Below are 57671 nucleotides of genomic sequence, written 5' to 3' on the forward strand. Positions count from 1 at the left end.
TCCTGAATAGCTGTCATGCTATGCTGCTTTGCCCTATTTAAAGCAGGCTTCCTTTGCTCGGGTCATTAACCTATCTTCAGCATCAGCGATTTATGGCCAAGCGGATCTGGCTTCCTATGCAACCAGCAAATTTGCGGTTCGTGGTTTGACTGAAGGCTTGGATATTGAATGGCAAAAATATAGCATTCGGGTATTCGATGTGATGCCGCTTTTTGTTAGCACTGCAATGGTGAAAGATATGCAGGCTGAAAGTATCAAAAAAATGGGCGTGCATCTAAAAGCTGAGGATGTAGTGCAGGATATTTTCAAACTGGCACAGCTAAAAGATTCAATTTGGCAAGTGACGCATCATCCGGTCGGATTCAAGAGTAAGTTTTTATTTCACTTATCTCGAATAAGTCCACAGTTCGTTAACCGGCTGAGTAATTTAATGATTGCCAAACAATAAGAAATATTTTGGGCTTACTCTACTTTTAAACAGCTTGATGAATCTGAATCGCTGGAAATCTTAGGCCTTTACAGGAATGCTCGCTTTGCCAGGCCACAGTGAGCATGCAACCCGCTAAGATATAGTTTTGATAGGCATAAATTCCAATTTCTGGATGTTCACAACGTCCTCCATCCTGATGTGGATGAATCTGGGTATTCAGCTCATTCAGGTTTATCCGGATTCCAAGTCCTGACGCTTTTAGGACTGCCTCCTTGGTGGTCCAGACTTTAAACCAGTATTCAGGATCATAATGTAATGCTTGCCACTGTTTCAGCTCTTCAGGATGAAAAGCATGTTGGGCTAAGGCTTCAAAACGTACATTTCGATTAAGTTCTTCGATATCGATCCCCAAATTCTGAATACTTTTGCTTGTTGCTAATGCATAGAAGTTTTGGCTATGAGTATGATTAAAGCCAAAGTCTGGATAGGCCGGAAGATAGGGTTTGCCGTATTCGGTGGCAGCAAAATCTGAAGACTGGACCGGTCGATTGAGTTGTTTTGAAAGTAACTGATTACGATAGTTATAAATTAATTGTTTACGCTGCTGAATATAGGTTTTCCGATCTAAGTCTTGTAAATGTCTAAATCGTGGTGCCAGCGCAATCCAATCAATATGAATAATAAACTTCAAAAATAGTCGCCCTTATAAAAAATGTTACTTTTAGGGCTTTCAGTATAAATCAACCTGATTGCCTCTCTGACAAACTATAGCTAATATCTTAAAATATATTTTAATAAAACTTAAATAAAACAATAAAATATACTGTAAATCAAAATAAATAATTGAGCTTTCAAGCTATTTTTAATTGAATAAAAAATAGTTACAATCCAACTACAATTTTATACATAGAAAAAACAGAGGGTCATATCTTTAAGCAAATCATACTCAGTACTGCAATTGCTGCACTATCATTTTCAACACAAGCTGGCTCTTGGCTAGAAGCTGCTACTGCAGTTATGGGAGCTAGAAACGGCGCAATCATGGATCAGGCTGAAGCAAATATGGAGCGTAGCCGCGCACAGGCGAATGCTGCTGTTGCACGTGCAGACCGTGCTTATGCTTCCAATTATAATAATGCTTCAAATCAAAATAACGGTGTCTACTCAACAACATACTTAAAAGGATTAGATTGTACAGATTTGGCAGTAGAAGCGCGCAGCTTTGAACGCACCTTAGAAGCAAGTCAAAATGCACTCAACCAGGCGAATGCTCAAGCCAATAATCCTGTTTCTAAATTGGCAGGTATTGCAAGTGGTGCATTATCTGCTTTTGCAGGTCAATCACAAACAGTTGCGCGCGCAACTGAAATTACCAATGCTTTTACTGGCAATAACAATCAAAATAATATTGCTGCTTCTCAAGCCGATGCTGACGTAGCTTTAGCTAATCTTGAAAATATCCGTATTTATCAAAAAGCAAAAAAATGCTCAATCTAAAATATGAATAAATAAAAAAGCCTGCTTTTGCAGGCTTTTTTATTTAAATATGGCAATTAACCACGTTTAAATTTTTTCTCGGCTTTCTTGAATTTTTGTACATAACGACGGCGACGCGCAGCAGTACGTTCATCCAATTGTGACTTACGGCCTTCAAACGGGTTCTCTGAGGTTTTAAATTCAATTTTTACCGGTGTACCTTCAAGTTTGTACACTTTACGGAATACGTTTTCTAGGTAGCGGCGATAGTCCGCAGGTGTCTTATCTACCTTATTACCGTGAACCACGATGGTCGGTGGATTCTGTCCGCCCATATGCGCATAACGCATCTTGATACGACGACCTTGTACAGTAGGTGGTTGGTGCGCTTCAGTGGCATCATTCAGGATCTGGGTCAACTTCGCTGGTGATACTTTCAGATGTGAAGAATCATAAGCACGGTGAATCGATGGATACATCTCCCCGACCCCTGTACCATGTAACGCAGAAATCAGGTGGATTTTAGCCCAAGGAATAAAGTCAAAACGACGCTCTACATCGAGCTTACATTGTTTACGATCATATTCAGACATGTTGTCCCATTTATTGATCGCAATCACCATGGCACGGCCAGCTTCCAGCGCATAACCGATCAGGTGCAAGTCCTGCTCTACAATGCCTTCACGAGCATCCACCACGATCACCACTACGTGCGCGTCTTTCATCGCCTGTAAGGTTTTCACAATTGAGAATTTCTCAATCATTTCATCAACCTTACCTTTACGGCGTACCCCAGCGGTATCAATCAGGGTGTATTGACGACCATCACGCTCAAAAGGAATATAGATCGAGTCACGCGTCGTTCCTGGCTGGTCAAACGCTACAACACGCTCTTCACCCAATAGACGGTTTACCAGTGTCGATTTACCTACGTTTGGACGACCAATAATTGCAAGACGTAGACCAGTATTCTTGTCATGTTCTTCCGGACTTTCATCTTCAGGCACACCTTCAAGTACTTCTTCCAGCATTTGCTGTACGCCACGGCCGTGGCTGGCAGCAACCTGCATAGGCTCACCCATACCGAGTTTATAAAACTCAACCAGAGCAGCTTCAGCATGTACACCATCAACTTTGTTAGCTACAAGGAAAACTTTCTTGCCCAAAGTACGCAGTTCACGAGCGATCTGTTCATCAGATGCCAGTAATCCGGCACGTGCATCGACCACAAAAATGATCATGTCAGCTTCATGGATCGCGGTTTTAGACTGCTCAGCCATGTAGGAGTCAATACCACCTTCATTTTCACCGATACCACCGGTATCTACGACAATGAAAGATTTGTTTTGATAGATCGCATCACCATATTTACGGTCGCGTGTCAGACCTGCAAAGTCTGCCACCAATGCGTCACGGCTCTTGGTTATCTGGTTAAACAGAGTTGATTTTCCGACGTTCGGACGACCAATGAGCGCAATTACGGGTTTCATAGATTAACCTTTATTCAATATCAGGCTGTCTAAAAATGGCCTGAACATCAGAAAGTTTTGGAAGAAAAAGGGAATAGGATTAAAGCCTAAAATAAATAAAAACACGGGGCATTGAATATTCAATCACCCCGCGTAAAAAATACGGTTGGCTTATTTTAGCATAAGCCAAACAAAAATTAACGATTCTGCCAGATGCTTAATGCACCCTTGCGAGTCGAAACATAGAGCTGGTTGTCAATTACGCGTAAATGACGCACTTCACCAGAAGTTTTAGCACGGCCAATAATCTGTCCTGTTGATGGATCTAACAGGTGCAGTACTCCGTCCAGATCACCTACGACAAGTTCAGTTCCAAGCATTACCGGATTGCTCAGCTGACGATTCAACAACTGGTCATTTTCCCATAAAGGCTGGCCAGTGGTAATTTCATAAGCGCTGATTTTACCATCGGTTTGGGCAACAAACACGCCATTACCAACCACTTCCGGTCGCTGGATACTGCTAGCATCTTCACTCCAGATTACCTGTTGTGAAGCCAGATCAAATACAGTCACCTGACCTTGATAGCTAGTGGTCACAATAAACTGACCTGCTACGACAGGATCACCGTCAATATCGATCAAACGCTGAATGTCCGAACGACCATCAGAAATCGCAACACGGCGCTGCAATTTAGGCACACCACTTAGGGCATCGATTGCATAAATATAAGCATTTGAAGTCGCAATCAATACATTACGTGCATCTAAAGGCACTGGAGCCGCCATGCCACGCAGGCTAAACTGGACATTCGGTAAATCGTAGGTCCATACCTGAGCGCCTGAAGCCACTTCGTGGGCATATACAGTACCATCATTAGTAACAGTAATTACGCGACCTGCATGAACCAGTGAAGGCGCCAAAATGGCACCAGTCAATTGTGCAGTCCAGCGTTGTTCACCAGTCTGCTGATCTAGTGCGATCAGTTGGCCTTTATTACTGCCAACCACCACGATCCCATCAGCGGCTTCAACGCCAGAGCTTAAAGTATCTTTGCTGACTTTTTTCTGCCACAGGCGCTGCTTGCCATTAAAAGCAGTGACTTCACCCTTAGGGTCGATCGCAAATACGACTCCGTTATCCGCATCCAGACGTAAACGTAGCGGATCAGCCTTCTCTGTTGAAGAAACACTGGTCGAAAATACAGGAACAAGTGTTTTAGTCTGACTGATTTTTGGAAGTGGATTCGGTTTTACTTCTGGTACTTTATTGGTCTTACCCGCACAGCCAGCGAGTGCAAGAGTTAAAACAGTTAAAGCACAGGTGATTTTATATGTTCTGTTCATTCAGCTTCTTCCACTTGTGTTTCTATAATTGGGCGTTCGATTTCCGGGTCATCGACCAACACGCCTACGCTTTCGAGCTTAATTTGTAAAATTTGACGTTCTTCTTTACGTTCAATCAAAGCATCCCATGCACTTTGATATACTTTTTTGGCATTTTCAATATCATTTTTGGCAACATAGATATCGCCACGAGCTTCATCAGCGGTTGCTTTAAATGCAGGTTCAGTGACTGCATCTAAAGTTTTCAGGGCTGCATCATATTTTTTCTGTGCTAATTGTGCATAAGCCAGACGCAATTTAACAACCTGAACTAGGCCTTTATCGTCAACTTTAGAGTTTTCAACTTTTTGCAATGCTTTCTCAGCGGCAGCATAATCTTGCTTGTCATAAGCCAGTTTCGCCATGACCAGCTGGGTTTGAATCGCTTGGGCCGAATCCGGTGCTTCTTTAACAATCTTGTCTGCAGTTTCAGACAGCTTGGCAAAAGCATCACCATCTGCAGCCTGTGCTTCATCCATCAATTGCTGAACCTTGGCAGTCTGCATTTGCGATTCTGCCAAGTTTTTCTTCTGCCAATATTCCCATCCGAAAAAGGCAATCAGCGCAACCAGAATCCCGATAATGATCGAAGAACCATACTTCTTCGTGAAGGATTTCAAACTTTCAAGTTGTTCATCATCAGTCATTGCGCTCATGCGATTACCTTTTTCCTAATGTTTTATCGATTATTTTGAAGAAATTTTAGTACTGAAAAATGCGACAAAGTCAGCAAATGGCACAGTAGATTGCTCTGCAGTCGCCAGCTCTTTCACCGTAAAGCTTTGTGTTTCAAGTTCACGCTCACCGATAATGGCTGCATATAAAGCACCGGCCTGATCGGCTTTTTTCATTTGCGATTTCATTGAACCCTGAGAGCCGACTTTCAGACGAATATTACTGCCTGCAGCTTCCAATTGATCACGAATCTGTTCAGCCAATACCAGTGCTTTACCTTGATAAGCAGGATCGGCAACCAGGAATACTTCGCAATCACGTACTGGCGTATTGTCTTCCACCTGTTCCAGGAGAAGCAATAATCGCTCCATCCCCATCGCGAAACCAACTGCAGGCACAGATTGATCCGCTTTGCCTTTCAATTGACCGACCAAGCCATCATAACGACCACCAGCACACACAGTACCTTGCGAACCTAAGTGAGTAGTGGTCCATTCAAATACGGTTTTGTTATAGTAGTCCAGACCACGTACCAGTTTCTGATTGATGACGAAGCTAATACCGGCATCTGACAAATACTGTTGTAACTGGTTAAAGTGTGCCAGTGTTTCTTCACCCATAAAGTCGTGAAGTTTTGGCGCATTTTCTAGGATGCTTTGAGTTTTGGCATCTTTGGAATCCAGAATACGCAGCGGATTAGTCGTCAGACGACGTTGAGAATCTTCATCCAGATCCGCTTTATGCGCTTGCAGGAACTCTACCAGTGCCGCACGATACGCTGCACGTTCATCAGACTCGCCCAGTGTATTCAGTTCAAGTTGAACTTTGTCAGCAACGCTCATACGTTTCCAAAGGCGCGCAGTCATCAGAATCAGCTCTGCATCTTGATCAGGTGTTGCCACACCAAAGGTTTCCACACCAAACTGGTGGAACTGACGATAACGGCCTTTTTGCGGTTTTTCATAACGGAACATCGGTCCGATATACCACACTTTCGGTGTTGCACCACGAAGCAGGTTATGTTCCAGCATCGCACGTACACAGCCCGCTGTTCCTTCAGGACGTAAAGTCAGAGACTCAGGCGGATTACCTTTGTCCAGGAAGGTGTACATTTCTTTTTCAACGATATCTGTGGCATCACCGATCGAACGTTTAAACAGATTGGTCTGTTCAACCATCGGCAAACGGATCTGTTGATAGCCATAGGCATCCATCAGACCTGACAGATGCTGTTCAAGACGTCTCCAAGCTGGGGTTTGCGTTGGGAGAATGTCATTAAAACCTTTGATTGCGACGATTGAACTCATGATCTACTCAGAAAAACTTGTGCGAATAATTTCTTTTGATTTGGCTTCTTCAAGCTCGGAAACACGTTGACGAACCATTGATTCGATTTCATCAACCAGTTGATTGGTATCGATTAAATGACTCTTTTCACCATTACGATACACCAGTGAGCGCGGACTTGCACCTACTACACCAATATCGGCTTCTTTGGCTTCACCCGGACCATTCACTTTACAGCCAATCACAGACACATCCATCGGCACGCGAACATCTTCCAGACGCTCTTCCAGAGTCTGCATCACTTTAATCACGTTAAATTCCTGACGTGAACAGCTTGGGCAGGCAATGAAATTAATTCCGTTAGAACGAAGACCCAGCGATTTCAGGATATCAAAACCGATCTTGATTTCTTCTTCAGGCTCAGCTGCCAGAGAAATACGCATGGTATCGCCAATGCCTTCCATCAGTAGACCGCCAAGAGCAATCGCTGATTTTACTGAACCGGTACGATACACACCCGCTTCAGTCACACCCAAGTGCAGTGGATTATCAATCTGTTTAGACAGCAGACGATAGGCATCCATGGTCAAAAACACGTTTGATGCTTTGACCGATACTTTGAATTCATGGAAATTCAGACGATCCAGAATGTCGATATGACGCATCGCAGATTCCAGCAGTGCTTCACCTGTTGGCTCGCCATATTTTTTCTGGATATCTTTTTCCAGTGAACCGGCATTCACGCCAATCCGCATAGAAATGTCATTATGACGTGCTGCTGCCACGACTTCACGAATCTTGGCTTCCGAACCGATATTCCCCGGGTTAATACGCAGACAGTCTGCACCCAGATCAGCAACAGCCAGCGCAATTTTATAGTCGAAGTGAATATCTGCGACCAGTGGTACGTCAACTTGCTTACGAATTTCACCAAATGCGGCCGCTGCTTCCATACTTGGAACAGAGACACGCATGATGTCTGCGCCTGCATCCACACAACGCTGAATTTGAGCAACAGTTGCTGCGACATTGCAAGTTTCAGTATTGGTCATCGACTGAACAGTGATCGGTGCATCACCACCGACATAGACAGAACCGACACGGATTTTACGTGTTGGACGGCGCTGAATTGGATTTACGATCATGATTTCGCCCTATCTGCTCACCATTAACGTGATAAACGGAAATCTGCTTTTCCGTTAACCGTATAAGGTGACAATGAAATACTTTCATTATTTAAACTGAGTGATACTGCTGTCGCATCATCCAGTCGGATCTGGAATGGCGCTTCACCGTTCAGCTCTAAAGTAGATGCCTGACGGCCAGTAGCCAGCACGTTACCGCCTGCATCTACAATATGCACAGAAGTCGGACGGCTAAAATCAAGCTTAAGCTGATCACCGGACATGGCAGCACCGGCATCCAGATTTAAAATCTCAACATCAGAAGAGGTGTCCGCAACTTCGGCACTATTCTCGCTGCTCTCTGACCAGTTCTGGATCATGGCGACCAGTGCACCCAAGATCAGTACCACAACCAGTGCAATCAGGCCACGCTTTAACCATTTACGGTTACGATCACGCTTTGAACCTGGCAATTTACCCATGATCTTGATTGGAGAATCTTTCAGGGCGTGCGTTGCAACCATACCGGTATCATTGGCATAAATTTCATCAAAACGCTGAATCAGGCTAGAAGCATCGACACCGAGATATTTGGCATAGGTGCGGTAATAGCCCTTGATAAAGGTCGCTTCAGGCAAAGATTTATAATCATCCTTTTCCAAGGCACTCAGGGTCTTTACCGGAATATTGAGTTCTTTGGCAACGTCTTCAAGCTCACGTTGCTGATTAATACGAATCTTGCGTAAGTACTCACCTGGACGCTGAACATTTCCTAACGCGTTTGGAGCTACGCTCGAATTATTCGAATCTGAATTAGGATTTACTTCCATACGGCCTCAGTACTGTACTGTAATTGCAAATAACGTTGGTATTCCAGGCTTTCAGGGAACAATGCACGTAATTGATTTACCAATACCTGCATGCCTAACTGATCGCCACTGGCACGCGCAGTGCGAATGCCAATCCAGAGCGCACGGGCACTCTGGTTTTTCTGCCCCACGCCACGTACAAACTGTTCATACATTTGAGTCGCGGCCGGGAACTGCTGGTTCAGATAAAAAATTTCTGCCAACTCTAACATTGATATATACGAAGCGCGATTAGCCTGTAGTGCCTGTTTGAATGATTTTTCAGCATTCACCAAATCACCCTGTTTCAGGTAAATCCGTCCCATATTTTCAAGGGCACGAAATCGCTGGTCATAACCTAAAGTTGCGCCGGCAATTTCGAACTGCTCGATCGCATCTTTATAGCGCTCAAGCTGATATAAATAGGTGCCGTAGTTATTTCGTGCCTGGGCATTTTTTGGATCTGCCGAAATTGCACGCTTGAAATAACCTTCGGCCTTTTCAAGATTAGGTTTGCTGCCTTCCTGCTGAAGCAGCACGCCCATCATCATATTGGCTTGCGAATCACGCGGATTAGTTTCCAGTGCCTGATCCAGCGCACGTTTAGCTGAATCCAGATCACCGTTTTTAAGATATTCAACCGCCAACTGAGTACGAACCTTGGTGGCTTTTTCCGGGTCCTTCTGACCCAGATCTGGCGTTTGACACGCAGTTAAAACCAAAGACCCACATACTACTGAAACCAAAGCAAGTTTAGATGTCAGATTACTCAATTGGCGACCTCTTGTTATCCTTGTGAGCGCATAATCTCGTTGGACTGTGCAATTTTCTTTTTCCACTGTTCCGCACGACGGGTACGGTCAGCGACTTGTCCTACCAGTTGTCCACACGCAGCGTCGATATCATCACCACGTGTCTGACGAATCGTACACACAAAACCGGCATCAGACAAAGTTTTTTGGAAAGAAATAATCCGGTTACGGCTTGAACGGCCATATGGCGCATGCGGGAACGGGTTAAATGGAATCAGGTTAATCTTGCTTGGCAGATCTTTGAGCAGCTTGATCATCTGCTGGGCATGTTCAGGCTTGTCATTTACGCCATCCAGCATTACGTATTCGATGGTTACGTGCTTACGCGCACTTTCATTACCATCTTTAGTGATATAACGCTGACAAGCGGCAATAAGCTGCTCTAGCGGATATTTTTTGTTGATTGGCACCAGTTCATTACGCAGTTCATCATTGGTTGCATGTAATGAGATCGCCAAAGCCACATCAATATCTTGTGCCAACTGGTCAATTTTCGGCACGACACCAGACGTTGAAAGCGTTACGCGGCGTTTAGACATACCATAGGCAAAATCATCCAGCATAATGCGCATAGAATTTAATACAGCGTCATAGTTCAGCAATGGCTCGCCCATGCCCATCATCACCACATTGGTCACTGAACGCTCACGCTCAGCCACAGGCACTTCTTCCATATAGGAGTAGTTTGCCATCCACAACTGACCGATGATTTCAGCTTGAGTCAGGTCACGCTGGAAACCTTGCTTACCGGTTGAACAGAATGAACAGTCCAGAGCACAGCCCACTTGTGAAGAAATACACAGGGTCTTACGTGAGCCAGTTTTGTCTTCTGCGGGAATGAGGACAGTTTCAACCAGAGAGCCGTCACCATCACCGACACGGAACACCCATTTACGGGTACCGTCTTTGGAATAGTTTTTATGCACCACTTCTGGCGCTTTAATTTCACAAATCTTTTCCAGTTTTTCACGCAGCTTGCCCGAGATATTGGTCATCTCGGCAAAATCAGTCACGAAATACTGATGAATCCATTTCATCACCTGACCGGCACGGAACTTCTTCTCGCCCATATCTTCGAAGAATTTTTCCATTTGCGGACGTGACATGCCTAGTAAGTTCACTTTTTCCACAGAATTTTGCTGTGCAGGAGTGGACGGAGATTGTTGCTGTGCATCAGAAACTGCTGATGTAGCGACCACTTCAGTACTCATGTGTATACCTAAACCATGTCTAAAGATGAAAGGAGAAGCTCAATATCTGAGCAAAGAATTATTCAGAGAATAAAAAAACCAGATAAGTATAATAACACTTATCTGGTTTGAATACTGCGTATTAACGAGTACGTGGAGCAATCTCAGTTTGCGCGAAGAAGTAGTTAATTTCGCGGTCAGCAGATGCTACAGAGTCAGAACCGTGAGCAGCGTTTTCGTCGATGCTTACAGCGAAGTCTGCACGGATTGTACCAGGAGCAGCTTCTTTAGGGTTAGTCGCGCCAAGGATGTCACGGTGAGCAAGAACAGCGTTTTCGCCTTCAAGAACTGAAACAACAACTGGACCAGAAGTCATGAATGCAACTAGGTCACCGAAGAAACCACGTTCTTTGTGCTCAGCGTAGAAGCCTTCAGCTTCAGCTTGAGTCAGGTGTTTCATTTTAGTCGCAACGATTTTAAGACCTGCTTTTTCGAAACGAGCAAAGATGTCACCAATGTGGTTTTTAGCAACTGCGTCTGGTTTTACGATAGATAATGTACGTTCAATAGCCATGATTGGCTCCTTAAGTCAATTGTTGACATGAAAATTTGCCGCATTATACCGAATAATGGACTTTTTTCTGCCTTTAAACTGTAAAAAAATTGCTTTTTTCAATTGGCAATTAACGTGCTTCGTCAATCCATGCCATTTGAATGGCTTCCAGAAGCCCTTCGGTTGATTTGGTTGGATCATCTTCAAAATCAGGAAGTGCACATACCCAGGCATGCAGGTCAGTAAAGCGAACCCATTGCGGATCCACGTCTGGATGCGCTTCATACAATTCAATCGCGATATCGAGGGTATCTGTCCAACGTAAACCCATGTCTATTCCTAAGCCTATTTACTGTGATGTAGTACTTTAGCAAATCTGCAAATTTCTGCGAGCTTTTGCTAGATCATCTCGTAGTTTTTTACAACATGATATTAAAAAAAGGTGCCGTAAAGACAATCATGGTGGCTACCAGCGCGCCCAATATGGCTCCTACCGCCACATCACTCGGATAATGCAGACCCAAGACCATTCTTGAGATTGCGACCAGAATGGCAAATGGCAACATTAAAAACAGCAAAAAAGGCACGATATAACCCAGTACGATTGTGACCATCACTGCATGCAAGGTATGTCCCGAAGGAAAACTAAAATGATCCAGCGGATGCTCACAGAGCCGAACAACCTGATGCACCTGATAAGGACGTGGCCGTACGGTCTTGGTTTTTAATAGTTTATAAATCAGGGTCCCAACCATACTGCCAAACACCAGATAAACAATCTGTAAGGTATACATCAGACCCTGAATCAGCCAGACGGCAATGAGCATCAAATACCAGAATACGCCATTGCCCAACCGGCTAATGATTTTAAAAAAAGCCGCAATGCGTTCTGAATGTGAAAAATGATTAAGATAAATACAGCCTTTTAAATCAATTTCTAAAAACTTTAATTTTGCATTCTGAAATTTCATTGTAGAGCTCTTATTGTTTTATGCCCTGCATTTCAGGTTTTGTACGACTGAAAAATAGAGCTTGTTCAAATTGACGCATGAGATAATCGCTATTCACCTTTTTTAGTTTCTTAATACCTGCATCCTTCTGTAATCGTTATAAATCGCCTAATTCAAACATCTAACAGATGAATTCTTACTACTATCCCAACCTACTCAGCCAACTTTTCCGATCATGTTGCAGCTGTAAACAAGTACATCCATGATCATTAGCGATCATTGCTCCACCGCTGGCCATCGCCTCCTGCACTATATTTTCTAAGCTTTCAATCCGACCTATCCCTGAACTGTTAATAGATAATTTATTTATACTGGTATTCAGTGAAATAAGTCTGAATTACCACATTCAATTCATTCTTTGAGAATAATTATCTAGCCTTTAACAAAACCTGAGAAGGATCGAATGTGCTTCGAGTATAGTGCAGTTATAGCGCCCAAGACTTTGGTGAAAATGTATCTGGAAGCCGCTTCTTGCCTTGCTCTTACTCAAAATTTGGTTATTTCAAAGCATTTAAAAGTTAAAGAGATATAACTATCCATACTTTTGATCAAGTATGAAATTAAGGTGTGACTGTTTTATGAATTGATTTATGGGAGCTGAATATTTCTTACATTATTAAACTTGCTGATGCTTTACGCCTGCTCTATCTGCCTTTTCAATTTCTTTACTATACTTCTGCTCAACTAATAACCGATTAAATACCTGATTCATGCCGATGGATTCAACTTATAAAATAATTGCCATTTTGGGATATGATTTATTTTTTGAGATCACCTTTTATCCTCAAATTCCCAGTCAGGCAACAAAGCTACTCCAAACAATAAACATAAAATTGGAATTAAGACAGCTAACAATAAACTTAATGAAAACCAGCTAAATCCCCAATACATCACGATAAATAATCGTTTGGATTTGTTGCCATAAAGTTTCGGTATTTTTAAATTCGACTCCACATTGCTCAAGCTCTTAATCACCTACTCCCACTTCAGTCCAAGCATAGATATGATTTTCCATATTAAAAATTCAGTTCGATCTTTCATCTTATCTTTTTATATTTATTTAAATTATTATTTGACTATATAAAAAACCCACTCTAGTGAGTGGGTTTTCGCATTCAAATCAAATGATTCAAGAAATTAGTTTTTCTCTTTATCTATGATTTTGTTTGCTTGAATCCAAGGTATGAACGAGTACAAAACACTGTTTTGTACGAAGTGCAAGGAAGCAAAGCATTGCTTTGAATGAAGCGCAAGGAATGAAAACCACTGCTTTCCTTTCTTTGAGGCACACAATTTTAACCAATGATGTTAGTCATTTTTACAAGATATAAAAAAGCCCCTGTTATAAAACAAGGGCTTTGTGACTCAGAAATTAGAACTTAGTTCTTTTCTTTATCAACAATTTTGTTTGCTTGGATCCAAGGCATCATCGCACGCAGTTTAGCACCAGTTTGTTCGATACCGTGAGCAGCGTTTTGACGACGGCGAGCAGTCATAGATGGGTAGTTCAACGCACCTTCTTGGATGAACATCTTCGCATATTCACCAGATTGAATACGTTTAAGCGCATTACGCATTGCTTCACGAGACTGTTCGTTGATTACTTCAACGCCAGTTACGTATTCGCCGTATTCAGCATTGTTAGATACTGAGTAGTTCATGTCCGCGATACCGCCTTCGAACATCAAGTCAACGATCAATTTAAGTTCGTGTAGACATTCGAAGTACGCCATTTCAGGCGCATAACCAGCTTCAACCAGAGTTTCGAAGCCCATTTTAACCAGTTCAACAGCACCACCACAAAGAACCGCTTGCTCACCGAACAGGTCAGTTTCAGTTTCTTCACGGAAAGAAGTTTCGATGATACCAGTACGGCCGCCACCTACACCTGAAGCGTAAGAAAGCGCAACATTACGAGCATTACCAGAAGCATCTTGGTGGATCGCGATTAAGTCAGGAACACCTGAACCACGTTGGTATTCAGAACGTACAGTATGGCCAGGAGCTTTAGGCGCAACCATGATTACGTCTAGGTCTTTACGTGGAACAACTTGGTTATAAAGAACAGAGAAACCGTGAGCGAATGCAAGAGTCGCGCCTTCTTTGATGTTTGGCTCGATCACGTCGCGGTAAAGTTGAGCTTGGAACTCATCTGGAGTCAAGATCATTACTACGTCAGCTTGAGCTACAGCAGCAGGAACTTCAGCAACTTTAAGACCAGCGTTTTCAGCTTTTTTCCAAGAAGTAGAATTCGCGCGTAGACCAACAGTTACGTCAACGCCAGAATCTTTAAGGTTAAGCGCGTGTGCGTGACCTTGTGAACCGTAACCAATGATTGCTACTTTCTTAGATTGGATAATAGATAAGTCGCAGTCTTTATCGTAAAAAATTTGCATTGCTGTCTCCGCTTAAATGCTTGTGTGTCCGTTTCATCAGGCAATGATCCTTGATCACATTGCCTGAAGCCCCCTTCTTATTAGAATGAGGAAATAATTTAGAAAATTTAGATGGTTAGTACTTTTTCGCCGCGTGCGATACCTGATACGCCTGAACGCACCACTTCCAGAATCGTGTTTTCTGCTAATGCATCAATAAAACCGTCGATTTTCTCAGTCGTACCCGCGATTTGAATCGTGTAAGTTGTTGGCGTTACGTCAACCACCTGACCACGGAAAATATCGGTCGTACGTTTGATTTCATCACGGGTTGCGCCTAAAGCTTTCACTTTGATCAACATCAATTCACGTTCAATATGCGCACCTTCAGACAGATCCACCACTTTAACCACTTCTACCAGCTTGTTCAGCTGCTTAGTGATCTGTTCGATCTTGTGATCATCACCATAAGTCGTCAAAGTCAGACGTGAAAGTGTTGGGTCTTCAGTTGGCGCAACGTTCAATGTTTCAATGTTGTAGCCGCGTTGTGAGAATAAACCTACCAAGCGAGAAAGCGCGCCTGCTTCGTTTTCTACGAGTACAGAGATAATATGTCTCATTTCGTGCGCTCCCCTTTTGCTAACCACATATCCTGCATCGATTGACCCGCAACCAGCATTGGATATACGTGTTCTGTACGGTCAACCATTACGTTAATAAATACGCACTTGTCATTGATCGCCATCGCTTCTTCAAGCTTAGACTCAAGCTCGTCTGCATGGTCAATCTGAATACCTACATGACCATAAGCTTCCATCAATTTTGCAAAGTCAGGTAAAGACTCTACATAAGAGCTAGAGTGACGGCCTTCGTAGTTCATGTCTTGCCACTGTTTCACCATACCCAGGGCACGGTTGTTCAGGCATAGAATTTTAACGTTCAAGCCATATTGCTTACAGGTAGAAAGTTCCTGGATACACATCTGAATAGACGCTTCACCAGTAATACAAACCACTTGCTGATCTGGGAATGCAAGCTTAGCCGCCATTGCATATGGCAGACCCACACCCATGGTACCTAGACCACCAGAGTTGATCCATTGACGAGGACGCTTGTAGCGATAATGCAATGCACCGAACATCTGATGCTGACCAACGTCAGAGGTAATGATCGCTTCGCCATTGGTGACTTTGTCTAGAGCACGAACCACTTGCTGAGGCTTCATCGAACCATCAGTCGGTACATCGAACTTCAAGCCATGAACCTGACGCCATTCATCAATCTGTTTCCACCATGCCGCAATCGCTTCAGGATTTGGCTTGGACACATTCATTTGCTTCAACTGGTTCAGCATTTCGTTCAGCACAGGTTCTACTGCACCCACGATTGGAATGTGCGCCATGATGGTTTTAGAAATGGTCGCCGGATCGATGTCAATGTGAATGACTTTCGCATTCGGGCAGAATTTCGCCGGGTTATTGGTTACACGGTCATCGAAACGCGCGCCTACACACAGAATCACGTCTGCATTGTGCATGGTCATGTTGGCTTCGTAAGTTCCGTGCATACCCAACATGCCGATGAATTGTGGATCATCGCCCGGGAATGCACCAAGGCCCATCAGGGTATTGGTAACCGGGTAACCCAATAGATGTGCAAGCTCAGTTAATTGTGCTGAAGCATTGCCCTGAACCACGCCGCCGCCTGAGTAAATCACTGGGCGTTTCGCATGAATCAGTTCATCAATCGCTTTACGGATTTGACCTGAGTGACCACGATATGGTGGTTGATACGAACGCATCTTCACTTTTTCAGGATATTCGTAAGCAAATTTCTCTGCCGGGTTAGTTGCATCTTTAGGAATATCAACAACCACCGGACCTGGACGGCCAGATGACGCGATATAGAATGCTTTTTTGATAATTGCCGGAATTTCGCTGGCATGGCGAACCTGGAAGCTGTGCTTAACGATTGGGCGAGAAATACCGACCATATCAGTTTCTTGGAACGCATCCTCACCGATCAAATGGCTTGCAACCTGACCAGACAGGATCACCATTGGAATGGAATCCATATAAGCTGTTGCAATTGGAGTTACGGTATTGGTTGCGCCCGGACCTGATGTCACAAGCACGACACCAGTTTTACCTGTTACGCGCGAGTATGCATCTGCCATATGGCCGGCAGCCTGTTCGTGACGTACGAGGTAATGATTAATTTTGTCTTGTTGAAATAGCGCGTCGTAGATATGTAGAACTGCGCCGCCTGGATATCCAAAAACATGTTCAACGCCTTCATCCGCTAATGCGCGAACGAGCATTTCACCACCAGATAAAAGTTCCAACGTGATTCACCCTAATATTATTCACTGCACAAATGGGAGGCATTTGCAGTGTTCATTCAATAACTGTCTGCACTGTTATAGCACATAAATTTCATAGTTTTCATAGCAATAGGAAAAAAAATCTGGTCTCTTTACTGTTCGAGCAATACAAGACCTAAAACATGTTGGGATAAACATATTTTGCTTAGCTTTGTTCAATTTCTCGGCTAGAGAAATCGCCCACTGCATGAAATGACACTTGTTCGAAGGGTGATCGATCTAAGGCATATAAAACTACTGCAGCATTCTTGTGTTTTCAGTCTGTAAAGTCAAGTTTAAAAAACAGGCTATTATTGTTTATACGTCTAAAATTTGCTGCTTTTACAGACAATTTCGACTTTAACTGTGGTTTTTAGCTTTAAAATTTTAATTTAAATCAATAAATTTCATATACTTAAAACTTTAATTTTATAAATTTTTAATATGTCTTATATAAAAAAATTGAATGAATTTTTAAGAAATTCAATGCAACTGTTTATAAATAAATTTCTTTTTATATAAAATTACTCTTTTTTAGCATTAGCTTGAAACATAAAACCACTACTGATCACAAAATTAATTGAATTAAAAATCATCTTATGGCAAAAAACTCGCTACAATAAAAACTCTATTTAACCGCTTGAAATTTTCAGGACTTTTACTGATGAAAAGATCTTTCCTGACCGCATTAAATTTTGCTACTACGCTTGTTTTAGGTGTAGCGAGCAGCTCTGCTTTAGCGATTGAATATTATAAATGGGTAGATGCCAAAGGCGTGACTCACTACACTAAAACCCCGCCTCCTAAAAATGCCAAGCACAAAAGCAAAGTAGAAACCTATGGCTGGACCAATTCCGCGCCTACACCATCAAGAACAACCGAAAATGAGAACCAGACCGAAACGGGTAACTCAAATTCATCTGCACCTGTGCCTGTCGTTTCTGAAAATGAGCAGCAACAGCGTGAAGCCAATGAAGCTTTACAACGTGGTCAGTCTGAGCGTGTAGCTTTCTAATCATACTCGTCTGTCAATTTAGATTTTTCCTGCAGAATCCCATCCGCAAAATTCACTATAAGTGCATTTTGCGCTATGCTGTGCCTCATAATTTTTTAACCGTTCTCTTGTATTACGTATATGACTACTCACATTGACTCAGAATACCAAGCCAGTGCGATTGAGCCTCAAGTCCAACAGGACTGGGAATCTCGCAAAGCCTTTAAAGTTGCCGACACTATAGAAGGTCCACGTCGTTATATCCTCTCGATGTTCCCTTACCCAAGTGGCAAACTGCATATGGGTCATGTGCGTAACTATACTATTGGTGATGTAATCAGTCGTTTCCACCGTTTAAAAGGTGAAACTGTATTACAACCAATGGGCTGGGATGCTTTCGGTCTTCCTGCAGAAAACGCTGCTATTGCACACCAGGTCGCTCCTGCAAAATGGACGTTCGAAAATATTGATTACATGCGTAATCAGTTGAAGAAACTTGGCCTGTCTGTAGATTGGGATCGTGAATTCGCAACCTGCACACCAGAATACTATCGCTGGGAACAATGGCTATTCGTTCAGCTTTATAAAAAAGGTCTGATCTACCGTAAACTTTCTACAGTCAACTGGGACCCAGTAGACCAGACCGTTCTTGCCAATGAACAGGTTGAAAATGGTCGCGGCTGGCGTTCAGGTGCATTGGTTGAAAAACGTGATATCCCAATGTACTACTTCCGCATTACTGACTATGCGCAAGAATTATTGGATGACTTAGACACACTCAAAGACGGTTGGCCACAACAAGTCTTGACCATGCAACGTAACTGGATTGGTCGCTCACAAGGGATGGACATTACCTTCCCTTCAGCGAATCCAGACATCTATGCAGATGGTTTAACAGTATTCACCACACGTGCTGACACTTTAATGGGTGTAACTTATGTTGCAGTTGCAGCAGAACATCCAATGGCATTGAAAGCAGCAGAAAATAATCCTGAGCTTCAAGCATTCATTGAAGAATGCCGTATGGGTTCTGTGGCAGAAGCGGATCTAGCGACTGCCGAGAAGAAAGGCATGGCAACAGGTCTTTCTGTAAAGCACCCTGTAACAGGTGAAGAAGTTCCTGTTTGGATTGCAAACTATGTATTGATGTCTTATGGTTCAGGTGCGGTGATGGCGGTGCCTTCACACGATGAACGTGACTTCGAATTTGCCAATAAATATGGCTTAACCATCAAGCAAGTGATTGATGCCAAAGGTGCTGATGATAGCGAGTTTGATGCAAAACAATGGCAAGAATGGTACGGTTCTAAAGAAGGTAAACTGGTTAATTCAGGTGAATTTGATGGTTTAGATTTCCAAGGCGCATTTGATGCTTTCTTGGCAAAACTAGAACCACAAGGTCTTGCCAACGTGAAAGTTCAATTCCGTTTACGTGACTGGGGTGTTTCTCGTCAACGTTATTGGGGTTGTCCAATTCCAATGATCAACTGTGACACGTGTGGTCAAGTTCCAGTGCCTGAAGACCAGCTTCCTGTTGTACTGCCAACTGACGTGGTTCCAGATGGTTCAGGTAACCCACTGAACAAAATGCCTGAGTTTTATGAAACTAAGTGCCCATGTTGTGGTGGCGATGCGCGTCGTGAAACAGATACGCTAGACACATTCGTAGAATCTTCTTGGTACTATGCACGTTATGCATCTCCAGACTTTACTGATGGCATGGTAAAACCTGAAGCAGGTCAAACCTGGCTTCCAGTAAACCAATACATTGGTGGTGTTGAACACGCAATTCTGCACTTGTTATATGCACGTTTCTTCCACAAATTGATGCGTGACGAAGGCGTGGTACAAGGTAACGAGCCGTTCACCAACTTGCTCACTCAAGGTATGGTGCTTGCGGATACTTATTACCGCGAATCTGAATCAGGCAAGAAAACCTGGTTTAACCCTGCCGACATCGAACTTGAAAAAGACGAAAAAGGTCGTATCACTTCTGCGAAATACAAAGAAGATGGTCAAGACGTTGTCGTTGGCGGTCAAGAGAAGATGTCGAAATCGAAAAACAACGGGATCGACCCGCAAGCGATTATTGACCAATACGGCGCAGATACTGCACGTGTGTTCATGATGTTTGCTGCACCACCTGATCAATCACTTGAATGGTCTGATGCCGGTGTTGAAGGTGCAAACCGCTTCCTGAAACGTGTATGGCGTTTGGCAACAGGTTTCCTTGAAAAAGGTAATACTGCGACTGAATTCGATAAAGCCGCTCTTTCTACAGCTGCGCAAGACTTACGCCGTAAGACTCACGAAACCATCCAGAAAGTGGGTGATGACATCGAACGTCGTCACGCATTCAACACTGCGATTGCAGCAATGATGGAACTGTTAAATGCGAACAACAAGTTTGAAGCGAAAGATGATAATGACGTTGCTGTAGCACGTGAATCGATCACTACGCTTTTAATTTTACTTGCGCCATTTGCACCACATTTAAGTCAGACTTTATTGGCTCAGTTTGGAATCGAGTTAACTCAAGCGCAGTTCCCACAAGTGGATGAATCTGCATTGACTCGTAATACCCAAACCATCGTGGTTCAGGTCAACGGTAAACTTCGTGGCAAACTTGAAGTGTCTGTGGATGCATCTAAAGATGACATTCTTGCGCAAGCGAAAGCTTTACCTGAAGTTCAACAATTCCTGACTGGTCCAACCAAGAAAGAAATTGTGGTACCGAATAAGCTAGTGAACTTGGTGGTTTAATTTAATCCCCCTAAATCCCCCTTTACAAAAGGGGGACTTTCCACTTCAAATAAAAAAATGAAGTCTCCTCCCTTTTTCAAAGGGAGGTCGGGAGGGATTAAATTAACCTATCCCTAACCATCTCCTTGTAGGAGAGGGAAATTCCTTCACCCTTTGGGAGAAGGTTAGGATGAGGGAAAGGATTTCACAATTCCAAACAAAGCCCGTTGCCAGCCAACGGGCTTTGACTTTACAATTCGGTTCAGGATTTCAAATATTTCCCTGAGGGAAAAAGAGGATACTCATGCATTTAGGCAAACGTTTAGCAGCAATTGTTTTAACTTGTGGTCTAAGTGCAGGCCTCGTTGGCTGTGGCTTTCATTTAAAAGGAACCAATCCGAGTTCCGCACCTGTAGCTTACTCAGTCATGAGTCTGGCCCTGCCTGACAATACTGAAGATCTTCAGGAAAAACTAGCCGTTTACTTAGGTGCTGCTGGAGTACAGCTGAGTAATGCACCTGATGCTTATGTCTTACGTGTCCTAGATTACACCCCTCGCCGTTTAGAATTGAATGGTAAATTGGTGGAAACTTTATTACGCTTGAATGTCACTTTCCGAATCGAAGATGCACAAGGCAATCCGGTGACTGAACCCCGTACAGTAATCGCGACCCGTACCTATCAATATGATATTGAAACCGTAAATACGGATGACCAGGAACAAAAATTCTTAAATCAGGTCCTGATTGATGATGTGGCCCAGCAGATTGCCCGTCAAATTTCATCGAATCGTTTGCCATTGGCAAAACCAGAAACTTCGACTCAACCAGCCCAATAAGACGACCCAATGAAACTTGACTACCTCCAGGCATTAAAACGTGTCAATGAAGCTCGCGGTGCCTGGGTGTTGCATGGTCAGGAGCCTTTGCTGGAACAGAACTTGGTAGATGCCTTTCGTAGCAGCTGGCAAAGCCGTGAAGTTGAACGCCAGCGTTATGATATTAGCTCTGCCTCTGACTGGAAAAATGTCTTCAATGCTTTAAACAGCCTGTCATTATTTTCTAGCCAACTGGCAATTGAAGTGCATGGCAATATCAAACCGGATGCCAGTGGTCTCAAACTGTTAAAAAACTATCTGCAACAGGACAGTGACAACCTGCTATTGGTAGTCATGCCGAAGCAGGATGCCAGCAGCCTGAAATCCAGCTTTTTCCAGACCATTGATGCCAATGGCGTAAATGTAGCGCTAGTGGCCAACTACCCAAAAGATCGTCAACAGATCCTCGGAATTGAAGCGGAAAAACTAGGAATTAAGCTGGCCAATGACGCCTGGCAATGGTTAGAGCAGCATCATGAGCACAATTTGCTGGCAGCCAAAAATAGCCTGATGCGAGTGGCGGATACTTTTGCTGAAGTAGATATTATCCAGATTGACCATCTATATGCCTGTTTGCAGGATCAGTCCCGTTACAGCACCTATGACCTGAGTGATGCCTTATTAAATGGGAATCTGGCGCAATCAATTAAGATTTTCCAGTATCTGATTGCATCAGGCGAGCCAATGAGCCTGATTTTGTGGAGTATCAGCAAAGAAATGCGTCTATTGATGCAATTATTTGAACAGCCACAAAATGCCTTACAAATCGGTATCTGGAAGACTAAAGTGAGCTTATATCAGCAAGCCTTGCGTCGTTTAAGTCCACAGCGCTTTTTAAGCTGGCCTCAGCTTTTGATCCGGATCGACGCTGCAATTAAAGGGATGTCCAGAGAGAACCCTGAACATCTGATCTTGCAGGCCATTGCTGAAATGTGCGGTCAAAGCTTGTTTGCATCCTCGAGTGCCTAACTAAAGAAACGCGCGAACCAGCCTTTGCCTTTTTTCTTTTCCTGTGTTCGCAGATAACTCAACATATTGTCCCGTACTGCTTCGACATAATCCTGATCATCGTGCTGAATATGGTTGGTGAGCCATTTGGACAGAAGACAATACAAATCTTTTTCAATGGACTGACCTTGCTCAAACTTCAGGCGATAATCATTTAATTTTTTGACAAATAATTCATGTATACCGCGATGTGAAGTCAAATATTGATAACTCACCTGTTCCAGCAGGTTTTCTTCAAAGCTGAAATGTGACTGGGTATAGTCAATTAAATCGTCTAGAACCTCCCGGATTTTATCGCGATCTCCGGTACTTTTGACCTGCTCTAAAGCATTTATATAGTCCAGAATCTAGCGATGTTGATGATCAATCACCTCAATTCCAATATTGTAACTTCCATTCCATTCCATTCCATTCCATCTATGAACCTCATCAATTCTCTTAGTAAAGTCGTATTATTTTTCCGCTCATTAAATAAGCATATTCTCTTAATGAATAAACCCATATTTTTCTATGGAATTAGATATCACAAACTTTATTTACTTAAATCTATATGTAAAACATAGATTTTTTAAATTTTAATAGATCATATCATTCGAAAAATTATATTAAAAATAAAAGAGGTTGGCTTTAGCGCAGAATTATTTTTACAACAAATATCATTAAAAACTTGCATGATATTGAGCAGCATTATGGCGTATTTTTATCAGCAGTTTAGTGGCCAGGTTTTTGCATGTAGTCTATCTAAGACGTACTTTATACTCCCATGAAGTTTTAATTGATTAATCATATGATCAATATTTTTCAGATAGCTAAATCGTATAAAATTTCATCTAAAAAAGATGATTTTAATAGGAGTAGCTCAATGAATGCCTTATATAAAATCAGGTTTTATCTTATATGTTTTTTTAAACCAGGCAGTGGAAAATAGTTCTCATTTTAAATAAAAAAATTCACGTTTTATCCTAATTTCGCTTTTATAATCAACTGTTATCCTACGACCCGAATCTGAACCCATATGCCAAAAATAAAACCTACGAAACTCATTATGGCAATTGTAATTGCTATCCTGGTGGCAGTCACTGCCTGGTATTTTCTAAAACCAAAAGAGCAGCAGCCACAATATATTACAGCTGAAGTGACCCAAGGGGATATCGAAAATTCGGTACTAGCAACTGGTGTACTTGAAGCCACCAAAATGGTCAGTGTCGGTGCCCAGGTTTCGGGTCAGGTTAAAAAAATGTATGTGCAACTTGGCGATCAGGTCAAACAAGGCCAACTGATTGCCCGAATTGACTCTGTTCGTCAGGAAAATGATTTAAAGACTGCTGAAGCCAGTATTAAAAACCAGATGGCACAGCTTGCCGTGAAACAGGCCAACCTCGCTAAGGTGGAAGCCGAGTATAAGCGTCAGCAAGCCATGTATGCCCAAGATGCAACCTCGCGTTCAGAACTAGAATCTGCATTAGCCAGCTACAAAACCGCTCAGGCAGATATCACCGCGATTAATGCACAGATCGAACAGTCACGTTTAACTCTAGCCACTGCGAAAGAAGATCTCGGTTATACCCAAATTGTGGCGCCAATGGACGGAACCATTGTAGCGATCGTGACTGAAGAAGGTCAGACTGTAAACGCCAATCAAAGTGCACCAACGATTGTGAAACTGGCGCAGCTGGATACCATGACCATTAAAGCGGAAATTTCTGAAGCCGATGTGATGAAAGTTCAGGAAGGTCAAAGTGTTTACTTCACCACTTTAGGTGACAGTGAAACCAAACACTATGCAACATTACGTCAAGTTGAACCTGCACCGGACTCGATCAATACCGAAAGCAACAGCACATCGACTTCATCATCAAGTACTGCGGTGTATTACAACGCCCTATTTGATGTACCGAATGAAGATGGTAAATTACGTATTGATATGACTGCTCAGGTCTACATCATTTTAGATGAAGCGAAAAATGTGCTGACTATTCCTGCCGCAGCGGTGCAAACCTCAAACCGTCCGCAGCGCCGTGCACAAAGTCCCGATAGCGATAAAACACAAGCCAATAATGCTGCCGCTCCTGCTGATGCGAAACAAGGTGAAAATAAAACGGATCGACCTAAACACTTAGAACTCACTGAAGCAGAAAAAGCCTTGGTTAAACAAGGAAAAGCAACTGTATCGATGGTTCGTGTATTACAAGCAGATGGTTCTGCAAAACCTCAACCTGTATTAATTGGTCTGAATAACCGCGTCACAGCTCAAGTCATCCGCGGCTTAAATCAAGGCGATAAAGTGGTGATTGCAGATGGTTCAGATACTTCAAATGATTCAGCTAAACGCAGCAATCGTGGTGGTGCTGGCGGCCCAATGAGAATGTAATTATGAGTCAAAATCAAACACCTCTACTTGAGGTTAAGAATCTGACTCGTGAATTCCCCGCCGGTGAAAGCACTGTTCAGATTCTTAAAGGGATTAATCTTGAGATTTATCCCGGTGAATTAGTGGCAATCGTAGGTCAGTCGGGTTCAGGTAAATCAACCTTAATGAATATTTTAGGTTGCTTGGACAAACCCACCAACGGTAGCTACAAAGTTAAAGGACGTGAAACCCGCGAGCTTGAGCCTGATGAATTAGCTCAATTGCGTCGTGAGTATTTCGGCTTTATTTTCCAGCGCTATCACTTATTGGGTGATTTAAATGCTACGGGCAACGTTGAAGTACCCGCAATTTATGCCGGTGCCGATGCGACCGAGCGTAATGCTCGTGCCAAGCAATTACTGACCGATCTAGGACTGGGAGACAAAACCCAAAACCGTCCGAGCCAACTGTCTGGTGGTCAGCAACAACGTGTATCGATTGCTCGTGCCTTAATGAATGGTGGTGATGTGATCTTGGCCGATGAACCCACCGGGGCATTGGACAAAAACAGTGGTATTGAGGTCATGCGCATTTTGCGTGAACTGAATGCCAAAGGTCATACCATTATTTTGGTTACCCATGATCATAACGTTGCTAAAAATGCCACGCGCATTATCGAAATTTCAGACGGGAATATCATTTCAGACAAACCGAATGTGCCTGAAGTTGATGATGGTTTCGAGAAAGAAAATCTGGTTCGAAATGAACAAAAGAAAATCTCGAGCTGGCGTTCTGCAGTAGACCGTCTCGGTGAAGCTTTCCGTATGGCCTTATTGGCCATGAATGCACACCGGATGCGGACCTTCCTGACCATGCTCGGCATCATTATCGGGATCGCGTCGGTGGTTTCAGTCGTTGCCCTCGGTAATGGCTCACAAAAGCAGATTCTGGAAAATATCAGCAGTCTTGGGACCAATACCATTACCGTGTTCCAAGGCCGGGGCTTTGGGGATAATTCCCGAACTGCACAAGTGAAAACCTTGATTCCTGATGATGCTACTGCCCTATCGGAACAACCTTATGTCGATGGTGTCAGTCCATCGGTCAACAGTAGTGTCACCGGACGCTTCAAAGAGATCGAAGCATCGACCACGGTCAACGGTGTCAGTGAAGACTTCTTCTATGTCAAAGGTATGAACTTCGAGTCAGGTCAGCCCTTTGATAAAGAAAGTGTGACCGAACAAGCTCAGGACGTGGTGATTGATAGCAATACCAAAAACACTTTCTTTGCGGATGGCACTAATCCTGTCGGTCAAGTCATTCTATTGGGTAGTGTACCGAGTCGGGTGATTGGCGTCATTGAAGAACAAAAAAGCATGATGGGCAACTCAGACAGCCTGAATGTGTATTTGCCTTATTCAACCGTCATGAGCCGTATGCTGGGACAATCCAATGTACGCAGTATCATTGTGCGTATTAAAGATGAATATCCAAGTGCGGCTGCGGAAAATGCCATTTTAAGCCTATTGGTACAACGCCATGGTGCTCAAGATGTGTTTACGCAAAACTCCGACAGTATTCGTGAAACCATTCAAGAAACCACTCAGACCATGACGCTTCTGGTTTCGGCTATCGCCGTCATTTCCCTAGTGGTCGGTGGTATTGGTGTGATGAACATTATGCTGGTTTCGGTGACTGAACGTACGCAAGAAATCGGGGTACGGATGGCGGTCGGTGCGCGCCAAAGTGACATTCTGCAGCAATTCCTGATTGAAGCTGTTCTGGTTTGTATTCTGGGCGGTATCTTAGGCGTATTGCTGTCACTCGGTATCGGTCAGCTGATTACCCATTTTGCTGAAGGAACCTTCCAGATGGCATACTCAACCACATCGATTGTCGCGGCCTTTGTCTGCTCAAGTCTGATCGGTATTGTGTTCGGCTTTATCCCGGCACGTAATGCAGCCCGTTTGAATCCGGTCGATGCACTTTCTCGAGAATAAGGAATCTGATATGCATACTCTTACCAAACTTGCCAGTGCCCTGATTCTAGGGAGTTCATTGGTCGGCTGTGCGGCCGTGGTGAAAACGCCGTATGAACAACCTGCTGTACAGGTACCTAATAACTTTCAAAACAGTAAAGCTGTAAGTCAGCAAATTCATGCTGATATTCTCGCAGATCAGTGGTGGACTCTATTTAAAGATCCCCAATTAAATAGTCTGGTGAATGACGTACTGGCAGCCAATAGTGATCTGGCCGTGGCCGGGATCAATTTGCAGCAAGCCCGTATTCAAGCCAGACAGACACAAAGCCAGCAAGGTGTACGTATCAGTGATGCTGGTTTAACCACACGTAGAAGCTTTGATCTGGAAGATGGCAGCAGTTCATCCGGTTTTGGGGTTAATTTCCCTGGCTTAAGCTATGAACTGGATCTGTTCGGTAAACTGGCCAATCAGACTGAAGCAGCGCGTTGGGAGGCCCTGGCATCTGAAGAGGACTTACAGGCGACTGCACAAAGTCTGATTGGTACGACTGCTCAACTGTACTGGCAGCTGGGTTATCTAAATGAACGTTATAGCGTGGTTCAACAAAACCTGGCGACTGCACAGCGTACGTATGATCTGGTCAATGTCCAGTATCGTGCCGGTGCAGTGTCTGGTCTCGATCTGACTCAAGCTGAACAGGCCATTCAAAGCCAGCAAGCGACCTTAAGCCAAATTGAACAGCAGCGTGTGGAAACACGTACGGCACTGGCAGTACTCATGAATATGCCTGTGCAACAGCTTTCGATTCAGGAACCTCAACGTTTACCGAATATTGCCTTACCGTCGATTGAAGCTGGCTTGCCTGCTAGCCTTCTCTCCCGCCGTCCTGACTTGAGAGCCACTGAACTGCGTTTGCGTAAAGCCTTGGCCAACAAGGATGCCAACAAGGCCAGTTATTATCCTTCGATCAGCCTGACTGGCAGCCTAAGTACTGGCGTAGGCACCAGTTCATCATTGTCAGATGCACTTAAAAATCCGGTGGCGACCTTAGGCGCAGGACTCAGCCTGCCATTCCTGCAATGGAATGATATGAAACGTGATTTACAGGTGAATGAACTGGAATACGAAAAGGCAATTATCCAGTATCGTCAGACCATGTACGAAGCTTTTGCCGATGTAGAGAATGCCCTGTCTAATCGCACTGAACTCACCAAACAGGTTGCGTTACAACAACGTAATGTTGAACTGGCTGAACGTACAGAACGTTTGACTGAAGTGCGTTATCGTAATGGTGCAGTGGCATTGAAAAATCTGCTGGATGCACAAGAGACTACACGTAATGCCCGTCTGTCTTTGGTGCAAACCCGACAAAGCCAATACAATGCTTATGTGACCCTGATGCAAGCTTTGGGGGGTAGCCCGATCAAGCAACTGCCTTAAGCAATACATTTAACTCAATAAAAAACCGCTGTTAGTCAGCGGCTTTTTTTGAAGTTTACATATGCAGATAAGCATTTACATTGTTGAGCTGTTCAATAGAAGGCTCATGTCCTAACAGACTGCCTTTTTCCAGCCATTGACGGGCAATTGCAATATCACGTTCTACACCAATGCCTTTGGTATATAAGCACCCCAGATGACTATAAGCATCGGCATTCACCTGCGCAGCCGCTTTACGATAGCACTGGATTGCCTGATCCAAATTGGCTTCAATACCAATTCCTTGTTCCAAAGCTTCACCTAAAGCATTTAGTGCGAGACCATTATGCTGGCTCGCAGCCTGTTGCAGATACTTCAGTCCTAAAGCCGTATCTTGCTCCACCTTCTTGCCCTTTAAATGCATCATGCCCAATTCGGCCTGTGCTTGTGCATTTCCCAATTGAGCTGCCTGATGCAGATAACGTTTGGCCTGTTCCTCATTCACTGCAAAGACTGGATAAAAATCACTATAAGCCTGATACAAATACCAGGCAGCCTTACTTGAACCTTTCGCCACCGCCTGATTCAAATATTGAATTGCTTTTTCTCGTGTCGGTAGTGGATATTCAGGCAAGCCATAAAAACGTCCCACTATATAAATCAGATCAGCTTCAGACTGTGCTGCAAGTTGCTCTTGCTGTGCGATTGCCTGAATCATTTGGGTAGCTTTAGTCGTATCTTTGGCTACCCCCACTCCGTTTAAATAGCAGAGTGCCCGACCCATATGACTAAATCGATGACCAGGATCGCTTTGCAAGGCATGTTGATAGAGTTCAAATGCTTTCTCCGGTTCATGTGCGACCAGATAGGATTCAAAATATAGTGCGGCAATCAGACTCAAGGCCTGAGGATGCTGAGTTTGTGCTGCTTCAGACCAGTAACGAAATGCCATGGTTTCATTTTTTTGCACATACCAACCATGAAAATAGGCCAGACCGATCAGAGTTTTGGCCTGTGCATCTTTATGTTCTTTGGACTGCTGTAATAGATGCTGAAACACCCGTTGACGTTGATCAGGATCAATAGTGCCGAGTAACACGCCAGCATAGTAATCATATAAACCACTCTGATCACCAAGATGAATACAGCGTTTAATGAAACTCAAAGCCTGCTGTTGATCTTTGGGCAAGATTTTGCCATTTGCATAGGCTTCGGCAATATCCTGATTGGCCGCCAAGTGATCCTGCTGTGCTGCCAGAAACAGATAATGGATCCCCAAACTTAAATCTTGCGCTGCACCATCTGCCAAATAATATTGGGCTAACTGATACTGTGAATTGGCATGTCCCTGCTCGGCATTTCGAATTAACAGTTGCAGACGTTGCTGTTCTGCAGTGTCATGATCAGATTCGGACAGCTCAGTGATGCGATACTGCGCATCCAGATGACCGCGCGCGACCGCATACCGATACCAGTACAAGGCTTTTTCAGGATCATTTAATTGGTATTGATGACCATCATAGATCTGACCTAAATGATAGGCTGCATCTTCCCCACCTAAACTATAAGCTTTTTCAAGAAAGCTAATCGCTTTTTCCGTGCTCTGCTCACGGCCCTGTCCGTATAAGTGCATTAGGGCCATACCCACATAAGCCTGCGGCAATTCCTGCTGGGCCAACCCCTGATAAATTTGATAGGCACGTTCATAATCCGGATGATGCGGATCCGTACTTAGACGGGTTGCATACTTCAATTGAGCATCAATCTGCTCAATCCATAGATCATGATGCACGGCTTTAGCCTGATCACGTTTCACCGGATCAGGACGTTTCCACATCCAGATTGCTAAAGCCCCAATCCCCAAAACCAGCACTAGCAAAAACCACATAGCTGCTCCAAAACCAAAAGATTGTTTTTGTTATATGTTTAAAAATTCATTTTAAACTTAGCATAAAAAAAAGCACAGATTGTGTGCTTTTTTTGTTGACTCAATCAGGCTTTCAGTCTTTTGCTATTAAGCTTTTTCAATACTTCCGATACCGCAACCATGGCGAAGCTAGAAGTCACTACCACTGCAGAACCATAACCACCACAGCGCAAGCCTGCGCTTGCACAAACATCTGCACTCGAGAATGGATTATCGATAGAGTAGACGCAAGTGATCCCAAATTTTTCTTTTGGCTTTTTACAGATGCCTTTAGCACGTAATTGCGCACGTAATTTTGCCAGCATTGGATCCTGTTCGGTTCTGGATAAATCGGCTACCCGGATTTTTAACGGATCCAGTTTACCGCCTGCTCCACCGGATACAATCAATGGAATCTTGTTAAAACGGCAATGCAGCATCAAGGCAAACTTTGCTTTGACGTCATCGATACAGTCCAGAATGATGTCAGGATTTCCTGACAGAATTTCTTTCACATTTTCTGGCGTCAGATAATCGTCAATCAGATTGATCTTGATTCGGGGATTAATCGAACGGCAGCGTTCTGCCATGATTTCGATTTTTTCACATCCCAGTGTTGCGGTCATGGCTGGTAACTGACGGTTAATATTCGATGCTGCGATTACATCCATATCGACCAGTGTGAGCTCACCAATCCCGGTACGTGCCAGTGCTTCGACTGCCCATGAACCAACACCGCCAATTCCGATCACCATCACATGACTGTTTTCATAATGATGAAAGCTATCGTCACCATAAATTTTGGCTACACCCGAAAAACGGCGGTCGTACTCATCATCTTGAAGCAGATCAGTCATAGGTCATCAATAGCAAGAAAAACACCAGAGTATTTTAGCAAAATCATGGGCACTTTACTGCCACTAAAATTCAGATACAAAATCAGTCATAAAAGCTTTCTTGTGTCATCGCTAAAACACGTAAAATCGATCAAATTACAACCATCATAAACTTCACAATATTTCAATTAGGATTACCTTAAAGGGAGTCAGATCAGCATGCTATTTAATGCCCTTTTTGCCCTGCTGGTTTTACTGTTCCTGCTCTATCTTTACGTCTTAATCTTTAAAAAGCAGAAAAATTATTATCTCAGTATTATGATCCGTATCCTGACTTTGGGATTATTTGCTTTGATTATCATGGATCAATATGAAACCCAGACCCATCTTGCTCTGGTGCTACTAACATGGGTACTGTTTGAGAGTAGTGAAAACTTTTATCGCAAGAAACTTTCTGCAAAGCAATAAAAAAAAGGCTTTCGCCTCTTTTTCACTGTTCGGATTATTTATTCATAATGAAGAAATATTCACGATAATATTTCAGTTCAGCAATCGAATCACGAATGTCATCCATGGCTAGATGCGAAGCATTTTTCTTCAGGCCACTCATGATTTCAGGGCGCCAGCGTTTTGCCAACTCTTTTACTGAAGATACGTCCAGATTACGGTAATGGAAATACTGTTCCAGTTCAGGCATTAAACGGTGCAGAAAGCGACGATCCTGACAGATCGAGTTACCACACATAGGCGATACTTTTGGATTCACCCATTTTTTCAGGAATTCAATGGTTTCACGTTCTGCATCCTGAGCAGTCAATTTACTGCGGCGTACGCGCTCAATCAGGCCAGACTGACCATGCTGGCGAGTATTCCACTCGTCCATCGCATTCAGGATACGGTCAGATTGATGCACAGCTAGCACGGGCCCTTCGGCAAGAATATTTAGGTTATCGTCCGTTACAATCGTGGCAACTTCAATAATCTGGTCATTGTCTGTATCCAGACCTGTCATTTCCAGGTCAATCCAAATCAGGCGGCTATCCGGGGTGCTGCTCATAAATGTGCAATCTTATTAGGCTATAAAACATTTATAGTAGCAAATTTATTACGTCGATGCTGTAACTGACACCCCGCTTCATGCTATTTTTGCCATCTCGCTCCCATGGTTTTTTAGGATTTGAATGGCTTTAATACGTAAACGTCGTTTAACTGAACAACAACAACGTCGTATTCAAAAACAGCACAAAACGCGTCAGGAAGAGATCGATACCTCTCAAGACCTGGAAGGGCTGGTCGTGCAGCATTATGGCCGCCAGCTTGAAGTCCAGGCCTTGTCCGTACCTGAACAGCATCCTGAAAAACCGGTCGTGGCTGAAGGCGAACCTGAGCCCTTCTGGAAGCCGATTGAACTGGGTAGTGTCTGGCGCTGCCATACCCGAACCAACCTGGAATTGCTGGTAACAGGCGACCGAGTCAAATGGCAGGCTGATCCAAATACCGGACTCGGCATTATTACGGCGATTCATCCGCGCACTTCTTTGCTGACCCGTCCTGACCGTTACCACAAGGTTAAACCGGTTGCCGCCAATATTTCCCTGATTGTGATTGTGTTTGCGCCATTGCCTGAACCAGCTCCGGGTTTGATTGACCGTTATCTGGTGGCTTGCGCAGATGCAGAGATTCCAGCACTTTTAGTGCTCAATAAATCAGATTTGCTTAAGGAAAATGATCCAATTCTGGATCTGCTTAAAGAATATAAAGATCTGGGTTATGAAGTGATGCAAACCCAGTCCGATGGCGATCTGACAGAACTGTCCGCTCGTCTGAATGAGGAAACTGTAGCGGTTGTCGGTCAGTCAGGTGTCGGTAAAAGCACGCTGATTAATGCGATCGTCCCGGATGCTGCACAGAAAACCAATGTCATTTCTGAAAACTCGGCACTGGGTCAGCATACGACGACCTCCACACGTCTGATTTCCTTTGGTGATGGCGCTGCTCTCATTGACTCACCGGGAATCCGTGAATTTGGTCTCTGGCATCTGACCTTGGACAAAGTCCAAAGCGGTTTTCCGGAAATTGAAAATCTGCTCGGTCACTGCCAATTCCGTAACTGCACCCATAAACATGAAAAGCAGTGTGCCTTACGTCAGGCAGCATCAAAAGGGGAAATTTTGCCGCGCCGACTGGACAGCTATTTACGTTTAATTGACGAAATTAACGAAGCGCAGCAAAAAAATTAATTTTCTTAAGGCTTAGCCCTTGAAGCGGTGATTTTGATCACCATATTTATGAGCTATACTCTTGGCAATTTTAAAATTGTAATTAGGTGAATTGTGGAACGTTGGTTCGAGTTTATGGGGAATCACCCCTTCTTGTTTGGAACACTCGCGGTACTCGTGGTTGTATTCTTCATCATCGAAGGTCAACGTAATGGTCGCAAAATCTCTCCGCAATCGCTGGGAATTTTAGTTAAAGCAAAAAATGCCATGCTGATTGATTTACGTGATGCTAAAGACTTCCGTGAAGGTCACATCAGTGGTAGCCGTAACATTCCATATAGCCAAATTACAAAACACGTTGATGAGTTAAAAGCATCTGATCGCCCGTTGGTGTTCATTTGTAATCTTGGGCAAGTTGCAGGTTCTGCGCTTCAACAGGTAGGTCATGCAGATGCCTACCGTCTGGATGGCGGCATTACAAACTGGAAAGCTCAAGGTTTACCTTTGGTGAAAAGCAAATAATCTGCGAGCAGGAGATTGATCATGGCTGAAGTTACTATCTATTCGACGACAGTATGTCCGTATTGTATCCGTGCAAAACAGCTCCTTGAGCGCAAAGGTGTTGCATACAAAGAAATTAATTTATCCAATGAAGCCCCTGAAGTGCGTCTTGAATTGATGCAACGCACCAATCATCGTACCGTGCCACAGATTTTTATTAATGAACAATTTATCGGTGGTTTTGATCAACTTTATGCCCTAGAGCGTGAAGGCAAACTAGACGAATTATTGGCTTAATCTACTAAAACCTACCTCATATCAAGGATTAAAGAATGAGTGAAGAACAACAAGCTCAACCACAATTGGCATTAGAGCGTATTTACACTAAAGATATTTCTTTTGAAGTTCCTGGGGCACAAGTTTTTACCAAGCAATGGCAACCTGAGTTAAACATCAACCTTTCCTCTTCTGCAGAAAAAATTGATCCGACTCATTTTGAAGTGGCTTTAAAAGTTGTGGTTCAAGCGACCAATGAAGGTGATACAGCGTTTATCGTTGACGTGACTCAAGCAGGGATTTTCCTGATTGATGGCGTTGAAGAAGAGCGTCTGCCATACATTCTTGGTGCTTACTGCCCGAACATCCTGTTCCCGTTCCTTCGTGAAGCGGTGAATGATATGGTGACTAAAGGCAGCTTCCCGCAATTACTGCTTACACCAATCAACTTCGATGCTGAATTTGAAGCGAACATGCAACGTGCGCAAGCTGCTGCTGTTGAAGGTCAAGCTTAATCACTTGATCTTGAAGTTAAAAAAGACCGCAATAGCGGTCTTTTTTATGGCTTATTTAAAGGCTTGATGCCCCTGCTTTTTAATCTGATCCATTTTCACTGTGAGAGTTTGGGCTTTGGTCAATTGATTAGCTGCAACAAGTTGTTCAGCTTGTTTAATCTCTTTCAATAAGCCAGTTAACAATCCCTGATAAGCCGTAACTTTTGCATCTTTGGATTTTAGCTTTTGCAGACCTGATGGTAAATTTTTCTGGCAAACTTCCACAGATTTTTGCATACCTTGCAATGCTGCCCGCGCCTCTTTGCTATCTTTCGCAGATTTGAAATTTTTTAAATGATGGTCGATTTCATGCATATTGTCATGATAGTGATTTTCTTCTGCCATGCTCGACGTGGTGATCCCCACTGTGCCCATCACAAAAATCATGCTGATTAAAAAATTTTTAAACATCCTTATTATCCTGTATTGTTTTTATATTAAACATCTTAGTGGGAAAGTCCTGAAAGATAAATTATTTTGATCCGAATTCTTGTATCCCTTGTCATCAGACTTACATCATTAACAATTAAAGTTAAAAATAAAAACCCCTCAATAATGAGGGGTTTTCTTTGCTGAAAATTGATCTTTTAAAAAGACTTATTCTGCATCCAGCATCAGTTCAGCACTCATGCCTACTGTGTTATAACCCGCATCGACATACATGATTTCACCAGTAATTCCGTTCGCCCATGGTGAGCACAGGAACAATGCTGCATTACCGACATCTTCAATGGTCACATTGCGTTTTAGTGGAGCCACTTTTTCATTCAGATCTAGCATTTTACGGAATGATTTAATACCAGACGCCGCCAATGTACGGATTGGACCTGCTGAGATCGCATTGACACGAATACCTTCTGCACCCAGACTAGATGCCAGATAACGTACACCTGCTTCTAAAGAGGCTTTCGCCAGACCCATCACGTTATAGTTCGGCATCACGCGTTCAGATCCTTGGTAAGTCAGCGTTAACAAGCAGCCTTGACGTGCAGCCAGTAATGGCTTCGCAGCGCGTGCCATCGCGATAAAGCTGTAAGCACTGATATCATGCGCAATCTTGAAACCTTCACGGTCGGTTACATCAGTAAAGTCACCATCTAGGGTATGTGCTGGCGCAAAACCGATTGAATGCACGATGCCATCCAGACCATCCCAGTGTTTTGCCAGTTCTGCAAATGCATTGTCAATTTCTGCATCTACAGCCACATCACAAGGAAAAACCAATTCAGAACCGAATTGTGCAGCAAAATCATCTACACGTTTTTTCAGCTTTTCATTTGGATAAGTAAAAGCGAGTTCTGCACCTTCACGATGTAATGCCTGAGCAATACCAAAAGCAATTGATAATTTACTTGCAATACCTGCGATCAAGAAGCGCTTACCCGCCAATAGTCCTTGTGCCATGTGAATCTCACTCAAAATAATTTATATGCATGATGCCAAGTCTAAAGCATTTTAGAAATTGCATAATGCGCCTTTTTTCACTGGATCATAAATTGGAATCCAGTTTCCGACCGATGTAGGGTTTTATCTTAGATCGCCAGATGTAAAGCCTGATGGGTATTTTTCCAGAGCTGCTGTGCCAGTTCATCTTGATCCATGTGCAGACTCTTGGCAAGGCCTTGCAGGACATAAGGCAGATTGGCAGGCGTATTGCGAGTTCGCTGCTCAGTAGAATGTTGGCAACATAAAGGCGTCATGTCCGGACAATCGGTTTCAAGCACCAGATATTCCGGCCCTACCTGTTGTACCACCTGATGCAGTTTTTTAGCATTCGGATTGGTGATTTGTCCTGTTATTCCAAGCTTGAAGCCCAGCTTGATAAAGGCTTTGGCTTCCTCAATCCCGCCACCAAAGGCATGGGCAATACCACCTTGTTTAAACTGATGCTGTTTTAGAATCTGTAAAACATCGGCATGAGATTTACGGATATGCAGTAACACTGGTTTATCAAACTGCTGCGCCAGTTCCAGCTGTGTAGCAAAAAAATCTTTCTGTTTCTGAAAAAGTTCCGGCTGTTTATGCCGTTTATCGAAAGTATCCAGACCAATTTCACCAATGGCAATACAAGGCTCTGTACTTAATAACTGCTCCAGATCCTGTAAATGCTCAGGTTGATGCTGCTCAATATAAAATGGATGCAGGCCGGGTGCCAGATGACTTTGAGGCGCATTGTCTAACTGATTAATAAAATGATGCGTCTGCAATAAATCCTTAAACCGGCTCTGTAAAAAACCAATTAAGACCAGATGCTCCACCCCTGCTGCTTTGGATGCATAAGCCAGCTGTTCCCGATCATGATCGAAATCGGGAACATCAAAATGGGTATGGGTATCAAATAACGAAACCATCAGCGTGCTTTGGCAGGAGTTGCAGGCTCGGCTTCTGAAGCAGCGTTCTCTGTTTGAGGCAGATATTCAGGTTTCAGAATGCCATTCAGCTGTTCATAAGGAATGACCAGACGTGGCAAACCCACCACATAAGGACCAATCTCATATTCGGCATATTGCAGCGCTAGTCCCTGTTTAGACAGGTAAAAATTATCTGTCAGCTTAAATTTCCAGGCCTGTTCATATTCAGCTACATCATTGGCCAGTTTGGATTCCATCACCCAGATTTTAAAAGCCTCATAAGCTTTGGCTTCGAGCTGAGCCTTTTGTTTAGGCAGAATGATATCATCCAGCTTAATCAGCTTTTTCTGCTCAAGATCAAAATTGTAGTAGGTTTGAGCAGAAGCGCCATGCGCACCACCGAGATAATGGGTACTGTTTAAGACCACAGTCGCGAGTGGATCACCAGATTGTAGAATTCTCGGTTTGATCATCAAGCTGATACTATGGCTGGCACTGAGTGCTTTCAACTCCTTATCCAGATTCAAGAAAGTCTGCATATGCGGCTGAATCTGCTGTTCAAGCTGCTGTTTTGGAGTTTTGACATTGGCTAATGCAGTTTTTGGTTCGGAAGCAGCGGCTTCAGCTTCACTTGCTGCAGATGCTTTCGCCGGTTCAATCGCATCAATAGACAAAATGCCCTGTAGCTGCTGCAGAATCTGCTGATCTATCCATTCATCGATAAATGGCTGATTGGTTTTCAATCTCTCGATAGAAATCTCAGGACAGTTTTTTCCTTCACATTCAGGCAAGGCCAGTTTCAGCTTCTCAGTATCACCACTAAGCTTCAGCACTTCAGGCTGAGCCTGTACCACTTCAGGCGCAGCAGGCTCTTTCGGCTCTTTTTCCTTAGGCTGGCAGGCACTCAGCAAAACCGCTGATGCCAATACTGACAGACATAAAATATTCTTATAATTTGACATGCATTAACCTTTGTTCAACATCATCATTTATCCTTGCAGGACCTACCTGTTAGAACATATTCTGATAAATATCCACTTTCAAGACTTGTTGTGTTTGTTCTTTGGTTAAATAGATGTCCAGCTGTTTGGCATCTTTGCTAATTTCCTGACTACGATAATGTAAGCCAATTCCTTCCTGATCAAAGAACCAGTCCGCCTGCCCCCAATACAGTTTTTTTGGAGCTTTCTGCTGGACTTCCGCATTATTGTCTTTTAGCCACTTTTGATAAGCCTGCTGCACAATCTGGTCCATCTGCAACTGCTGCTCAGGATTGATAATATCCAGCGGGCTGAGTATTTTTTGCTGCAGCCGGTCAGCTACAAAGAAATAGTAGCGTTCTTTGACGCGGATGTTTTCCTGAGTGCTATCTACACCGATCTGCATCAGCACAAATTGATTGCGCTGATAAGGAATGCGAGTATATAGCGATAACTCATAGGCCTTGTTCAGTTTGAGCTGGGCTTGCCAGGCGTCTGATTTTTTTACATAGGCATTAATCGCCTGCTGCAGACTCATATCCTGCTTTAGGCCAATCTGATCCTGAATGACTTTTGCCTGCTGCTTTTCAATAGACTGGTTTAGCCAGGCATCAGCTGTCTTTAAGGTCTGAATATCCAGATTAATACAGTTTTTAGTTTCACAAAATGGCAAGGCAATATCGGCCGGTTTCTCCTGAATATTCAGATAAGGCAAAACTTTGGCTTTTTCTTCAGGGGTAACTGCTGCAGATTTTTTCTGTTCCGTCGCTGTCTGTTCTTTTTCATTTTTATTACATGCACCAAGTAACAAACTACAGCCAATGACTGAACCGAGCAGGATTTCCTTACTAAACTTCATGATTTTTTAGAGATATAAGTAATGAGTCGTTTAAATGTAGCACAAAATAAAACAGCTTCCGGAGAAGCTGTTTAACATTTTCCAAGCCTGAAGGCTTAGTGTTCGCGTGTGTTACGGAATACGATATCCGGATAACGTTCCTGCATCAGCTGTAAGTTCACTCGGCTTGGTGCAAGATAAGTCAAATGACCACCACCATCAACAGATAACTGGTCATGGGCTTTTTTCTTGAATTCATTAAATTTCTTCTCATCTTCGCAAGATACCCAACGTACTGTATTGATGCTCACCGGCTCATAAATACAGTCCACCTTGTACTCTTCTTTCAGACGATATGCCACCACTTCGAACTGCAGCACACCCACAGCACCAACAATCAGGTCATTGCTGTTTTGTGGCATGAAGACCTGAGTTGCACCTTCTTCAGACAGCTCTTTCAGACCTTTTTGCAGCTGTTTTGACTTCAACGGATCTTTCAGACGGACACGGCGGAACATTTCCGGTGCAAAGTGCGGAATACCGGTAAATTGCAGTTTTTCACCTGAAGTGAAAGTATCACCGATCTGGATGGTACCGTGGTTATGCAGACCGATAATATCACCCGGCCATGCTTCTTCCAGATGCTGACGGTCACCAGCCAGGAAGGTCAAGGCATCGCTAATGCGGATATCTTTATCGATACGCACATGCTTCATTTTCATGCCTTTTTCATACTTACCTGAACAGATTCGCATGAAAGCGATACGGTCACGGTGTTTCGGGTCCATATTGGCCTGAATCTTGAAGATAAAGCCTGTAAAACCTTCTTCATCTGCCTCTACTTTACGGTCTTGAGTTGGATGCGCTTTGGGAGGCGGTGCATATTCGCTAAATGTATCCAGAACATGGTCGACACCGAAGTTACCTAAAGCTGTACCGAACAGCACTGGAGTTTGACGGCCTGCCAGGAATTCTTCACGATCTAATGGCTCATTGGCCATTTGTACCAGTTCCAATGATTCTTCAAATGCCGCCCAAGCCAGCTCACCGACTTTTTCACGTAAATCAGCATGGTCATAGCCATCACGAACTTCGATATCAGTAATCACTGAACCAAAACCGGCTTTATAGACATAGAACTTTTCTTCGAGCAGATTATAGACACCAGCGAAGTCACGTCCTGTACCGAGTGGCCAGGTAATCGGGACACATTTAATTTTCAGGACATTTTCGATCTCATCCAGCAGCTCTAAAGGCTCACGGATTTCACGGTCCATTTTGTTGACGAAAGAAATGATAGGAGTGTCACGCATACGACACACTTCCATCAATTTGATGGTACGTTCCTCGACACCTTTTGCACCGTCAATCACCATCAGCGCCGAGTCTACCGCAGTGAGGGTACGGTAAGTATCTTCCGAGAAATCTTCATGCCCTGGGGTATCCAGCAGGTTAATCATCTTGTCCTTGAACGGGAACTGCATGACGGACGTGGTGATCGAAATCCCACGCTCTTTTTCCATTTCCATCCAGTCAGAAGTGGCTGCACGATCCGATTTACGGCTTTTCACCATACCTGCAACCTGAATGGCCTGACCCCATAACAGCAGTTTTTCTGTCATGGTAGTTTTACCGGCATCGGGGTGGGAAATAATAGCAAAAGTTCTGCGAGCCGCTACTTCTCTAGCTAATTGATCTTTAAACATAAGGGAAATCTTCAATATGTACACAGTTTTGTACACATTTCTAAATGTGTATCAAGCCAGTGAAGTGATAACTTAAAATTGGCGCAATTGTAGCAGATTTCAGCTGATAATCATTAACTCACCACGAACCCTATTCCCAGATATTTTTAATATAAACGATCAATTAACTTTGTCTCGTCTAAGCTTAGCTGCTACAGTGAAATTCAAAAACGATTAATCTATTATTTCTTTAAATCTTTCCTAACAGCCCAGTCTAGGGGGATTAAAGCTCTGTGTGATCCTCTCCCCCATCGTTCCTTCGTTGCATCTACATATTTTTTATCTTTTGAAAAATAAGCATGTTCAAGTAAAATAACCTGCAATCCTTTTATTTTTGCAGTTTCATTGAAAATAAATTCAATATGTTTCTCTAGAGCATTAATATCTTCATCATTATCACTCCCTAATATCACATTTTCATCTTTTAGTGTCGAAGGAAAATAAGGTCGACTGATTTGATCTAAGAATAAGACACCAGGCACTGAGGTTTTTTGTGTTTCAAAATACTTATGCAGTGCAAAAGCTAGAGAAATATGAATTGCTAAGTAATTTTGATCTGAACCTAAATCTGACATTTTAAGGATAGATTCTGTTTTATTTTCTATTATACTAATTTCAGGTTTTAAGGCATTAAAATCTAACTCAGCATTTACACATGGTGCGACTGTTGGTAGTAATTGAAAATTTTCGGTGGCAAATTTAGAAATCTTTAATTCAGCTCTTCTCAATTTTATTTCTTTGGAGCTTTTATCAATTTGTGCTTCAATTTCTTGAATCTCTGCAGATAATACATCTAAATCAACTCCTTCCTGTATATCCTCTTGAAAGGTCTCTAGAAAATATGATATCCGCCCTCTGAGATGTGCTTGTTGTTTAGAATGGTCATCATATTGTCTCATCTCTTCTGTCTGTCTATACCAAGACTGAATTTTTGAATCGACATGAGATAACATAGCATTTAAATCATTTAATTTATCATTTAAATTATTTTCTAAAAGAATCAGCTTGGGCTCGACTCTTTTAATTGAAATATTCTCATCTCTAATTTGCATTAGAGTAGATTTTAAATGCTCCGCCATTGAAATTCCAATTTTTGACTCAGATTTACAAACCGGACATTGCTCAGGAATATTAGAAAGATTAAAGTGATTTACTAATTCCAACTTATTTAATTGTCTTGCTACTGTTCCTTTATAACCTGATGCCTCAAGAATAACTTTTTTTGTAGCATTTAATTTACTATATAGCTCATTTATTTCATCAAGGAGAGCTTTCCTTTTAATATTTAGTAATGTTATCTCACTATTATCGGGGTAATTAATAAATTGAGTTTCAACTTTTAAAATTTCTCTGAGATTTTCTATGATGTCGCTTAGACTATTTTCATTACTTGTGAAAACGTTTAAACCTAATCTTTTTGCTTCTTCTAAAAAATTTCTTGCTTTACTTATTGAGTCTTCTTGCGACCTTAAAGTCAAATTTTTCTTATTCGTCTCTAATTCTAAACGACTTTTTAGTTTTTTTAGTTGTTGTTCAAGATAAATACTTTCTTCATTCGATATATTAAGATAATAAGGCAAAGCTGCTAAAAAATCTTTAGACTTTTCAGCATCATCCATGCTATGAAATAAAAGTGACTCACTATCAATAACTTCTTTCGTGATCAGTAAAAATGGCGTTATATTTCGAATTGAGGCCTTACCAAGAGTTTTTCCAGTAAAGTTATTTTTTCTTTGGATATCACCTATTCCGAATACCTTTTCTATATAGTCCTTCGCTGAATCAAGTGTACACGCGCCATCTAAATCTTTATATTTTTTAGGTATCTCCAAATTTCGCCCTGATCTCACAAACATTTTTGAACTTGTCTTTTGCCCAACCGGTGGTATTACTCTGGCTGTAATAAGTTCTTCAGCACCTGCTACCCATTTAACTCCTACACAAATACTTCGTCTACGAATATGAGCAGCTAGTTCACAAGTGCTAGATCCTAAACAATAATCAAGAGCTTTAATAACTGCTGTTTTACCTGTACCGGATGCACCAGTAATAATATTTACAGTATTTAAATCAAAATCTATTTCTCTAATTTCTTCGCCATTTGAATTAAAAAAGAAAATTTTACTAATATTCCAACGATTCAAACTGTTAACCCCATAATATCAAAGACTGCCTTAGTTGAACCTGCCTCTGCAAACCAACATCCCAACCTCTCAGCGCACTTAACTACTCTCAACAAATCACTATCAATTTTCCTGATTTTTGATTTTTTAAAACTATTAAATCCAAGTGATAATTGAGCCTTTTCAGTAAGCTCTAAATATCCAGAAAAACATCCAAATTGAAGTGCTTCAGTAACAATATTTAAACTACCATTCAAGCGAATATGAATATCAAGATCGTAGTTCGGGCTTCTTTTTAACCACTCTCTTAGACCAGTTGTCTTATTGGTACCTTCAAATAAAGGAATATAATCATCTGATAATAAAAGGGGTAAGGCCACATACACTAATGGCAGATCAGGAGACCTATTTACTGTACGGATATAAGCATCAACAAAAGTTTCAAGAAGTAACGCACAAAATGCAGGATTCATTTCCGCATAAATATCATGTGAAATTTTCATTTATTTACTTAAATTTTTCATATATTCAGGATGCCATCCTACAGTTAAATTTATAGCTAACACTTGATATGAGCCACGAATATAATATGCAGCAGACCAACTTTCAGCAAACGGTCTTATTAAATTTGGAGCGTCATTATGTGTCCACCGTAACAAGTTTAATCCTTCATTACATTTTTCATTATCATCACTATTTTCAGAGTCTTCGCACATTGTAGTGTGTTTATCTTCCCAATACTCTTGTAATAGACCATCGTATTCATGAATTTTAGATGACATACCTGGATTTGATCTAACCCATTTAGAACGCTGTTCTCTAGCCCTCCACTCTTCACGAATTGCTTTGGTTTTATCAGATTGTCGACCTTTTACTAAATCAATCTGAGCTATCAATCTTGTATTAGGAATATGCCCATCAGGTACCTCACTGCGCTCAAATTCAGGTAATAGTTTTTCATGTTCAATTTCCGCTGAAATTTCCATAATTTTTGATTGCAATTCATTTCTTAAAATATATCTTTCCCGAATACCACTTAAAGAGTAGATGACTTGTCTATCCCACCACTCTACTAATTTTTCTACAATATTTTTTTTATATAAGGATGGAAAAAGCGTCAGCTTTTCTTCTATCGATGTTTCAATTTGATTAATATTTGGTGATCTTGATATTACTCTGACACGATCAAATAGATTTTTCCTTTGCCCACCTGTTAAGCTTAAGAAAGCTTCACAACCATCCTTACGATCTGCATGCGGTAAAGTTTTTTTCTTCTGTTTTTGTGCTATTTCCCTTTCTGTTACAACTCTTGTAGCTTCTTTTTCTAAAGCCTCCAAAAGGCTATTTCTGTTTTGTGTCAAATCAATTAATACATTTAATGGATCCGTTTCACTGATTCCACTTACTACAACTAGATGAAATTTTGTTTCGGATAAAGAAATTTTCGGAAGAATATCCACCCAAGCTTTTATCGTCTTCCATAAGGACTTTGATTTAATAGTTAAAGCTGGTGGATTCGATTTAATAGAATGTTTTAACTGGTACAGTAAATTTTGACCATTTTCATCTAATTGAATGTCATCCAAAGTTTCAATAGAGATAGCGGCATTATCTGTTGATAAGCTTAGTAACGTATCTAATGCATACAAGGATTGATAGAAAAAACCCAAAGCCGATGCTTCTGCCGAATGATCAGCATTTTTAATACTCATTCATCGCCCCATCAATATCAATAAAAACTTTGAAAAAAAGTATCTTAACACTTGTAAAGCATATTTATTAACCACCTACAGTCTAAAAGTTAAAATTCATATTTCTTCTAGTTGTATATTTCTACTGAATTTTCTTATATTTCTTTGTTTTTTACTATCAATTAATAGAAAAATATTGCTCCACTATTAGCTTTGAAGTATAAATAGCTAAAGAGCTTACACTCATATCGCGTTTAAAAAGAACATAAAATATCAAAGGATTATGTGCAGAAGTTAATGGTTAAACGCCGGCCGATTAAAGCAATACTCTTAAAGCCGGAGTCTGGGTTCGATTCCTAGCTGTACACCAATTAAACTTATGAAAACACCAGCCTATAAGCCGTTTATCGACTCAGTTGGAAAAACTGTTCACCATCTTAATACTATAGCAGTAGGTCTATCCGGTGTTGAATTGGGTAAGTGTACCAAACCTGAAGAACTTAATATTTCTTGGAATCCTTCAAATATAAAACATTCGAGCCGCGATGCTCGCCAATTTACTTTAAAAGCAACAATTGTATTTGTTGCAGAAGAACTATGCACCTATAACTCTCTAATTATAGGATCTCCTAACATTGGTAATATAACTCTACCTAAAGACGCTGATAGAGGCCAAAAACACTTAGCACTGACTGAACATCTCAAGATTAACGATCCTGCTTTACAGTTGGGTCCATTACTTTTGATTCACTGGCGAAATAGAATTATTCATAGAAAATCTACAGCATCTCTCACAGCATCTCAAATTTTGGCTTTAAAAGATGCTAATAATCAAATTAAAGATAATTATAAAAATCTATGTAGTTATAAATTATTAGAAGATTTTAATATTGGTCTTCCTACATTAAAAGACGTTTCTTCATTAATTGCAATGACGATCAATTATGTACATTCTGTCGAAAACCATATACCAGAACCAGAATCTAAGGAAGATTTAGAAAATTGGCTAAAAAACTTAGATTTATATAATGAATATGAAAGAGCTCAAAGAGTTGCATTAAGCAAACAGAATCCTTTAGTTTATATGACAAATTTCTTTAACACTCAATGCCCTAAATTATTACCAGCCTACAAACTATTTTGTTAATTTTTTAAAATCCTATAACAAAACTTTTTAAAATTTTAAAGGGGTATTAAAATGTCGTCTGTTTTATTACAAATACAAAATGCTGATACGGTAATTTGCCAAAATATTGAAGCATTAAAAGATCAAAGAAGGATACTTTCACAGAACATTCTCTCACAACTTAGAAACTTAATTGAAGGCATTTCGGTAGCATTACAATCTAATTCTCTAAATACTGAATTTAGTTATCCCTTAATTGAGTCAGGATTATCTTTTGTTAAAGGGCAATCTAAATATAATTTTCTTGGAAAGTTTCATAAACTGCTTCAAATAAGTGCTTCACACTATACGTTAGATGGTGATTCTTCAGAAAGACTGATGTTAAAGTATTATGAGTATCTCTATAGAATAAGAAGCTTATTAAATCAAAAATTTAATATTTCAATACTTAGAAATTTAGAGCTATTTCCTGTTAATTTAGATCCATCTCTTCGTGAATATCATGAAAAAATTTCGGAAAAAATTAATTATATTAATCAAACAAAATCTAAAGCTTATAGAGTAGATAAATATTATATTCATAAGACACGCCCATTTTATATTAATGGGTCTATCTATTATGAAGTAACTTTTTACCGCGCTTTTAACAAAGTTAATAAGCATGATCGAATAATTGCTTTTACAAGTATAGATATTTCTAAAGATTATGCTTGTAATTTAGCACTTCAAAATGAATCAATTGAAGTACTGGGATATAATATGCCAATTATAATTATTAGTAATTGGGAAATATCAATTCGACAATGCGAATTTAACAACTATGCAAAGATTCTAGGATCAAGAATACAAGTCAATACCAAATCTAATGAATATAGATTTTTAATGGCTTGGCTAACCGAAAGATCAGGAAATTTATTAGACTTAATCGAATTAAATGAAAACTTATATAATCAAATTAAATCACAAGCACTAAATAATGATTTAAATAATATTCAAATTTTTAAAATAATAGACAAGGTGAGAATTTTATATATAAACCAATCAACAGGTTATAAAACCCTTAGATATTTAATGCTTAAAATGAATAATCAGATAATAAAATCCCAACATGATTCTCGTGGATGCCCATTATTATCAAATCTAAATTTATCTTATAGTTGTATTCCTTTTGAGAAAATGCCTTTTTGTACATCATTAAGAGGGCATAATCCTAAATTAATAGATTTAATAGAAAGCTTAGATTCTAGTGCATGCCAAGAAGAATTTCTAGCAAGACGTATAAAAAATAATATTGAACAAAAAGGTATACTTTACACTCCCTTAGAGGATATACAAAATTTTTATCTGATTGAAGATTTAATTAAAAAATATAACAATCAACTCTATTACAAACATAGAGAAAATAGAAAACTAATAACTGATAAAGGTCATATTTTTATTAACCAATATGAAAATGACACCTACACTATTGTAAATAAGCTTCAAGAGTTTTCTAAAGAAGGTATTGCCGGTTATACTCAGGCTGTCGATCGATGGTTAAGTTCCACACCGATTTCGATTGATGATCCTGTAAAAGTTGATGCATTAAAACAATTATTTAGTGACTCAAAAGTAGCTATTATTTATGGTGCTGCGGGTACTGGTAAATCAACTATGGTTGACCATATAGCTCATTACTTTAATGATAAGAAAAAACTATTTTTAGCGCATACAAACCCAGCTATAGACAATCTAAAACGTAAAATAAGTGCTCAAAATTCAGAATTTAGTACCATTAGAAGCCATATCAGTAAGCAGAATTCTTCTACAGAATATGATCTACTTATTATTGATGAATGCAGCACTGTAAGTAATACTGATATCTTAGATGTTTTAAATAAAACCTCTTTTAAACTCTTAATATTAGTCGGTGATGTATATCAAATTGAATCAATTCAATTTGGCAATTGGTTCAGCACTATTAGATCATTTATACATAAAAAATCTGTTTTTGAATTAATTACCCCTTATAGAACATCAAATCAAAACTTATTAAATTTTTGGGGAAAAGTAAGAAATATTGAAGATGATATTGCTGAATTAATGGTACGTAATCAATATACAACTATATTAGATAATAATTTATTCGAAAAACATTTTCATGATGAAATTATCTTATGCCTTAATTATGATGGACTATATGGCATTAATAATATTAATCGCTTTCTTCAGAGTAGTAATCCAGGAAAATCAGTTACATGGGGCATAACTACTTATAAAGTTGGTGATCCTATTTTATTCTCTGAGACTGAAAGATTTAGACCTGTTATCTATAATAATTTAAAAGGAAAAATTATTGATATTGTAGAAATTAATAGTGGAATTCAATTTGATATTGAATTAGATAGACCATTAACTGAGTTCGATGTCTATGGAACCGAGCTTGAATGGCTTAGAGATTCAATTGTACGTTTTTCAGTATTTCTCTCTGACAATAGTGATGATGATGATGATTCACTTAATACTATTATTCCATTTCAAGTAGCTTATGCTGTTTCAATTCATAAAGCACAAGGGCTTGAATATGATTCTGTAAAAATTGTTATAACTGATGCAAATGAAGATGAAATAACACATAGTATTTTCTACACAGCTATAACTCGTGCTCGTGAAAACTTAAAGATTTTTTGGCCCCCTGAAACACAGCACAATGTTCTGAAAAAACTATGTCGCACTAATAATGCTAAAGATGTTCATTTACTTGCAAGTCGAAGAAAACTAACAACTATTAATTAAATTTATTTTAAGAGTTAGAGGAGAGACTAGTCTCTCCTCTATACATTAAATAGCCACAAATCCTTTCAATCCCTGCTGAATATTAAATTCAGTCTGATTTTCTTTAATCTGCTGGCCTTCAACAGGCTGATCAAACTCCTCAACCACCTTCGAGCCCTCCTCCATATACACATCTATCCTTCCACTCCCAAAACCTTTCCTTACGATAAAGTCTAAAGTTTCCTGATAAAACCCCGCCTGCTTGCTCTGTTCATCAATTTGCTTCGCCTGAACAATCGCTTCATTCAAGCTAATCCCTTCCCTTAAAGTTAAATCCACATAATACACAGGCGACGATAGCTCTGCATCGTACTCTTAACTCGTAACGTCAGCTGTAATGGGAGGCAAGATAACAAACCATTAGACGCTGCATGGTAATAACTCAGTCGCGCAGCCAAAGTCCGAATACTGTTAAAGCCTGTGGTTCTAAAAATAAAGGGGTCAAATTCATCTAGCTTATTAAAGTTCATATGCAAACGTCTTTTAGACAATATGAATACTGATTTTTATTACTTTAAAAAATATTCATCTTAAATTTTATACTTATTTTACGCAAAATTTACGATAATTTTATTATATATCAATAAATTAAACCATAACATACATTACTTCAATGACTACTAATTTAAAGTGTTATGAAAAAATTATACCATCTACTTTTTAGCCTTATACCGCTCTATTCAAGTTATGCTTTTGCTACTGGAGATGAAAGCTCTCCCGCTTTAAGCTTTTCAGGTAATGTATCATTGGCCAGCGACTACCGCTGGCGCGGCCAAACGCAAACCCAGAATGATCCGGCCTTGCAGGGAAACTTTGTTTTAAGCCATGCTTCAGGATTTTATCTTGCTGCATTTGCATCGAATGTTGATTTTGATGACGAAGTAAATTTAGAACTGGATCCCCAGATCGGCTATACAGCGCCAATCGCGCTAGGTTCAATCCATCCTGCAGTTGATCTTGGCATGCTGCGCTACAATTACATCGGCAACAGCGATTTAAATTATAATGAATACTATTTCAAAATGATCTTTAATGCGTTGCTGCATCAGAACGATAGCTTTACACCAAGCATAAGCTATACCTATAACTATGGCGGCAAAGCTGCCAGTGACAGTATAGGTAAAGATATCTCAAATTGGTATTTTAATGTCTTATATGCTACACCGATTGCTCAAACTAATTTTGGCACAAATGTTAGCTTAGGTTATTCCAAAGCAAATCAGGACATTTATGGTTCTGAAGCAAAAGACCATTTTTTTGATTGGAAAATTGGTGCAACTTACCGCTATAACCCAATGGGAATAAATGCAGAATTAGCAGCGTTTGGTAGTAATTTAAAAACCAAAGACTTTACAAGTCAAAATAAAAAAGGGGTAAAAACTGAAGTAGTATTCACCCTGACTAAATCTTTTTAAAAGTTAAATGCCAATAGTATCAGCAATACTATTGGCATAATTATTTTACTTGAGTAATTTCAATATATGATCTATCTCACTTCGATTAAAACCTCTTTCTTTAAAAATAGTATGAATTATTTTTTTCATACTTTTTGACGCATACTGGTATTTCTTTACTAAAATGTCAGAATCAATTTCCTGTAAACTATACTTCAAATATAATTCTTCATTGAGCTTCTGATTTCTAGCATCATCTTCATTATTTATCGTGTTATACATTTTTAAGCAGTTAAATATCCCAATGTTGTTCGATCAAAGTAATTTGGCTGTACATATACTGATGCTCAGCACGTTTAACTGCACACCATAATTCCATAAATCTTTTGCCGAGATATTTTTGCAAAACAGTATTCCGGTGAAAAAATGTTAAAGCATCCAGCTGATTCGTACTTAAAAAGTGCGGCTGATGTTTATTTTTTATCTGAGTGGCTTGCTGTGGAATTTCCAGATTCTGTGTCAACCCATGCAGTGTGCCGATCAAAATCAGGGCTGCAGTTAAATAAGGATTGCAATCCGCACCTGCAACACGATATTCCAAGCGTTGATTTTCATTGTCCGAACATGGTATGCGAATGGCCACATTGCGGTTATTCACGCCCCAATTAGCTTCTAAGGGCACATGGTTTCCAGCTTTAAACCGGCGGAATGAGTTTACATTCGGGGCAAGCACGGCCATGGACGGCGGCAGCAAGACTATCAGCCCGCTGATCGCCTTTAATAATTGCCGTGACGGTAAAGGATTCTGCTTCATGCTGAAAATATTCTGCTGGTCTTGATTTAACAAACTCATGTGAAAGTGCATGCCGCTGCCCGCTTTATTCAGATCAGGCTTAGCCAAAAAGCTTGCATGTAACCCATGTTCTACAGCGACTTGCTTAATGGTGCGCTTTAGCATCATGATCTGATCGCATAGCTTCAAAATATCACCGCTATGCTGAATATTAATTTCGTATTGCCCGGAAGATGATTCCGAGACTAAGCCTGTAATCTGAATCCCCTGCAAAAGGGCAATCCGTTCAATTTCATCCAGAACGTCTTGATATTTATCTTGCACATTCACATCAAAACATTGATTTAAATAAATCTGATTGGAGCCAGATTTTTCATTGCTGTCAAATAAATAAAACTCCAATTCTGCGGCCATGCAAGGATAAAAGTTTTGATCATGCAGCGCTCTTAAACTTTTTTTTAAAATATTGCGCGGTTCAACTTCGCAATCTTGATGATTGTCATCTTTCATGGTTAGGAATAACTGTGCATTGGACTCTGGATTTAAAGCGCAGGGCTGCAGGCTTCCCAATATAGGTTTACATAAATAATCCGGCTCACCGATCGATTTTCCTAAACCCGATTCTTCAATCACTTCTCCATCAAGACTCATGGCATAAATAGACATTGGGAAATAACAGCCTTGTGCAATATTTTTTAGACCGACAATATCTATGCGCTTGCCGCGGACATGACCATTCAGATCGTGCAGGCAAATCTCAACATGACGGGTATTGGGATAGCGCTGCAGATAGTTTTCGATTTCTTCTGAAAATAGAATATCTTCAATATCGCAGCATTGACGCGCAGATGGCATGGATTCAGGGACCGCTTCTTCGTCAGCTATATTATGTCTAGCCATGAGTAAATTACTCATTATTTTGTCCTGTTAAATATTAACAATGATCAAAATAAAACAAGTTCTACCGAATGTAACGTAAATAAACCGTAAAAAAGCACCCAACTAATATGATTATTTTTAAAACTATTAAAACCACGAAAAAGCTAATTTAAAATAAGTTAAAATATAAAAATAACAATAGATCTTTTTCATAAATCAAAAAACGATCTTCTTTTTGGTTAATATTTGCACTCCGGATTTCTTAGCATTCGTGCATAATCTGCGGATGAAATACATCGATTCAAACAAGCTTTCTGATCCTCAGTTCAAGCGATACACAGGCATCTCATGGTCAACTTTCTATTTGATGGTTGAGCAATTGCAGAAGCATGTCTCTGCCAAAGGCAGACCGCCCAAGTTAAGCCTGGAGGATCAGGTTCTGCTCTGTCTGAGCTATTGGCGGGAATACCGAACCTTATTTCACGTTGCGACGAGTTACGGGGTTTCAGAGCCCACAGCCTCAAGAATTGTCCGTCATGTTGAAGACTGCCTGATTCGGTCCAATCTGTTTAATTTACCCAAAGATTTACCCGAGGGCAAAGGCATCGACTGGAATGTTGTGATCGTGGATGCCACGGAAATTCCAATCCAAAGGCCTAAAAAAACAGAAGAAAAGCTATAGCGGCAAGAAAAAGACCCATACCTTTAAAGTACAGGCCATGATTCACTACAAAACTCAGCAAATTCTGAGTTTATGTACCAGTCGCGGTGCAGTGCATGATTTCAAGTTGTTCAAACGCAATTTAAGCCAGATTCCTTTTGGGGCTTTTATCCTTGCAGATAAAGGCTATCAGGGGATTTATGTGTTGTATCCGAATAGCCTGTTGCCATTAAAAGCCAAAAGACACTGTAAACTGGATCCTGAATTGAAAATCTATAATCAAGAAATCAATAAAAGAAGAATCGGAATTGAGCATGTATTTGGCAGCCTGAAAACCTTCAAAATCCTTGCTGAGTGTTATCGAAATAGAGGTAAAAGGCTTGGTTTGAGATTCAATTTAATCGCTGGAATCTACAACTTGGAACTGAGCAAAAAATGATTTATGAAAGAGGTCTAATTACTCATGTAAAATAAATGACATATTTAATATTAATAAATCTTCAAAAATCGCAAACCCACTCCCGGTTCAGTAATAATATATTTAGGCTGCACAGCATTATCATTTAACTTCACTCTTAATTTAGCAACCAGAATCCTTAAATAATGCGTATCTTCTTGGTGCGTTGGCCCCCACAGCTCTTTCAGTATTTGCGGCTGGGTAATCAATTGGCCTTTATTTTTCGCCAATAAATTCAGCAGCTGATATTCTTTGCGCGTTAAGGAGAGCAATTGTTGATTTAAAAAAACCTGCCGTTTGGAAAAATCGATTTTTAATACGCCATCATCAAAAATTGTCGTATAAACAGTACTATGCTCATGCTGCCTAAGCAGTACACGAATGCGCGCCATCAGCTCCTGAACACTAAACGGCTTGGTCACATAATCATTTGCGCCAGCATCCAGAAGCTTCACTTTTTCTTGTTCATTTGCCCGCACAGACAGCACTATCACTGGAACGTGCGACCATGTGCGAAGCTCAGACAAAACCTCATAACCATCCAAATCTGGCAAACCCAAATCGAGGATCACTAAATCCGCGCCTTGCAAAGCTAGGAGTTCCAAGCCCTTTTGGCCATTTTCAGCCAAAAGCGTTTTATAGCCTTGCGCTCTGAGTGCTATATCCAAGAATTTTCGAATCTGATTTTCGTCATCAATAATCAAGACATTGGTCATGGAGCTGGCTGATTCATTCTGTTCTGGCATTTTCCCACCTAAAAGCTGCTAGATGCTTTAAGTAATTTGCTGAATAGGAAGCTGTATGCGGATACATGTTCCTTGATTGTTCTTGCCTGATGATGCCATGATTTTCCCCATATGCGCACCCACAATCGCTTTCACAATCGTCAAGCCCAAGCCTGTACCATATTGCCCGCGGTCACCGCGCTGCATGGTATAAAACATGTCAAAAATGCGTTCCCGCTCACCTTCCGGGATACCCTGCCCCTTATCAGTTATGGCAATTTCGATCTCATTTTCATTCACCTGCTGCACCTCAATCATCACAGCTTTATTCTCTGGTGAAAATTTTGCGGCATTTTCCAGCACATTAAAAATGGCCTGTTCAATCAAGGCGGCATGTACAAATAAACTCAAAGATTCTTGAGGCGCATGCACTTCAACCAATGCATCTGGCATATAACGGTTTAAACGGCGCACTGCTGAACCGATCAGTTCATCAACTCCAATCCAGTCCCGCTTCAAGCTTAAGCCTTCATGGCCTAAACGGGTCATATCCAGTAGGTTTTGAATATAGCGGTCTAAACGCTCCCCCTCTAAATGAATCGCTTCCAGCAAGCTGTCCTGATCATTTTCATTCATGGAATGGCGGTAAGTGCTCAAAGTATCCGCTGCTCCAATCATCGACGCCAAAGGCGAGCGTAAATCGTGCGATACGGATGATAATAATGCCGAGCGCAATTTTTCCGTTTCAGAATTCACATTGGCTATTTCCAAAGCCTTGGTCAGCTGGGTGCGGAAAATCGCCTGCGCAAGATACTCTACCATGAGTTCAGCGAGCTGTTTTTGCTCCGTATTGATTACTGCTTGCACATCTTTAAGTTTCAACCCCACCACGCCTAAGCATTGCTTGGAAGCCAATAAGGGCAAAAACCACCACTCATTTTCCGTCAAGGTTTGGGTAAAGCGACCGGACGGTTGATGGTTTTTGAATGTCCAATCGGCTGAAATTTTTTCTTTATTACTCATGATAGTGGATGATGCTTGAGTTGCTGCAGTATCTGGGAAATACAGCCAGACATCTGCATTGAGATTTTTACTCAGGCTATGTTCAGCAATCTCCTTGATTTGTGCCAAATCTAATGCTGTGGACAGCTTCTGCCCTAAATCCTGCATAATACTGTTATAACTGTTCGCCGTTTTGAGTGCAGTCACCTGCTCTTTCAAACGTGACGCTAATCGGCTCGAAATTAAAGCCGCGCCCAAAAATGCAATCACGGTGACAATCCCCTGATGTGCAGAAATCTGAAATGTAAATTGCGGGGAAATAAAGAAAAAATTATAAGCTAGAAAGAATAGGATGGCTGAAAAAGCTGCAGCCAGCATCCGTGTTTTTGATGCCACAAAAACCACAGCGGTGATAAAAATCACCGAAAGATCTTCAATCCCTAAATACTTTTCCCCTAAGCTTGCAATCACAATGCTGATGACCGTGGTGGCTAGTACGTACTGTATTTCTCTTAGCGACAAGAATGCCCTTTGAGTGAAAAAGGACAGATGCTTATTCTCTGCAATAATCGGCACAATACTGAGTTCAAAACTGGGCCGGTATTGCAGTAATTGATCAATCAAATTGAGCCTTAAATTCAGCGAAAACTTTTGCGGAGCCGCTTGTGCTAAAACCAAGGTTGAAATGCCGCGGTCCATCACATAATCAAATAAAGTTTTAGCATGTTGCTGGCCGTGAAGGACTTCTGTCATTCCACCCATTTGACGCGTTAAGTTTAAAGCCCGTTCAATTTCACGGCTTTGCGAGTTTTCCTGTTTATTCATGATTTGCGTATCATGAGAAAAAGCAACAACCGTCCATTTTGCCGCACGATGCTCGGCAATACGGCATCCAGTCCGAACTAAAGCTTCAGAATGCCCTTTGCCATCAATCATAATTAAGACATGATTTTTTAAGGGAATTTGAGCAAGCCCTTGAATGGCGAAATTTTCGCGTACATCATTATCAACATAATTGGCCACAGTTTGCATTGCCAGTTCACGCAGTGCCGTTAAGTTGGAGCTGTTGAAAAATCGCTGCAAGGCCTGTTCGGCCTGCTCAGGCACATAGACCTTTCCTTGGTTTAAGCGCTCCAACAGCTCATTTACAGGCAAATCAATCAAGCGGATATCTCGAATCCGTTCGAATACCCTGTCTGGCACGGTTTCAGTGACACGAATCCCTGTGATTTGATATACCACATCATTCAAACTTTCCAAATGCTGAATGTTCATGGTGGTAAAAACATCAATACCAGCATCTAATAATTCATTGATATCTTGCCAGCGTTTTTCATGACGGCTGCCGGGCATATTAGTGTGGGCAAATTCATCCACCAAAACAATACTGGGCTTTTTATCCAAAACGGCATCTAGATTCATTTCCTCCAGATGCTGCCCTTGATATTCAATAGCCTTTCGCGGAATTATATCTAAACCAGAAATTAAATTTTCAGTTTCTCTACGGCCATGCGTTTCTACATAGCCAATGACGATATTAATGCCCTGCAGCGCCAGTTCATGCGCACGAACCAGCATGGCAAAGGTCTTTCCCACGCCCGGAGCTGCGCCTAAAAAAATCGTCAGCCGCCCAGACTGATAACGCTGTGTATGTTGCAGCAAAACATCGGCTTTATTGGTTCGTTGATCAGTCATAGAAGTAATCTTTATTTATTGCTTTAAAAAGATGTTTTTAAATTCATTTAAATGCGTCTAAAGTCAGCTTGGCTATTGCTGGGCAATATGGATGCCACCGTTGGGCGGAGGTATAGAACATCCCCTCGCCCAACAATCGTATGTAACTTAATTCAAATTATTTAATAGCGTTCAATCACTATATTTTAATCTTCAAGCCATTCATATCACTTCCCGCCCCGATCCAAAGCCAAATTCAATTCAAGCACATTGATACGTGCCTGCCCTAAAATCCCAAAAATCGGCTGAACCGTATGCGACTGAATCAGTTTTTCGACATTCTGTTCAGGCATATGCCGTGCATGGGCAATCCGCTTCACTTGAATCATGGCTGATTGCACGCTAATTTCAGGGTCGATGCCACTGCCTGAAGCGGTGACCAGATCCGCAGGAATTTTAGATTTTTCAATCTGTTCCTTCGCTGCGATTCGATTCAGCCGTTCCTCTATGGCTTTCTGCAGTTCAGGATTGGTTCTCGCCATGTTGCTTCCGGCCATCGCCATAGGATCATAATTTGCGGCAGATGGACGCGGATGGAAATATTGAACTTGGGCAAAAGGCTGTGCCACTAAGCGTGAACCGATCACTTGATTATTTTCGACAATCAAGCTGCCGTTGGCTTGTTTTGGAAAGAGCATTTGTCCTAAGCTGGTTGCAGCAGCACTATATACAAAGCCGCATAAGCCTAGAGCAATGATGGTCATTCCAAACGAAGCGCGCAGTTTCTCACCCCATGATGAGTCTGCCAATTGATGATTTTGCATATTCACTTTGTCATCCTCAAAAAATTTATAGGGCCAAGATTGGACTGATCAGCAGATCAATCGCTTTAATGGCAATAAACGGTAGCAGCACCCCGCCCACACCATAAATCAGCATGTTGCGGCGCAATAATTGGGTAGATGTCGAAGGTTTGAATTTCACACCGCGCAGTGCAATTGGAATCAGCAGAGGAATAATGATCGCATTAAAGATCAGCGCAGACAGGATGGCACTTTCAGAACTGCCTAGTTGCATGACATTTAACACATGCATTTGCGGAATTGCCGCGACGAATAATGCCGGCAAAATTGCAAAATACTTTGATACATCATTCGCCAAGGAAAAGGTGGTTAATGCACCGCGAGTAATCAGCTGCTGTTTGCCTATTTCAACCACAGATAGCAATTTGGTTGGATCAGAATCTAAGTCCACCATATTGCCTGCTTCTTTGGCTGCTTGCGTTCCCGAGTTCATGGCTAAGCCAATATCTGCTTGGGCCAACGCCGGTGCATCATTAGTACCGTCACCGACCATCGCTACCAAATGTCCTTTGTTTTGCTCGGTTCGAATGCATGTGAGTTTATCTTCTGGTTTCGCTTCAGCGATATAATCATCCACACCAGCCTCTGCTGCGATGGCCGCTGCTGTGAGCGGATTATCTCCGGTCACCATCACAGTTTTAATGCCCATTTCACGTAAGCGCGCAAATTTTTCTTTAATGCCTTGCTTAATCACGTCTGATAGTTCAATGACACCCAACAAATTCTGGTCTTTAGCCACGACCAGCGGCGTTGCCCCTTTTGAAGCTATTTGTTCTACGCGCGCTTTCAGTTCGGCATGATTTTCAAGGTTTTGCGAAGCGAATTTAAGAATGGCATCCATAGCGCCTTTACGCACTTGATGACCATCCGCCAAGTTAAGGCCTGAAATGCGTG

52 protein-coding genes, 1 tRNA gene and 2 pseudogenes (2 of these 55 running past the window's edge) are annotated in these 57671 nt (G+C 41.5%); 20 read left to right on the forward strand and 35 right to left on the reverse strand.

Annotation, left to right across the window (positions count from 1 at the left end):
• Positions 1–448: pseudogene (locus ACWM1W_RS12990) on the forward strand (SDR family oxidoreductase) (it extends 328 nt beyond the left edge of the window).
• Positions 449–473: 25 nt separating this feature from the next.
• On the opposite strand, the gene ACWM1W_RS12995 reads toward ACWM1W_RS12990, so the two are convergent.
• Positions 474–1094 (reverse strand): 4'-phosphopantetheinyl transferase family protein, encoded by a 621-nt coding sequence (locus tag ACWM1W_RS12995; protein WP_051069686.1) that lies wholly within the window; start codon positions 1092–1094, stop codon positions 474–476.
• Between the two features lie 353 nt (positions 1095–1447).
• Between ACWM1W_RS12995 and ACWM1W_RS13000 the strand changes: the two genes are divergently transcribed.
• Complete coding sequence (locus ACWM1W_RS13000) at positions 1448–1927, forward strand: hypothetical protein (RefSeq protein ID WP_286965682.1); 480 nt, start codon at positions 1448–1450, stop codon at positions 1925–1927.
• Positions 1928–1983: 56 nt separating this feature from the next.
• Here ACWM1W_RS13000 and der read toward each other — a convergent pair whose 3' ends face one another.
• The 14 genes from der to ACWM1W_RS13070 form a co-directional block, all read right to left on the reverse strand.
• A complete protein-coding gene (der, locus tag ACWM1W_RS13005) occupies positions 1984–3396 on the reverse strand; it encodes a ribosome biogenesis GTPase Der (protein WP_005232122.1) in 1413 nt (470 codons plus the stop codon).
• A 176-nt stretch (positions 3397–3572) separates the two neighbouring features.
• On the reverse strand, positions 3573–4721 hold the full coding sequence (gene bamB / locus ACWM1W_RS13010; protein WP_005232124.1) for an outer membrane protein assembly factor BamB: 1149 nt from the start codon (positions 4719–4721) through the stop codon (positions 3573–3575).
• Positions 4718–5416: a YfgM family protein gene (locus tag ACWM1W_RS13015; RefSeq protein ID WP_005232125.1), complete on the reverse strand. Its 699-nt coding sequence runs from the start codon at positions 5414–5416 to the stop codon at positions 4718–4720. The genes bamB and ACWM1W_RS13015 overlap by 4 nt, the downstream gene beginning before the upstream one ends.
• Before the next feature lie 30 nt (positions 5417–5446).
• The gene (gene hisS, locus ACWM1W_RS13020) at positions 5447–6742 is read right to left on the reverse strand and encodes a histidine--tRNA ligase (protein WP_312308296.1); all 1296 of its coding nucleotides are present in this window, start codon (positions 6740–6742) and stop codon (positions 5447–5449) included.
• 3 nt (positions 6743–6745) lie between these two features.
• On the reverse strand, positions 6746–7867 hold the full coding sequence (gene ispG, locus ACWM1W_RS13025) for a flavodoxin-dependent (E)-4-hydroxy-3-methylbut-2-enyl-diphosphate synthase (protein WP_005232130.1): 1122 nt from the start codon (positions 7865–7867) through the stop codon (positions 6746–6748).
• A 23-nt stretch (positions 7868–7890) separates the two neighbouring features.
• A complete protein-coding gene (locus ACWM1W_RS13030; protein WP_291358622.1) occupies positions 7891–8676 on the reverse strand; it encodes a helix-turn-helix domain-containing protein in 786 nt (261 codons plus the stop codon).
• A complete protein-coding gene (gene pilW, locus ACWM1W_RS13035) occupies positions 8667–9467 on the reverse strand; it encodes a type IV pilus biogenesis/stability protein PilW (protein WP_312308294.1) in 801 nt (266 codons plus the stop codon). The genes ACWM1W_RS13030 and pilW overlap by 10 nt, the downstream gene beginning before the upstream one ends.
• A gap of 14 nt (positions 9468–9481) precedes the next feature.
• Positions 9482–10717 (reverse strand): dual-specificity RNA methyltransferase RlmN, encoded by a 1236-nt coding sequence (gene rlmN / locus ACWM1W_RS13040; protein ID WP_005232136.1) that lies wholly within the window; start codon positions 10715–10717, stop codon positions 9482–9484.
• A gap of 121 nt (positions 10718–10838) precedes the next feature.
• Positions 10839–11270, reverse strand: coding sequence for a nucleoside-diphosphate kinase (gene ndk, locus ACWM1W_RS13045; RefSeq protein WP_004782097.1), 432 nt, complete (start codon positions 11268–11270; stop codon positions 10839–10841).
• 109 nt (positions 11271–11379) lie between these two features.
• A complete protein-coding gene (gene iscX / locus ACWM1W_RS13050; RefSeq protein WP_005232138.1) occupies positions 11380–11580 on the reverse strand; it encodes a Fe-S cluster assembly protein IscX in 201 nt (66 codons plus the stop codon).
• A gap of 88 nt (positions 11581–11668) precedes the next feature.
• Entirely contained in the window at positions 11669–12220 is a 552-nt protein-coding gene (locus ACWM1W_RS13055; protein WP_312086602.1) for a phosphatase PAP2 family protein, read from the reverse strand.
• Positions 12221–13638: 1418 nt separating this feature from the next.
• Positions 13639–14655: a ketol-acid reductoisomerase gene (ilvC, locus tag ACWM1W_RS13060; RefSeq protein ID WP_005232140.1), complete on the reverse strand. Its 1017-nt coding sequence runs from the start codon at positions 14653–14655 to the stop codon at positions 13639–13641.
• A 107-nt stretch (positions 14656–14762) separates the two neighbouring features.
• Positions 14763–15254, reverse strand: a complete 492-nt coding sequence (gene ilvN, locus ACWM1W_RS13065; RefSeq protein ID WP_004782091.1) for an acetolactate synthase small subunit — start codon at positions 15252–15254, stop codon at positions 14763–14765.
• Positions 15251–16978, reverse strand: coding sequence for an acetolactate synthase 3 large subunit (locus ACWM1W_RS13070; protein WP_034580267.1), 1728 nt, complete (start codon positions 16976–16978; stop codon positions 15251–15253). Before ACWM1W_RS13070 ends, ilvN begins: the two co-directional genes overlap by 4 nt.
• Positions 16979–17660: 682 nt before the next feature.
• Here ACWM1W_RS13070 and ACWM1W_RS13075 point away from each other — a divergent pair.
• The 4 genes from ACWM1W_RS13075 (at position 17661) to holA (ending at position 22578) form a co-directional block, all read left to right on the forward strand.
• Positions 17661–18011 carry a DUF4124 domain-containing protein gene (locus ACWM1W_RS13075; protein ID WP_005232144.1) on the forward strand — a complete coding sequence of 117 codons (351 nt, stop codon included), beginning with the start codon at positions 17661–17663 and terminating at the stop codon, positions 18009–18011.
• A gap of 120 nt (positions 18012–18131) precedes the next feature.
• A complete protein-coding gene (gene leuS / locus ACWM1W_RS13080) occupies positions 18132–20753 on the forward strand; it encodes a leucine--tRNA ligase (protein ID WP_034169905.1) in 2622 nt (873 codons plus the stop codon).
• Between the two features lie 283 nt (positions 20754–21036).
• Positions 21037–21570, forward strand: a complete 534-nt coding sequence (locus ACWM1W_RS13085; protein WP_004782084.1) for an LPS-assembly lipoprotein LptE — start codon at positions 21037–21039, stop codon at positions 21568–21570.
• Positions 21571–21579: 9 nt separating this feature from the next.
• Complete coding sequence (gene holA, locus ACWM1W_RS13090) at positions 21580–22578, forward strand: DNA polymerase III subunit delta (protein ID WP_034169904.1); 999 nt, start codon at positions 21580–21582, stop codon at positions 22576–22578.
• On the opposite strand, the gene ACWM1W_RS13095 is transcribed toward holA, so the two are convergent.
• Complete coding sequence (locus ACWM1W_RS13095; RefSeq protein WP_312309035.1) at positions 22575–22964, reverse strand: bacteriohemerythrin; 390 nt, start codon at positions 22962–22964, stop codon at positions 22575–22577. The two genes, holA and ACWM1W_RS13095, sit on opposite strands and share 4 nt — an antisense overlap.
• A gap of 668 nt (positions 22965–23632) precedes the next feature.
• Between ACWM1W_RS13095 and ACWM1W_RS13100 the strand changes: the two genes are divergently transcribed.
• Genes ACWM1W_RS13100 through ACWM1W_RS13110 form a run of 3 tightly spaced genes read left to right on the forward strand, consistent with a single transcriptional unit; the run spans position 23633 to position 28390 of the window.
• The gene (locus ACWM1W_RS13100) at positions 23633–24988 is read left to right on the forward strand and encodes a MacA family efflux pump subunit (protein WP_448765146.1); all 1356 of its coding nucleotides are present in this window, start codon (positions 23633–23635) and stop codon (positions 24986–24988) included.
• 2 nt (positions 24989–24990) lie between these two features.
• A complete protein-coding gene (locus ACWM1W_RS13105; RefSeq protein WP_005232157.1) occupies positions 24991–26967 on the forward strand; it encodes a MacB family efflux pump subunit in 1977 nt (658 codons plus the stop codon).
• 10 nt (positions 26968–26977) lie between these two features.
• Positions 26978–28390, forward strand: coding sequence for an efflux transporter outer membrane subunit (locus tag ACWM1W_RS13110; protein WP_005232159.1), 1413 nt, complete (start codon positions 26978–26980; stop codon positions 28388–28390).
• A 55-nt stretch (positions 28391–28445) separates the two neighbouring features.
• Here ACWM1W_RS13110 and ACWM1W_RS13115 read toward each other — a convergent pair whose 3' ends face one another.
• Both ACWM1W_RS13115 and ACWM1W_RS13120 read right to left on the reverse strand, forming a co-directional pair.
• Positions 28446–30257: a tetratricopeptide repeat protein gene (locus tag ACWM1W_RS13115; protein ID WP_312307660.1), complete on the reverse strand. Its 1812-nt coding sequence runs from the start codon at positions 30255–30257 to the stop codon at positions 28446–28448.
• 104 nt (positions 30258–30361) lie between these two features.
• Positions 30362–31132, reverse strand: coding sequence for a tRNA threonylcarbamoyladenosine dehydratase (locus tag ACWM1W_RS13120; RefSeq protein WP_448765145.1), 771 nt, complete (start codon positions 31130–31132; stop codon positions 30362–30364).
• Positions 31133–31330: 198 nt separating this feature from the next.
• Here ACWM1W_RS13120 and ACWM1W_RS13125 point away from each other — a divergent pair, with 198 nt between their 5' ends.
• Positions 31331–31579 carry a hypothetical protein gene (locus tag ACWM1W_RS13125; RefSeq protein ID WP_312307663.1) on the forward strand — a complete coding sequence of 83 codons (249 nt, stop codon included), beginning with the start codon at positions 31331–31333 and terminating at the stop codon, positions 31577–31579.
• 34 nt (positions 31580–31613) lie between these two features.
• Here ACWM1W_RS13125 and orn read toward each other — a convergent pair whose 3' ends face one another.
• The gene (gene orn / locus ACWM1W_RS13130; RefSeq protein ID WP_004782074.1) at positions 31614–32168 is read right to left on the reverse strand and encodes an oligoribonuclease; all 555 of its coding nucleotides are present in this window, start codon (positions 32166–32168) and stop codon (positions 31614–31616) included.
• 124 nt (positions 32169–32292) lie between these two features.
• Here orn and rsgA point away from each other — a divergent pair, with 124 nt between their 5' ends.
• From rsgA to secB, 4 genes are all read left to right on the forward strand, one after another.
• The gene (rsgA, locus tag ACWM1W_RS13135; protein ID WP_448765144.1) at positions 32293–33351 is read left to right on the forward strand and encodes a ribosome small subunit-dependent GTPase A; all 1059 of its coding nucleotides are present in this window, start codon (positions 32293–32295) and stop codon (positions 33349–33351) included.
• 93 nt (positions 33352–33444) lie between these two features.
• Positions 33445–33852 (forward strand): rhodanese-like domain-containing protein, encoded by a 408-nt coding sequence (locus ACWM1W_RS13140; RefSeq protein ID WP_005232169.1) that lies wholly within the window; start codon positions 33445–33447, stop codon positions 33850–33852.
• A 21-nt stretch (positions 33853–33873) separates the two neighbouring features.
• Complete coding sequence (gene grxC / locus ACWM1W_RS13145) at positions 33874–34128, forward strand: glutaredoxin 3 (RefSeq protein WP_034169897.1); 255 nt, start codon at positions 33874–33876, stop codon at positions 34126–34128.
• Between the two features lie 35 nt (positions 34129–34163).
• Positions 34164–34622: a protein-export chaperone SecB gene (gene secB, locus ACWM1W_RS13150; protein WP_004782070.1), complete on the forward strand. Its 459-nt coding sequence runs from the start codon at positions 34164–34166 to the stop codon at positions 34620–34622.
• A gap of 51 nt (positions 34623–34673) precedes the next feature.
• Here secB and ACWM1W_RS13155 read toward each other — a convergent pair whose 3' ends face one another.
• The 9 genes from ACWM1W_RS13155 to ACWM1W_RS13195 form a co-directional block, all read right to left on the reverse strand.
• On the reverse strand, positions 34674–35072 hold the full coding sequence (locus ACWM1W_RS13155; RefSeq protein ID WP_312307669.1) for a cytochrome b562: 399 nt from the start codon (positions 35070–35072) through the stop codon (positions 34674–34676).
• A 186-nt stretch (positions 35073–35258) separates the two neighbouring features.
• On the reverse strand, positions 35259–36065 hold the full coding sequence (locus ACWM1W_RS13160) for an enoyl-ACP reductase FabI (RefSeq protein ID WP_312307670.1): 807 nt from the start codon (positions 36063–36065) through the stop codon (positions 35259–35261).
• Positions 36066–36193: 128 nt separating this feature from the next.
• Entirely contained in the window at positions 36194–37015 is an 822-nt protein-coding gene (locus ACWM1W_RS13165) for a TatD family hydrolase (protein WP_312307683.1), read from the reverse strand.
• Complete coding sequence (locus ACWM1W_RS13170; protein WP_262735570.1) at positions 37012–37974, reverse strand: RsiV family protein; 963 nt, start codon at positions 37972–37974, stop codon at positions 37012–37014. The genes ACWM1W_RS13165 and ACWM1W_RS13170 overlap by 4 nt, the downstream gene beginning before the upstream one ends.
• Positions 37975–38023: 49 nt before the next feature.
• Positions 38024–38851 carry a hypothetical protein gene (locus ACWM1W_RS13175; protein ID WP_312307674.1) on the reverse strand — a complete coding sequence of 276 codons (828 nt, stop codon included), beginning with the start codon at positions 38849–38851 and terminating at the stop codon, positions 38024–38026.
• 95 nt (positions 38852–38946) lie between these two features.
• Positions 38947–40536, reverse strand: a complete 1590-nt coding sequence (locus ACWM1W_RS13180; RefSeq protein WP_180012641.1) for a peptide chain release factor 3 — start codon at positions 40534–40536, stop codon at positions 38947–38949.
• A 221-nt stretch (positions 40537–40757) separates the two neighbouring features.
• On the reverse strand, positions 40758–42719 hold the full coding sequence (locus tag ACWM1W_RS13185; protein ID WP_448765143.1) for a DUF3732 domain-containing protein: 1962 nt from the start codon (positions 42717–42719) through the stop codon (positions 40758–40760).
• Entirely contained in the window at positions 42716–43201 is a 486-nt protein-coding gene (locus tag ACWM1W_RS13190) for a three component ABC system middle component (RefSeq protein ID WP_448765142.1), read from the reverse strand. Before ACWM1W_RS13190 ends, ACWM1W_RS13185 begins: the two co-directional genes overlap by 4 nt.
• Positions 43202–44410, reverse strand: a complete 1209-nt coding sequence (locus ACWM1W_RS13195; protein WP_448765141.1) for an ABC-three component system protein — start codon at positions 44408–44410, stop codon at positions 43202–43204.
• Positions 44411–44674: 264 nt separating this feature from the next.
• On the opposite strand from ACWM1W_RS13195, the gene ACWM1W_RS13200 reads away from it, so the two are divergent.
• The 3 genes from ACWM1W_RS13200 to ACWM1W_RS13210 all read left to right on the forward strand — a co-directional run bounded on the left by ACWM1W_RS13200 (position 44675) and on the right by ACWM1W_RS13210 (position 48290).
• Positions 44675–44759, forward strand: a tRNA-OTHER gene (locus tag ACWM1W_RS13200).
• 9 nt (positions 44760–44768) lie between these two features.
• Positions 44769–45536 carry a hypothetical protein gene (locus ACWM1W_RS13205; protein WP_448765140.1) on the forward strand — a complete coding sequence of 256 codons (768 nt, stop codon included), beginning with the start codon at positions 44769–44771 and terminating at the stop codon, positions 45534–45536.
• Positions 45537–45587: 51 nt separating this feature from the next.
• Positions 45588–48290, forward strand: a complete 2703-nt coding sequence (locus ACWM1W_RS13210) for an ATP-dependent DNA helicase (RefSeq protein WP_448765139.1) — start codon at positions 45588–45590, stop codon at positions 48288–48290.
• A 45-nt stretch (positions 48291–48335) separates the two neighbouring features.
• On the opposite strand, the pseudogene ACWM1W_RS13215 reads toward ACWM1W_RS13210, so the two are convergent.
• Positions 48336–48808 (reverse strand): annotated as a pseudogene (locus tag ACWM1W_RS13215) (recombination directionality factor); the annotation flags it as partial.
• Positions 48809–48964: 156 nt separating this feature from the next.
• Between ACWM1W_RS13215 and ACWM1W_RS13220 the strand changes: the two are divergent.
• On the forward strand, positions 48965–49744 hold the full coding sequence (locus tag ACWM1W_RS13220; RefSeq protein ID WP_448765138.1) for a TorF family putative porin: 780 nt from the start codon (positions 48965–48967) through the stop codon (positions 49742–49744).
• A 45-nt stretch (positions 49745–49789) separates the two neighbouring features.
• Here ACWM1W_RS13220 and ACWM1W_RS13225 read toward each other — a convergent pair whose 3' ends face one another.
• Together ACWM1W_RS13225 and ACWM1W_RS13230 are read right to left on the reverse strand one after the other, a co-directional pair.
• On the reverse strand, positions 49790–50005 hold the full coding sequence (locus ACWM1W_RS13225) for a hypothetical protein (RefSeq protein ID WP_004733097.1): 216 nt from the start codon (positions 50003–50005) through the stop codon (positions 49790–49792).
• Positions 50006–50015: 10 nt separating this feature from the next.
• Complete coding sequence (locus ACWM1W_RS13230; RefSeq protein WP_004733098.1) at positions 50016–51431, reverse strand: glutamine synthetase family protein; 1416 nt, start codon at positions 51429–51431, stop codon at positions 50016–50018.
• 250 nt (positions 51432–51681) lie between these two features.
• Here ACWM1W_RS13230 and ACWM1W_RS13235 point away from each other — a divergent pair, with 250 nt between their 5' ends.
• Entirely contained in the window at positions 51682–52077 is a 396-nt protein-coding gene (locus tag ACWM1W_RS13235; protein ID WP_082190872.1) for a transposase family protein, read from the forward strand.
• Positions 52025–52495 (forward strand): transposase family protein, encoded by a 471-nt coding sequence (locus ACWM1W_RS13240; RefSeq protein ID WP_461603266.1) that lies wholly within the window; start codon positions 52025–52027, stop codon positions 52493–52495. Before ACWM1W_RS13235 ends, ACWM1W_RS13240 begins: the two co-directional genes overlap by 53 nt.
• Positions 52496–52545: 50 nt before the next feature.
• On the opposite strand, the gene ACWM1W_RS13245 is transcribed toward ACWM1W_RS13240, so the two are convergent.
• From ACWM1W_RS13245 to kdpB, 4 genes are all read right to left on the reverse strand, one after another.
• Entirely contained in the window at positions 52546–53259 is a 714-nt protein-coding gene (locus ACWM1W_RS13245; RefSeq protein ID WP_448765121.1) for a response regulator, read from the reverse strand.
• 27 nt (positions 53260–53286) lie between these two features.
• Positions 53287–55935: a sensor histidine kinase gene (locus ACWM1W_RS13250; protein ID WP_004281626.1), complete on the reverse strand. Its 2649-nt coding sequence runs from the start codon at positions 55933–55935 to the stop codon at positions 53287–53289.
• A gap of 206 nt (positions 55936–56141) precedes the next feature.
• On the reverse strand, positions 56142–56744 hold the full coding sequence (kdpC, locus tag ACWM1W_RS13255; RefSeq protein ID WP_004679624.1) for a potassium-transporting ATPase subunit KdpC: 603 nt from the start codon (positions 56742–56744) through the stop codon (positions 56142–56144).
• Between the two features lie 19 nt (positions 56745–56763).
• Positions 56764–57671, reverse strand: the end of a protein-coding gene (gene kdpB, locus ACWM1W_RS13260) for a potassium-transporting ATPase subunit KdpB (protein ID WP_448765122.1). It continues 1135 nt past the right edge of the window; the window shows 908 of its 2043 coding nt (coding positions 1136–2043); its start codon lies off the right edge, out of view; the stop codon is at positions 56764–56766.

This window comes from Acinetobacter sp. TW_SC_4, from assembly GCF_054861205.1.

Coding starts and splice junctions, on each gene's coding strand:
- secB (WP_004782070.1), top strand. CDS start 34,164: ATGAGTGAAGAACAACAAGCTCAACCACAATTGGCATTAGAGCGTATT.
- holA (WP_034169904.1), top strand. CDS start 21,580: ATGAAACTTGACTACCTCCAGGCATTAAAACGTGTCAATGAAGCTCGC.
- leuS (WP_034169905.1), top strand. CDS start 18,132: ATGACTACTCACATTGACTCAGAATACCAAGCCAGTGCGATTGAGCCT.
- ACWM1W_RS13190 (WP_448765142.1), bottom strand. CDS start 43,201: ATGAAAATTTCACATGATATTTATGCGGAAATGAATCCTGCATTTTGT.
- ACWM1W_RS13250 (WP_004281626.1), bottom strand. CDS start 55,935: ATGACTGATCAACGAACCAATAAAGCCGATGTTTTGCTGCAACATACA.
- ndk (WP_004782097.1), bottom strand. CDS start 11,270: ATGGCTATTGAACGTACATTATCTATCGTAAAACCAGACGCAGTTGCT.
- ACWM1W_RS13245 (WP_448765121.1), bottom strand. CDS start 53,259: ATGCCAGAACAGAATGAATCAGCCAGCTCCATGACCAATGTCTTGATT.
- ACWM1W_RS13110 (WP_005232159.1), top strand. CDS start 26,978: ATGCATACTCTTACCAAACTTGCCAGTGCCCTGATTCTAGGGAGTTCA.
- grxC (WP_034169897.1), top strand. CDS start 33,874: ATGGCTGAAGTTACTATCTATTCGACGACAGTATGTCCGTATTGTATC.
- ACWM1W_RS13240 (WP_461603266.1), top strand. CDS start 52,025: ATGCCACGGAAATTCCAATCCAAAGGCCTAAAAAAACAGAAGAAAAGC.
- ACWM1W_RS13210 (WP_448765139.1), top strand. CDS start 45,588: ATGTCGTCTGTTTTATTACAAATACAAAATGCTGATACGGTAATTTGC.
- rlmN (WP_005232136.1), bottom strand. CDS start 10,717: ATGAGTACTGAAGTGGTCGCTACATCAGCAGTTTCTGATGCACAGCAA.
- hisS (WP_312308296.1), bottom strand. CDS start 6,742: ATGAGTTCAATCGTCGCAATCAAAGGTTTTAATGACATTCTCCCAACG.
- ACWM1W_RS13195 (WP_448765141.1), bottom strand. CDS start 44,410: ATGAGTATTAAAAATGCTGATCATTCGGCAGAAGCATCGGCTTTGGGT.
- ACWM1W_RS13155 (WP_312307669.1), bottom strand. CDS start 35,072: ATGTTTAAAAATTTTTTAATCAGCATGATTTTTGTGATGGGCACAGTG.
- ACWM1W_RS13125 (WP_312307663.1), top strand. CDS start 31,331: ATGCTATTTAATGCCCTTTTTGCCCTGCTGGTTTTACTGTTCCTGCTC.
- ACWM1W_RS13180 (WP_180012641.1), bottom strand. CDS start 40,536: ATGTTTAAAGATCAATTAGCTAGAGAAGTAGCGGCTCGCAGAACTTTT.
- ACWM1W_RS13030 (WP_291358622.1), bottom strand. CDS start 8,676: ATGGAAGTAAATCCTAATTCAGATTCGAATAATTCGAGCGTAGCTCCA.
- ACWM1W_RS13220 (WP_448765138.1), top strand. CDS start 48,965: ATGAAAAAATTATACCATCTACTTTTTAGCCTTATACCGCTCTATTCA.
- ACWM1W_RS13085 (WP_004782084.1), top strand. CDS start 21,037: ATGCATTTAGGCAAACGTTTAGCAGCAATTGTTTTAACTTGTGGTCTA.
- ACWM1W_RS13175 (WP_312307674.1), bottom strand. CDS start 38,851: ATGAAGTTTAGTAAGGAAATCCTGCTCGGTTCAGTCATTGGCTGTAGT.
- ilvN (WP_004782091.1), bottom strand. CDS start 15,254: ATGAGACATATTATCTCTGTACTCGTAGAAAACGAAGCAGGCGCGCTT.
- ACWM1W_RS13055 (WP_312086602.1), bottom strand. CDS start 12,220: ATGAAATTTCAGAATGCAAAATTAAAGTTTTTAGAAATTGATTTAAAA.
- ilvC (WP_005232140.1), bottom strand. CDS start 14,655: ATGCAAATTTTTTACGATAAAGACTGCGACTTATCTATTATCCAATCT.
- der (WP_005232122.1), bottom strand. CDS start 3,396: ATGAAACCCGTAATTGCGCTCATTGGTCGTCCGAACGTCGGAAAATCA.
- ACWM1W_RS13015 (WP_005232125.1), bottom strand. CDS start 5,416: ATGAGCGCAATGACTGATGATGAACAACTTGAAAGTTTGAAATCCTTC.
- ACWM1W_RS13100 (WP_448765146.1), top strand. CDS start 23,633: ATGCCAAAAATAAAACCTACGAAACTCATTATGGCAATTGTAATTGCT.
- ACWM1W_RS13225 (WP_004733097.1), bottom strand. CDS start 50,005: ATGTATAACACGATAAATAATGAAGATGATGCTAGAAATCAGAAGCTC.
- rsgA (WP_448765144.1), top strand. CDS start 32,293: ATGGCTTTAATACGTAAACGTCGTTTAACTGAACAACAACAACGTCGT.
- ACWM1W_RS13205 (WP_448765140.1), top strand. CDS start 44,769: ATGAAAACACCAGCCTATAAGCCGTTTATCGACTCAGTTGGAAAAACT.
- ACWM1W_RS13000 (WP_286965682.1), top strand. CDS start 1,448: ATGGGAGCTAGAAACGGCGCAATCATGGATCAGGCTGAAGCAAATATG.
- ACWM1W_RS13160 (WP_312307670.1), bottom strand. CDS start 36,065: ATGGCACAAGGACTATTGGCGGGTAAGCGCTTCTTGATCGCAGGTATT.
- bamB (WP_005232124.1), bottom strand. CDS start 4,721: ATGAACAGAACATATAAAATCACCTGTGCTTTAACTGTTTTAACTCTT.
- ACWM1W_RS13235 (WP_082190872.1), top strand. CDS start 51,682: ATGAAATACATCGATTCAAACAAGCTTTCTGATCCTCAGTTCAAGCGA.
- ACWM1W_RS13120 (WP_448765145.1), bottom strand. CDS start 31,132: ATGACTGATCTGCTTCAAGATGATGAGTACGACCGCCGTTTTTCGGGT.
- orn (WP_004782074.1), bottom strand. CDS start 32,168: ATGAGCAGCACCCCGGATAGCCGCCTGATTTGGATTGACCTGGAAATG.
- ACWM1W_RS13170 (WP_262735570.1), bottom strand. CDS start 37,974: ATGTCAAATTATAAGAATATTTTATGTCTGTCAGTATTGGCATCAGCG.
- ACWM1W_RS13230 (WP_004733098.1), bottom strand. CDS start 51,431: ATGAGTAATTTACTCATGGCTAGACATAATATAGCTGACGAAGAAGCG.
- ispG (WP_005232130.1), bottom strand. CDS start 7,867: ATGATCGTAAATCCAATTCAGCGCCGTCCAACACGTAAAATCCGTGTC.
- ACWM1W_RS13105 (WP_005232157.1), top strand. CDS start 24,991: ATGAGTCAAAATCAAACACCTCTACTTGAGGTTAAGAATCTGACTCGT.
- ACWM1W_RS13075 (WP_005232144.1), top strand. CDS start 17,661: ATGAAAAGATCTTTCCTGACCGCATTAAATTTTGCTACTACGCTTGTT.
- iscX (WP_005232138.1), bottom strand. CDS start 11,580: ATGGGTTTACGTTGGACAGATACCCTCGATATCGCGATTGAATTGTAT.
- ACWM1W_RS13115 (WP_312307660.1), bottom strand. CDS start 30,257: ATGTGGTTTTTGCTAGTGCTGGTTTTGGGGATTGGGGCTTTAGCAATC.